The 56743-nt window shown below is 71.0% G+C and carries 51 protein-coding genes and 3 pseudogenes (2 of these 54 only partly in view); 21 read left to right on the top strand and 33 right to left on the bottom strand.

The window, feature by feature from the left end; translation table 11 throughout:
- Positions 1-1106 carry the 3' portion of a protoporphyrinogen oxidase gene (gene hemG / locus SMIR_RS07425; RefSeq protein WP_168496639.1) on the top strand. Its footprint begins 355 nt before the window's first position, so only the last 1106 of its 1461 coding nucleotides appear in the window; its start codon lies off the left edge, out of view; it ends in the stop codon at positions 1104-1106.
- 4 nt (positions 1107-1110) lie between these two features.
- A complete protein-coding gene (hemQ, locus tag SMIR_RS07420) occupies positions 1111-1842 on the top strand; it encodes a hydrogen peroxide-dependent heme synthase (RefSeq protein WP_054233999.1) in 732 nt (243 codons plus the stop codon).
- Here hemQ and SMIR_RS07415 read toward each other — a convergent pair whose 3' ends face one another.
- The 17 genes from SMIR_RS07415 to zapE form a co-directional block, all read right to left on the bottom strand.
- Complete coding sequence (locus SMIR_RS07415; RefSeq protein WP_212726787.1) at positions 1843-3501, bottom strand: alpha/beta hydrolase; 1659 nt, start codon at positions 3499-3501, stop codon at positions 1843-1845.
- A 120-nt stretch (positions 3502-3621) separates the two neighbouring features.
- Positions 3622-4410, bottom strand: coding sequence for a TIGR04222 domain-containing membrane protein (locus SMIR_RS07410; RefSeq protein ID WP_212726786.1), 789 nt, complete (start codon positions 4408-4410; stop codon positions 3622-3624).
- A 131-nt stretch (positions 4411-4541) separates the two neighbouring features.
- Positions 4542-5297 carry a DUF4142 domain-containing protein gene (locus SMIR_RS07405; RefSeq protein WP_168496643.1) on the bottom strand — a complete coding sequence of 252 codons (756 nt, stop codon included), beginning with the start codon at positions 5295-5297 and terminating at the stop codon, positions 4542-4544.
- Positions 5298-5580: 283 nt separating this feature from the next.
- A complete protein-coding gene (locus SMIR_RS07400; RefSeq protein ID WP_212726785.1) occupies positions 5581-6942 on the bottom strand; it encodes an MbnB/TglH/ChrH family RiPP precursor modification enzyme in 1362 nt (453 codons plus the stop codon).
- Between the two features lie 184 nt (positions 6943-7126).
- Positions 7127-7915: a DUF4142 domain-containing protein gene (locus SMIR_RS07395; protein WP_211118833.1), complete on the bottom strand. Its 789-nt coding sequence runs from the start codon at positions 7913-7915 to the stop codon at positions 7127-7129.
- Between the two features lie 119 nt (positions 7916-8034).
- Positions 8035-8685 carry a TIGR03086 family metal-binding protein gene (locus SMIR_RS07390; RefSeq protein WP_168496647.1) on the bottom strand — a complete coding sequence of 217 codons (651 nt, stop codon included), beginning with the start codon at positions 8683-8685 and terminating at the stop codon, positions 8035-8037.
- A gap of 116 nt (positions 8686-8801) precedes the next feature.
- Entirely contained in the window at positions 8802-9446 is a 645-nt protein-coding gene (locus tag SMIR_RS07385; RefSeq protein ID WP_212726784.1) for a TetR/AcrR family transcriptional regulator, read from the bottom strand.
- A gap of 46 nt (positions 9447-9492) precedes the next feature.
- Positions 9493-10248, bottom strand: a complete 756-nt coding sequence (locus tag SMIR_RS07380) for a peptidyl-tRNA hydrolase (protein ID WP_168496649.1) — start codon at positions 10246-10248, stop codon at positions 9493-9495.
- 50 nt (positions 10249-10298) lie between these two features.
- Positions 10299-10487 (bottom strand): hypothetical protein, encoded by a 189-nt coding sequence (locus SMIR_RS07375; RefSeq protein ID WP_168496650.1) that lies wholly within the window; start codon positions 10485-10487, stop codon positions 10299-10301.
- Between the two features lie 31 nt (positions 10488-10518).
- On the bottom strand, positions 10519-11397 hold the full coding sequence (locus tag SMIR_RS07370; RefSeq protein WP_168496651.1) for a polysaccharide deacetylase family protein: 879 nt from the start codon (positions 11395-11397) through the stop codon (positions 10519-10521).
- 290 nt (positions 11398-11687) lie between these two features.
- On the bottom strand, positions 11688-12131 hold the full coding sequence (locus tag SMIR_RS07365) for a hypothetical protein (protein WP_168496653.1): 444 nt from the start codon (positions 12129-12131) through the stop codon (positions 11688-11690).
- 128 nt (positions 12132-12259) lie between these two features.
- Positions 12260-13489, bottom strand: a complete 1230-nt coding sequence (gene thrS / locus SMIR_RS07360) for a threonine--tRNA ligase (protein ID WP_212726783.1) — start codon at positions 13487-13489, stop codon at positions 12260-12262.
- A 194-nt stretch (positions 13490-13683) separates the two neighbouring features.
- Positions 13684-14637 carry a slipin family protein gene (locus tag SMIR_RS07355; protein ID WP_248003172.1) on the bottom strand — a complete coding sequence of 318 codons (954 nt, stop codon included), beginning with the start codon at positions 14635-14637 and terminating at the stop codon, positions 13684-13686.
- 100 nt (positions 14638-14737) lie between these two features.
- Entirely contained in the window at positions 14738-16192 is a 1455-nt protein-coding gene (locus tag SMIR_RS07350) for a SulP family inorganic anion transporter (protein ID WP_212726782.1), read from the bottom strand.
- A 26-nt stretch (positions 16193-16218) separates the two neighbouring features.
- On the bottom strand, positions 16219-16797 hold the full coding sequence (locus SMIR_RS07345) for a carbonic anhydrase (RefSeq protein WP_168496660.1): 579 nt from the start codon (positions 16795-16797) through the stop codon (positions 16219-16221).
- A 70-nt stretch (positions 16798-16867) separates the two neighbouring features.
- Positions 16868-17206 (bottom strand): hypothetical protein, encoded by a 339-nt coding sequence (locus SMIR_RS07340; RefSeq protein WP_168496662.1) that lies wholly within the window; start codon positions 17204-17206, stop codon positions 16868-16870.
- A gap of 122 nt (positions 17207-17328) precedes the next feature.
- Positions 17329-18432 (bottom strand): cell division protein ZapE, encoded by a 1104-nt coding sequence (zapE, locus tag SMIR_RS07335; protein WP_168496663.1) that lies wholly within the window; start codon positions 18430-18432, stop codon positions 17329-17331.
- A gap of 37 nt (positions 18433-18469) precedes the next feature.
- Here zapE and SMIR_RS07330 point away from each other — a divergent pair, with 37 nt between their 5' ends.
- From SMIR_RS07330 to SMIR_RS07305, 6 genes are all read left to right on the top strand, one after another.
- Positions 18470-19297 carry a pyrimidine reductase family protein gene (locus SMIR_RS07330; RefSeq protein ID WP_168496665.1) on the top strand — a complete coding sequence of 276 codons (828 nt, stop codon included), beginning with the start codon at positions 18470-18472 and terminating at the stop codon, positions 19295-19297.
- Between the two features lie 157 nt (positions 19298-19454).
- Positions 19455-19928 carry an indole-3-glycerol phosphate synthase gene (locus SMIR_RS07325; protein ID WP_101401533.1) on the top strand — a complete coding sequence of 158 codons (474 nt, stop codon included), beginning with the start codon at positions 19455-19457 and terminating at the stop codon, positions 19926-19928.
- Positions 19929-20144: 216 nt separating this feature from the next.
- Positions 20145-21530 (top strand): UDP-N-acetylmuramate--L-alanine ligase, encoded by a 1386-nt coding sequence (gene murC / locus SMIR_RS07320; RefSeq protein WP_168496667.1) that lies wholly within the window; start codon positions 20145-20147, stop codon positions 21528-21530.
- A 28-nt stretch (positions 21531-21558) separates the two neighbouring features.
- Entirely contained in the window at positions 21559-21966 is a 408-nt protein-coding gene (msrB, locus tag SMIR_RS07315) for a peptide-methionine (R)-S-oxide reductase MsrB (protein WP_054236753.1), read from the top strand.
- A gap of 532 nt (positions 21967-22498) precedes the next feature.
- Positions 22499-23035 carry a hypothetical protein gene (locus SMIR_RS07310; RefSeq protein WP_248003173.1) on the top strand — a complete coding sequence of 179 codons (537 nt, stop codon included), beginning with the start codon at positions 22499-22501 and terminating at the stop codon, positions 23033-23035.
- The gene (locus tag SMIR_RS07305) at positions 23032-25659 is read left to right on the top strand and encodes a SpoIIE family protein phosphatase (RefSeq protein ID WP_168496669.1); all 2628 of its coding nucleotides are present in this window, start codon (positions 23032-23034) and stop codon (positions 25657-25659) included. The genes SMIR_RS07310 and SMIR_RS07305 overlap by 4 nt, the downstream gene beginning before the upstream one ends.
- A 476-nt stretch (positions 25660-26135) precedes the next feature.
- On the opposite strand, the gene SMIR_RS07300 is transcribed toward SMIR_RS07305, so the two are convergent.
- Positions 26136-28016 carry a SpoIIE family protein phosphatase gene (locus SMIR_RS07300; protein WP_168496671.1) on the bottom strand — a complete coding sequence of 627 codons (1881 nt, stop codon included), beginning with the start codon at positions 28014-28016 and terminating at the stop codon, positions 26136-26138.
- Positions 28017-28103: 87 nt separating this feature from the next.
- Here SMIR_RS07300 and SMIR_RS07295 point away from each other — a divergent pair, with 87 nt between their 5' ends.
- The 5 genes and pseudogenes from SMIR_RS07295 to SMIR_RS07275 form a co-directional block, all read left to right on the top strand.
- On the top strand, positions 28104-32357 hold the full coding sequence (locus tag SMIR_RS07295; protein WP_212726781.1) for a HAMP domain-containing protein: 4254 nt from the start codon (positions 28104-28106) through the stop codon (positions 32355-32357).
- The gene (locus SMIR_RS07290) at positions 32354-33070 is read left to right on the top strand and encodes a response regulator (RefSeq protein ID WP_168496675.1); all 717 of its coding nucleotides are present in this window, start codon (positions 32354-32356) and stop codon (positions 33068-33070) included. Before SMIR_RS07295 ends, SMIR_RS07290 begins: the two co-directional genes overlap by 4 nt.
- A gap of 7 nt (positions 33071-33077) precedes the next feature.
- On the top strand, positions 33078-33401 hold the full coding sequence (locus SMIR_RS07285) for a hypothetical protein (RefSeq protein WP_212726780.1): 324 nt from the start codon (positions 33078-33080) through the stop codon (positions 33399-33401).
- Positions 33382-33834: a hypothetical protein gene (locus tag SMIR_RS07280; protein WP_249938395.1), complete on the top strand. Its 453-nt coding sequence runs from the start codon at positions 33382-33384 to the stop codon at positions 33832-33834. The genes SMIR_RS07285 and SMIR_RS07280 overlap by 20 nt, the downstream gene beginning before the upstream one ends.
- Positions 33835-33902: 68 nt before the next feature.
- Positions 33903-34112: pseudogene (locus tag SMIR_RS07275) on the top strand (peptide-methionine (R)-S-oxide reductase); the annotation flags it as partial.
- Positions 34113-34396: 284 nt separating this feature from the next.
- Here SMIR_RS07275 and SMIR_RS07270 read toward each other — a convergent pair.
- Complete coding sequence (locus tag SMIR_RS07270) at positions 34397-35410, bottom strand: lysylphosphatidylglycerol synthase transmembrane domain-containing protein (RefSeq protein WP_168496678.1); 1014 nt, start codon at positions 35408-35410, stop codon at positions 34397-34399.
- A gap of 325 nt (positions 35411-35735) precedes the next feature.
- Between SMIR_RS07270 and SMIR_RS07265 the strand changes: the two genes are divergently transcribed.
- Entirely contained in the window at positions 35736-36302 is a 567-nt protein-coding gene (locus SMIR_RS07265; RefSeq protein ID WP_168496680.1) for a cysteine hydrolase family protein, read from the top strand.
- A gap of 37 nt (positions 36303-36339) precedes the next feature.
- Here SMIR_RS07265 and SMIR_RS07260 read toward each other — a convergent pair whose 3' ends face one another.
- Together SMIR_RS07260 and SMIR_RS07255 are read right to left on the bottom strand one after the other, a co-directional pair.
- Positions 36340-37620: an amidase gene (locus SMIR_RS07260; protein WP_168496682.1), complete on the bottom strand. Its 1281-nt coding sequence runs from the start codon at positions 37618-37620 to the stop codon at positions 36340-36342.
- A gap of 14 nt (positions 37621-37634) precedes the next feature.
- Positions 37635-38228, bottom strand: coding sequence for a TetR/AcrR family transcriptional regulator (locus SMIR_RS07255; protein WP_248003177.1), 594 nt, complete (start codon positions 38226-38228; stop codon positions 37635-37637).
- 148 nt (positions 38229-38376) lie between these two features.
- Here SMIR_RS07255 and SMIR_RS07250 point away from each other — a divergent pair, with 148 nt between their 5' ends.
- Entirely contained in the window at positions 38377-39129 is a 753-nt protein-coding gene (locus SMIR_RS07250) for an NADPH-dependent F420 reductase (RefSeq protein WP_249938394.1), read from the top strand.
- A gap of 73 nt (positions 39130-39202) precedes the next feature.
- Here the strand turns inward: SMIR_RS07250 and SMIR_RS07245 are convergent, their stop codons facing one another.
- The 7 genes and pseudogenes from SMIR_RS07245 to SMIR_RS07215 form a co-directional block, all read right to left on the bottom strand.
- Complete coding sequence (locus SMIR_RS07245; protein ID WP_212726778.1) at positions 39203-41347, bottom strand: ArnT family glycosyltransferase; 2145 nt, start codon at positions 41345-41347, stop codon at positions 39203-39205.
- A 137-nt stretch (positions 41348-41484) separates the two neighbouring features.
- Positions 41485-42221 (bottom strand): annotated as a pseudogene (locus tag SMIR_RS07240) (glycosyltransferase); the annotation flags it as partial.
- Between the two features lie 140 nt (positions 42222-42361).
- Positions 42362-42964, bottom strand: coding sequence for a GTP-binding protein (locus SMIR_RS07235; protein ID WP_168512161.1), 603 nt, complete (start codon positions 42962-42964; stop codon positions 42362-42364).
- Positions 42951-43307, bottom strand: a complete 357-nt coding sequence (locus SMIR_RS07230; RefSeq protein ID WP_168496694.1) for a DUF742 domain-containing protein — start codon at positions 43305-43307, stop codon at positions 42951-42953. Before SMIR_RS07230 ends, SMIR_RS07235 begins: the two co-directional genes overlap by 14 nt.
- Before the next feature lies 1 nt (position 43308).
- Positions 43309-43740, bottom strand: coding sequence for a roadblock/LC7 domain-containing protein (locus SMIR_RS07225; protein ID WP_054236774.1), 432 nt, complete (start codon positions 43738-43740; stop codon positions 43309-43311).
- An 11-nt stretch (positions 43741-43751) separates the two neighbouring features.
- A complete protein-coding gene (locus SMIR_RS07220) occupies positions 43752-46199 on the bottom strand; it encodes a sensor histidine kinase (protein ID WP_212726777.1) in 2448 nt (815 codons plus the stop codon).
- 115 nt (positions 46200-46314) lie between these two features.
- Positions 46315-47334, bottom strand: coding sequence for a substrate-binding domain-containing protein (locus SMIR_RS07215; RefSeq protein ID WP_168496698.1), 1020 nt, complete (start codon positions 47332-47334; stop codon positions 46315-46317).
- A 312-nt stretch (positions 47335-47646) separates the two neighbouring features.
- Between SMIR_RS07215 and SMIR_RS07210 the strand changes: the two genes are divergently transcribed.
- On the top strand, positions 47647-48111 hold the full coding sequence (locus SMIR_RS07210; RefSeq protein WP_422664409.1) for a cupin domain-containing protein: 465 nt from the start codon (positions 47647-47649) through the stop codon (positions 48109-48111).
- A 15-nt stretch (positions 48112-48126) separates the two neighbouring features.
- Here SMIR_RS07210 and SMIR_RS07205 read toward each other — a convergent pair whose 3' ends face one another.
- The 5 genes and pseudogenes from SMIR_RS07205 to SMIR_RS07185 all read right to left on the bottom strand — a co-directional run bounded on the left by SMIR_RS07205 (position 48127) and on the right by SMIR_RS07185 (position 53503).
- Complete coding sequence (locus tag SMIR_RS07205; RefSeq protein WP_212726776.1) at positions 48127-50517, bottom strand: SpoIIE family protein phosphatase; 2391 nt, start codon at positions 50515-50517, stop codon at positions 48127-48129.
- A gap of 76 nt (positions 50518-50593) precedes the next feature.
- The gene (locus SMIR_RS07200; RefSeq protein ID WP_168496703.1) at positions 50594-51334 is read right to left on the bottom strand and encodes a response regulator; all 741 of its coding nucleotides are present in this window, start codon (positions 51332-51334) and stop codon (positions 50594-50596) included.
- 1 nt (position 51335) lies between these two features.
- Positions 51336-52046, bottom strand: a pseudogene (locus SMIR_RS07195) (sensor histidine kinase); the annotation flags it as partial.
- Positions 51995-52456: a hypothetical protein gene (locus tag SMIR_RS07190; protein ID WP_211118837.1), complete on the bottom strand. Its 462-nt coding sequence runs from the start codon at positions 52454-52456 to the stop codon at positions 51995-51997. The pseudogene SMIR_RS07195 and the gene SMIR_RS07190, both read right to left, overlap by 52 nt.
- Before the next feature lie 105 nt (positions 52457-52561).
- Positions 52562-53503, bottom strand: coding sequence for an AraC family transcriptional regulator (locus SMIR_RS07185; RefSeq protein WP_168501350.1), 942 nt, complete (start codon positions 53501-53503; stop codon positions 52562-52564).
- A gap of 188 nt (positions 53504-53691) precedes the next feature.
- Between SMIR_RS07185 and SMIR_RS43380 the strand changes: the two genes are divergently transcribed.
- The 5 genes in view from SMIR_RS43380 to SMIR_RS07160 are tightly spaced (at most 50 nt apart) and all read left to right on the top strand, a layout consistent with a single transcriptional unit that may run on beyond the window.
- Complete coding sequence (locus SMIR_RS43380) at positions 53692-55260, top strand: ATP-binding protein (protein WP_248003178.1); 1569 nt, start codon at positions 53692-53694, stop codon at positions 55258-55260.
- Positions 55257-55670 carry a roadblock/LC7 domain-containing protein gene (locus SMIR_RS07175; RefSeq protein WP_168496707.1) on the top strand — a complete coding sequence of 138 codons (414 nt, stop codon included), beginning with the start codon at positions 55257-55259 and terminating at the stop codon, positions 55668-55670. Before SMIR_RS43380 ends, SMIR_RS07175 begins: the two co-directional genes overlap by 4 nt.
- A complete protein-coding gene (locus SMIR_RS07170) occupies positions 55667-56026 on the top strand; it encodes a DUF742 domain-containing protein (protein WP_101401548.1) in 360 nt (119 codons plus the stop codon). Before SMIR_RS07175 ends, SMIR_RS07170 begins: the two co-directional genes overlap by 4 nt.
- Positions 56004-56609: a GTP-binding protein gene (locus SMIR_RS07165; protein WP_168496709.1), complete on the top strand. Its 606-nt coding sequence runs from the start codon at positions 56004-56006 to the stop codon at positions 56607-56609. The genes SMIR_RS07170 and SMIR_RS07165 overlap by 23 nt, the downstream gene beginning before the upstream one ends.
- A gap of 50 nt (positions 56610-56659) precedes the next feature.
- Positions 56660-56743: the 5' portion of a cytochrome P450 gene (locus tag SMIR_RS07160; protein WP_249938614.1), read on the top strand. 1263 nt of this gene lie beyond the right edge of the window; only the first 84 of its 1347 coding nucleotides appear in the window; its start codon is at positions 56660-56662; the stop codon falls past the right edge of the window.

Below are 56743 nucleotides of genomic sequence, written 5' to 3'. Positions count from 1 at the left end.
CCCTCTCCGGAGTCCTCTCCGACGAGGGCCTGGCCCGCATCGAGCGCGACGCCGAGCTGCCCCGCACGGAAGTCGGCGACGACGTGGCCGTGGGGGAGTACGTGGCGGCACGCCTCGGCCGCGAGGTCGTCGACCGCCTGGTCGAGCCCCTCCTGGGCGGCGTCTACGCGGGCGACGCGTACCGCATCTCCATGCGGCTGGCCGTCCCCCAGCTGTTCACCGCCGTCCGCACCCATGTCTCCCTGACCGAGGCCGTCCGTGAGATCCAGGCGAAGGCGGCTGCCGCCCAGCAGACCGGGCCGGTGTTCATGGGCATCGAGGGCGGAGTGGGCCAACTGCCGCTCGCGGTCGCACGGTCGGTGCGCGCGCGGGGCGGCGAGATCGTCACCGGTGCCACGGTGACGGAGCTGCGCCGCGCCGAGGACGGCGGCTGGCGGGTGGTGGCCGGGAGCCGTGTCCTGCATGCGGACGGGGTCGTCGTCGCGGTGCCCGCCGGCGCGGCCGCCGCCCTGCTGAGGGCCGAGGCGCCCGCGGCGGCCACCGAGCTGGCCGGTGTCGAGTACGCCTCCATGGCGCTGGTGACGCTCGCCTACCGGCGCGCGGACATCACCCTCCCCGAAGGGAGCGGTTTCCTGGTGCCGCCGGTGGACGGCCACACCATCAAGGCATCCACCTTCGCCTCCCAGAAGTGGGGCTGGATCGCCGAGGAGAACCCCGACCTGCTCGTCCTGCGCACCTCCGTCGGGCGGTACGGCGAGACGGAGGTGCTGGGCCGCGACGACGCCGACCTCGTGGACGTCTCCCGGCACGACCTGCGCGAGGCCACCGGCCTGGCCGCCGAGCCCGTGGCGACCCGGGTGACCCGGTGGGACGACGGCCTGCCGCAGTACCCGGTCGGGCATCACACACGCGTGGCCCGCGTCCGCGAGCACGTGGCCAAGCTCCCGGGGCTCGCCGTCTGCGGCGCGGCGTACGACGGGGTCGGCATCCCCGCGTGCGTCGCGAGCGCGTACGCCGCCGTGGACCAGCTCGGTGGCGACCGCGCCGGACTGGAGGCGCTGAGGGCGAACCCGGTGCAGAGTCTGCACGGCGGAGCGGGAGAATAGCCTCATGAGTGACGACGCCCCCACCACCGAGTCCGGCAGGGTCCCGAACAAGGGCAAGCTGGCCAAGGACCTCAACGAGGTCATCCGCTACACCCTGTGGTCCGTGTTCAAGCTGAAGGACGTGCTGCCCGAGGACCGCGCCGGCTTCGCCGACGAGGTCCAGGAGCTCTTCGACCAGCTCGCCGCGAAGGACGTCACCGTCCGCGGCACGTACGACGTGTCGGGGCTGCGCGCCGACGCCGACCTGATGATCTGGTGGCACGCCGAGACCAGCGACCAGCTCCAGGAGGCGTACAACCTCTTCCGCCGCACCAGGCTGGGCCGCGCCCTGGAGCCGGTCTGGTCGAACATGGCGCTGCACCGCCCCGCCGAGTTCAACCGCTCGCACATCCCGGCGTTCCTCGCCGACGAGACGCCGCGCAACTATGTGAGCGTCTACCCCTTCGTGCGCTCCTACGACTGGTACCTGCTGCCCGACGAGGACCGCCGCCGCATGCTCGCCGACCACGGCAAGATGGCCCGCGGTTACCCGGACGTGCGCGCCAACACGGTCGCCTCGTTCTCCCTCGGCGATTACGAGTGGATGCTCGCGTTCGAGGCCGACGAGCTGTACCGCATCGTCGACCTCATGCGCCACCTGCGCGCCTCCGAGGCCCGCATGCACGTCCGCGAGGAGGTCCCGTTCTACACCGGCCGCCGTAAGTCCGTGGCCGAGCTGGTCGCCGGTCTCGCCTGATCAGGGGGCCTGACGGGTCGTCTTCGGGTCCTCCGGGGCCTCCGTGTCGTGCCGGGTGGTCTTGTCACCATCCGGCGCCGCCGGCTTCGGCTCCGCGTGCGGCGCGCACGCCGTGCGCCGCTTCGGGAGCCGGCCCTCCAGCAGATACGCGTCCAGGTAGCCGTTGACGCACTGGTTGGGCCCGCCCGCGATCCCGTGCGTCCCGGCGCCGCTCTCGGTCACCAGGACCGAGCCGGACAGCCGCCGCTGGAGCTCCACCGCCCCCGCGTAGGGCGTCGCCGCGTCCCGCTCGGCGGCCAGGATCAGGACCGGCGCCAGCGTCCCGGGCAGCGTCCGCACATCGAGGGGCTTCTGCCGCGGCACCGGCCAGTACGCGCACGGCAGATTCATCCACACGTTGTCCCAGGTCTCGAACGGCGCCACACGCGCGAGCCGCGTGTTGTCACGGTCCCAGGTGCGCCAGTCCGTCGGCCAGGCCGCGTCGTTGCACTCCACGGCCGTGTACACCGCGTTGCCGTTCTCCGCCTCGGCCGACGCCTCCGGATGCGGCCCGGCCTGCTGGATCAGAGGCTTCGGGTCGCCCTTCAGATAGGCGGACAGCGCCAGGGCGCGCTGCGGCCAGTAGTCGTCGAAGTACCCCGCCTCCAGGAACGCGCCCTGCAACTGACGCGGCCCCACCTTGCCACCCGCGGGCGCCGCGGCGAGCCGTGCCCGCGCCTTCTCGTAGTTGTGCAGCACGGCTTCGGGCGTGGTGCCGAGCGCGTACTCCTTGTCGTGCCTGGCGATCCACGCGCGGAAGTCCGCCCAACGGGCTTCGAACGCGACCGACTGGTCGAGGTTGTTCCGGTACCAGATCTGCCGGGGGTCCGGGTTCACCGCCGAGTCGAACACCATCCGGCGTACGTGCGAGGGGAAGAGCGTCGCGTACAGGGCGCCGAAGTACGTGCCGTACGACGCCCCCATGAACGTCAGCTTCCGCTCGCCCAGCGCGGCGCGCAGCACATCGAGGTCCCGGGCGTTGTTGAGCGAGGTGTAGTGCCGGATGCCCTGCCCGGAGCGCTTGAGGCAGCCGCGGGCGTACGCCTGTGCCTCCGCGATGCGCTCCTTCTTGTACGTCTCCGAGGGGTACGTCGGCGACTGCGCGGGCCCCTTCAGAAAGTGCTTCGGGTCCTCGCAGGACAACGGGGCCGAGCGGTCCACGCCGCGCGGGGCGTAGCCGACGAGGTCGTACGCGGCCGCGATGCGCTTCCACTCGGGGAGGAAGCCGATCAGCGGGAAGTACATGCCGGACGCGCCCGGGCCGCCCGGGTTGTAGACGAGGGAGCCCCGACGCGGCACCTTGTGCTTGGAGTTGCGCAGGTCCTTGCCGGTGGCGACGGCGCGGCTGACGGTCAGTTTGATCTTCTTGCCGTCGGGTTGCGCGTAGTCCAGCGGTACGGTGACCGTGCCGCAGCGCATCGCGACCGGGAGGTCGTCTCCCTTGGGGCACGCGCCCCAGTGGATGCCGGCCGTCGCGGCGCGGGCGGCGGCGACGGTGGTGCCGCGCGCCTCGAGGGAGGCCGCGGGGTCCGGCCAGGCCGCCGCACCGCCCGTGGGGGCGGCGATGAGGCCGCTCAGAAGCAAGGACCCGGTGGTTCCGTACAGGACGGCAGCTCTCATCGCGTATCCCCTTCGGCGCACGGCAGCGACAAAAGGGATGTTTGGTTCGTCAGTTGATGAAGTAAAGCACCTGGTGCCGGTGTCGGCCCCAATGACCCCTATGCGCCCCCTCGGGCGCCGTCAGCGCTGCCCCTCGGGGCTTCGGTCGCGGTGCGCGAAGGCCGCGCGCAGCTCCGGCTCGCCGACCGCGCGCACGCCGCGTACGGCGACCGAGGTGAGGTACGTACGGTCGTCGCCGGTGGCGTCGGGGTGCCGGGCGAGGGTGCCGAGCAGCCGCTGTCCCGCCGGGGAGGCCCAGCGCGTGTACGGGTGGACCTCGATGCGGGCGATGGCGAGGCAGCTCACGGTGAGGATGAGCGGCAGCGAGAACCACACGGCGATCGGCACGTCGTTCTCGCTCGCCCGGGCCTGAGAGGGCATCAGCACGGCGACGGCGCCCAGCGCGAGGACGGCCGCGGCGGCGGCCTGGACCTGGCGGATGGCGCTCGCGACGGTGGTGCGGGCGCCGTCGGGCACGGCGAGGCCCGCGGCGACGAGACGGTCGGCGAGGCGGCGTACGGAGTCCGCGGTGGCCGTGCTCGCCCGTACGGGCGCTATCCGGGACTGCCCCTGCGGGCCTATCGCCCCTATCACCGAGCGCTCCATCTCGTCGCGCCCGCGCGGGTCCACGACGGTCGCCCAGCCCGTGTGCGCGAGCAGCAGCCGCCGCTGACGGGCCATCGACACCAGGGTCAGATCGGCGACCCGGGCGGGGCCGCCGGACAGGAACGCCGCCTCGTACAGCGTGAGGTGGTGTCCGCGCGCCGCGTCGGCGTCGACCGCCGCCGCGCGCACGGCGGCCAGGCACAGCCGAGTGCAGGAGATACCGGCTGCGGCCCAGGCCAGGAGCAGGAGAAGGACCCAGAACATGGCGTGTTTCTACGCGAAGAGTCCAGGCCCGCGCCACGGTATGCCCACGATATGGACGGAGCGTTGTGGCTCTGTGACGTTCCGGTGCTCGAGAAGGGGCCGCGTCTTCGGCAGGGTCCGCCGGACAGGTCCTAGCCCTTGGGGCGGGACGCGGCCGGGGGCAGCGGATAGGTTCCGGACGGGGTGACGGGGACGGGGCTGTCCGGGGACCGGGTGGGGCCCGGCGGGGCCGGGGAAGCCGTCAGTGGGGGCGGGCTCGCGGTCGCGGCGTCCTGGGCGAGGGCGTCGAAGTCCACGTACCCGGTGGCTTCGAGGACCTTGATGTGGTCGAGCACCGTGGTGTTCGCGTCGTCGGCGAGGTCCCGTACGAGCGAGTTGCGGGTGTTCGCGCGGACCTGGGCGACGACGGAGAAGACCTTGCCGTGTGCCCGGCGCAGAATGTTCGCGAACTTCCGGTCGTAGTCCGTGCCGTGCGCGGCGTCGAGCGTGGCCAGCCAGCCGCGCTGCTGGGCATTGGGCTGGTTCGGGAGTTCGAGTCCGAGCCGTGCGGCGACGTTCCGGACGCGCGCGTCCAGGAACGTGTGGCCCTCGACGAGGTGCGCGCCCGCCGTCTTCACGGCCTGGGTGGTGCCGCGCTCCTCGGCCTGCTGGCCGGCGGGCAGCTCCCACAGTCCGGCGAGCCGGACCTTGGTGACGAACTCCCGGTCCAGTGCGGACAGCGGACCGAACTGCGTCGACACGGACTGGGCGTTCAGGGTGTCCAGGCCGGTGCCGGCGCGGTCCGCGTACGACCAGATCGGAAAGATCAGCGCGACGAGGGTCGCGGTGAGGGCCGCGATGATGAGTCCTGTCCCACTGACCAATCCGGTGCGGTTGATGGATCGCATGGTGCCTCCTGTTGCGGCACCGCACGCTGGTGCGCTACGGGTGCGGGGTTGGCATATTACTTCGGGCGCTACGCCAACTGCCGTACGAGGAGAAAGGGTTGCCGGGTGGGAGGAAGGCGCCTAATGGGGTAGTTCGACCGGACTCCATACCGTCAGGAAACCGAGGAAACCAGACACGGAATCCGGCCGGGCGGGGCTTGGTGTTAACCCCGGCACACTCTGCCGGGGCGAGCCACTACGGCGTGCGTAGTAGGGCGCGTCAGCGCCGGTGGCGCGGGCGGGGTCAGCGGCGCATCAGTACCCGTCGGGTCGCACGGGCCAGCCGGGCCGTGGGCCGCTGCGACGGCGGGGTCGGGCCGGACCGCTCCAGCCACCACGCACGCAGCCGCCGCCGCGTCTGAGCGTCCTCGGGGTCTCCCGCGAGCAGCGTGTATGCGGCGAAGTCCAACGCGTCGCGCCGGTACCCACCGCTCATCGGATGCCCCTGCGCGTACGCGAGGAACGCCGGCCGGTACGCGTCCCCGAGGATCTCCGGCAGCTCCGCCGCCACCTTCGCGACGACGTCCGCCCGCTTGGCCGCGAGCGCCCGCGCCTGCACACCCAGCCGCCCCCGGTCGAACCCCTCGGGCACGGGGGTACCCGCGACGAGCGCGGACAGCAGGGCGGCCTGCCCGAGCGCAAGCCGCTGCCGAGCACCCACGGCCACGCCGGCCGCGTCGCTCCCGGCTGCCCCGGGGGCGCCGCTCGCAGTGGCGGCGGCCTCACCGGAGTGCGGGCTCGCCGGGGTTTGGGACGGCGTCACGACCCGTGCCCGCGCCTTCGTCAGGGTGACTCTGATCGCCCCGAGCTCCCTCTCCAGTTCGTCCGGGGCCGGGAAGTTCTCGTCGCGTTCCAGGAGGACCCCCAGTGGGGTCACACGGGAGGCGAGGTCGGCCAGGATGTCGAGGACCTGCCGGGGGACGGGGTGCGCGTGGCTGTCGTGCCAGACGCCGTCCCGTTCGAAGCCGCCGGCGACGTGGACGTAGGCGATGGCCTCGACGGGGAGCTCGTCGAGGGCCTTCGAAGGATCCTCGGCCCGGTTGACGTGGTTCGTGTGGAGGTTGGCCACGTCGATGAGGAGGCGTACGCCGGTGCGGTCCACCAGGTCGTACAGGAACTGCCCCTCGGTCATCTCCTCCCCGGGCCAGGAGATCAGCGCGGCGATGTTCTCGACCGCGAGCGGGACGGGAAGGGCCTCCTGCGCGATACGGACGTTCTCGCACAGCACGTCGAGGGCGTCCCGGGTGCGGGGGACCGGCAGCAGGTGCCCGGCCTCCAGCGACGGCGACGCGGTGAGCGCGCCCCCGGCCCGTACGAACGCGATGTGCTCCGTGACGAGCGGCGAGCCCAGCGCCTCGGCCCGCTCCGCGAGGGCGATGAGACGGGACTCCTCGGGCCGGTGCGCGCCGCCGAGGCCGAGCGAGACCCCGTGCGGCACCACCGTGACGCCCCGCTCGCGCAGCCGCAGCAGCGACTCGGGAAGATGCCCGGGGCACAGGTTCTCCGCCACGGCCTCGACCCAGTCGATGCCGGGCATGCGCTCCACGGCCTCGGCGATCTCCGGCCGCCACCCGATTCCCGTCCCCAGCCGCCTCTGCTGTGTCATGTCGCCTCCTGCGTCACCGCTCGAACCCCGGCTGCGATCCTGGCCGCTGTCTCCTTACGACGGACCCGTGTTCCGGCGTGACGGAGTCATGGCCCCGGTAAGCGGGGCCGAACCCATGTCGCCGGACGTTCAGAGCAACATTTGAGGTTCCGCCGACGCCCCGAGGCGCCGACGGACGCACCGGCTACCGCAGCACGTTGTCCGGATCCGAGGGCTCCGGCCGGGCGGTGTTGACCTGGCCCGGCGGCGCGGGCGAAGGACTCGACGTGGCGACGACGCCGTTGCCCGGCTGCACCGGCGGCGCGGACGGCGCCGTGACGCCGGCGACCGGCGCCGGAGGACCGGTGGGGCTCGCGGTCGACAGGGCGGCCGTGTCGTTGGCGATGGCGTCGAAGTCGACGGCCCCGGTCTTCTCCAGGATGGTGATGTGGTCGAGCACGGTCTGGTTGGCGTCCGAGGCCAGCTGCCGGACCAGCGAGTTGCGGGTGGAGTTACGGACCGCGCCGATCGCCGGGAAGATCTTGCCGTGCGCGGCCCGCAGCAGGTTCACGAACTTCCGTTCGTACTCCGCGCCCGTCGCCGCGGTCATCTCCTGCAGCCAGCCCTGCTGCTGCGCGTTCGGCTGGTTCGGCAGCTCGACATTGAGCTGGGCCGCGATGACCCGCACCCGCTTGTCGAGGTCGGTGTGGCCGACGATCAGGTGGTCGCCCGCCTCCTTGATCGCCTTGTTGGGGGCCCGCTCGATCGCCTGCTGCCCCGCCGGCAGTTCCCAGAGTCCGGCCAGCCGCACGCGCACGATCAGGTCGCGGTCGGAGGCGGACAGGGGCCCCCACTGTGTGTTCACGGTCCCCGCCGCCAGATTCGCCTGCCCCGTGCCGGCGCGATCGGCGTACGACCACACAGGGAACGCGAGCGCGCCGACAGTGGCGGCGAGCGCCGCGATGACGAAGGCAGAACCATTGATACGCCGCAAAATGAGCCTCCCGGGGGAAACCAACTGGTCGTTGGAAACCTGTACTTGGCCAGCGACGTGAGATACGTGCGGGGCACCGGGAATGTTCAAGCACGGCTAAAGCGAACCCTCGGTTCAGGTCAAATCCGTTGTGGATCCGTGCCGTCGCCCGACAGCGGCCACTGCTCCGGTGTACGTCCGAGCAGCCGCAGCGCCTCGTCCAGTGGGTCCGCGCCCATGGGCACGTCGACCGGCGGCGCGAACGCGCATCCCGGACCGCGACCGGCCGGATCCGTCGGTACGAGGCGGGCGACGGTCAGGGCCGCCCCGAGCACGTGGTCCGGCAGTTCGAGCCCGACGCCGAGCGTGGCGGCGACGTCCCACGCGTGCACCACGTAGTCGACGAAGTGGAAGCCGAGGGCCATCCCGCCGGGGAACCCGCCCCCGTCCCTGATCTCCGGAAGTACGAACTCCCCCTCCGTCACGCCCGGTTCGGCGAACGCGGCCAGCACCGCCGTCGCCGCTCCCCGGTAGGTCCGCTCCGGGTCGCTCATGTCCTCCGGCTCCCGCCAGTACGCCGTCTCGTGCCCCGCTCCCCGGGCGGCGGCCGCGAACCCGTGGTGCTGCGCGGCCATGTGCGCCACCAGCCGCCGCAGCGTCCACCCCGCACACGGTGTGTCCCGCTCCCAGTCCGTGCCCCGCGCCAGCCCGACGAGCCGCAGCGACTCGTACACGGCGATCCGGTCGAGCTCGACGATGTCCACTCCGGTGTCCATTCCGGTCGATGTCATGCGTCCGAGCATAAAACTGAGCGAACGATCGTGCTACTTGTTTTCGGCCGTGAAGGTTCCCGCGTCAAAGGCTCGGCAGGCCGGGAGAGCTCGGCAGATCGGGAGAGCTCGTCAGGTCAGGAGAGTTCGGCCACGAGGGACGGGTCGGTCGCCGCCGCGCGCAGCCGGGAAAGGATGGCGACGCGGGCTTTGCGATAGACGTCCGTCTCGTCGCGCAGCACCGACACCGCGTTCGCCGTCTCCATCAACGCGATGAGCTCGAAGGCGAGTTGCGCGGCATCCGTGTCGGAGTGCAACTCACCCAGGTCGCGCGCCTCGGTGATGGTGTGCTCCACATGGGCCGCCCAGTCCCGCTGGGCCTCCGCGACGGCGTCGTGCACGGGCCCTGACCGGGCGTCGAACTCGGCGATGACCTCGTAGAAGAAACAGCCGCCGGGAAAGACCCGGCCCTGGGAGTAGTCCAGCCAGAGTTCGCACAGCCGCCAGGTCCGGGCGACACCGGCGGGGGTCTCGGACGCGGGCCGGATCACCTGCTCGACGTAGATGCGCGCCGCCTCCCGCACGGTGGCCAGCTGGAGTTCCTGCTTGGATCCGAAGAGCGCGAAGACCCCGCTCTTGCTGAGCCGGAGGTCGGTGGCGAGACGGCCCACGGACAGTGCTTCCAGTCCTTCGACCGAGGCGATGTCGACCGTGCGGCGGAGCACCAACTGCCGCGTGCGGTTGCCACGTTCGACCCTGCCGTCCAGCCGGGTCCCGGCCATCGCGCCTCCTCGGGTCCGTAGGTCACTCAGGGTCGGTCGGGATCGGTCAGGAGCGCAGCGCCGGATGGTCGGCAACCACTGTGCACGACCCCGGCGCGATCTCAGTGAAGCCCGCGTCGCGCACCAACGGCAGCCCGGAGGTGGTGAGTTCACCCCAGCGGGCCGGGTCGGCGGTGCGGACGGCGAGGGGGAAACCGGCGTCGCGCCAGGCCGCCCGCTCCTCGTCCGACAGCTCCCACCAGGCCAGCTGCGCGCCGTGCCCGGCCTGCGCCATCGTCTTGCCGGCCGACATGTCGAGATCGGGGTTGAGCCACAGCACGGGCGCCGTCGGGTCCGCGTCCACCGGAGGTTCCGGGTCGTCGAGGTCGGTGCCGGAGACCTGGAGCTTGACCAGGTCCTTCGGCCAGCCGTCCAGGGGGACCGGCGGGAAGACGCGCACCTCGGCGGACTTCCCGGTCACCGTGATGCCGGGCAGAGCCTCGGCCCGCCGCCACTCGGCGCCGCGCGCCCTTCGTACGACCTTGCGGATCCGGGCGTCCTGCCAGTCCCGCACTACCTGCGCCCACTCGCCGTCCCCGAGGGCCCGCTCATCGCTCAGGATCGTCAGCACGGCGCGGGCCGCGGCTTCCAGCGCGTCCGTGCGTGCCGGGGGAGCGGCCTTCTCGATGTGCACGACCAGCGGCAGCACGAACTGCGGGGCCTCATCGCGCGCGGTGCGCTCGGATCGGAAGGGGCTGTCCTCGGCCGAGCCGGGTACGTCGGGTCGGCCGGGTGCGTCGGCTACGGTCGGGTCGCTGCTCACGCCCTCCAGTGTGCCAGGCGGAAGATCGGTTCTTCGGCGAGCGGTCGGCGTCACCCGGAGCAGGCGGTCCGCTGTGCCTCCTGCCACTCGCAGACGGGGCACAGCGTGATCCCCTTGTACGACTCCGGGTACTCGGTCGGCTTCCGGCACAGCACGCACTCGGCGAACGGCGGCCCGGCGTCGGTCGGGTCCGGTGCCGGGGCGGGGGCCGCCGGGGTGGCGTAGTAGTCGTCGCTCATGGTCCCAGCGTAGGCCGGGACCGGAGCGCGCCTACGTGGTGCCGTTCCGCTCGCCTTGCGTCGCCGAGCCGATCATCTCGGAGACCTTCACAAAGCGGAAACCCTTCTTCCGAAGCTCGGGGACGATCGTCCGCAGGGCCTGTTCGGTCACCGGAGCCGCGCTGCGCGTGCAGTGCATGACGACGACGGATCCGGGCTTCACACCCTCCAGCACCTGACGGGCCACGGCGTCGGCGTCGGTGGCGAAGGCGTCCCCGCTGACGACGTCCCACTGCACGGCGGTCACGCCCACGGCGCTCAGCGTGCGCAGGGCCTGCTGGTCGTAGCACCCGCCGGGGAACCGGAAGTAGGGCATCGCGTGCGGCACGCCCGCCCTCTTGAAGGCGGCGTAGGCCTCCTCCACCTCGGCCCGCATCCGCTCCTGGGGCACGGTGGGCAGGCCGTAGCAGTTGTCGGTGAAGGCGTAGTGGCTGTACGAGTGGTTGGCGACCTCGAAGAGCGGGTCCTGCCCGATGTCCTTGGCCTCCTTCGGGTACTCGTCGGCCCAGCGTCCGGTCATGAACAGGGTCGCCGGCACCTTGAACGCGCGCAGCCTGGCGATCAGTTCGGGGTTGTCGAAGTGCTCCCCGGCCGCGGCGCGCGGCCCCTCGTTCGCGGTCATGTCCGCGTCGAAGGTCAGCGCGACGGTCTTGTCCTGCGTCCGCGGACCGTTGGTGAAGACGGGGGTGATACCGCTGGAGCCGGGGGCGAGTGTGGGGGGTCGCGAGGGCTGGGCGTTTGCGCTGCCCGAGGCCGACGCGGGATGCCCTGGGCGGGCGGCGTGCGGGGTTCCTGGGGTCCCGCAGGCGGCGAGCGCGACCCCGAGTGCGCCGAGGGCGCAGGTCGCGGCGAATCGTCGTACTGGAATCATCACCCGATGAAGATATGTGGGTAAACCAGACTATTCGCCCATTGTCCACACGTGCCCGGCGACGGGGGCACGGAAGTCACCCGGCTGGACCCGGCGGAACACACGCCGGTCTCGTACGCCGGTTCCCTTTTCCCGTGTCCGCGTGCAGCGGCCGGCGCAGCGGGGCCGGGTCCCTGCCCTTGCGCCGTTCGCCGTCCTTCGTGCTCTTGCCGTCCTTCTTGGCCACCGCGTACCCCTTCCGGCCGTGTCCCTCGATGGTGCGGCGGGAGCCCGGTGGCCGCGAGTCGTGCTCAGGCCTCCTGGAGGGTGACCAGGACGGCCGGTTCCGGACGGCTGTCGGGGTCGATGTTCACGATGAGGCGCAGCCCGTACCGGGTCGTCACGGTCGGCGCGAGCCGCCCGCTCGTGGTCTGCCGGTCCGAGAAGCCGTCCTCCAGGACCCCGCAGGTCGCACCGAGTGCCTCCGGCCCGCCCCAGGTGTCGAAGCCGGTCGGTTTCGGCAGACGGTTGGCGGTCAGCCACCTTTGGACGTCGACGGACCTGGCGCGGAACTCCATCCTCAGGACCGTCCTGCCGGTCGTGCCCGTCGGGGTCCCGGCCCGTGGGCGGAGACGGTCGGTGTCGTAGCGCAGGTCCGTCGCGTGCTCGGGCAGTGCCGGCGCGACCGCGTCGGACTGCTCCGTCAGCGGCACGGTGCTGTCGGAGCAGGCCCGCTTGTCCGTCTGCGGGAACACCGGGCGGAGTTCCGCCTAAAGCGCCCCGCCCCCGGCCAGCGCGAAGTCCGCTCCCAGCACGGCCACCGACCGCCACCGCAGTCTCAACCACCGTCGGCGTACCTGCAGTTTGTCCACGGCGCGGAAATCTAGTCGATCAGCTCGGTGCTGTGGGCGCGGACGAGACGGGTGATGCGGTCCAGCGCCTCGGTGGCCGGCTGCGGGTCGAGGCGGCGGCCGTCGCGCAGGCGCAGGGCGATCTCGTCGGCCGCGGTCTCCCGGGGGCCGATCACCGCCTGGTACGGGACCAGACGGGCGGCGCGGATCCGGGCGCCCAGGGTGCCCTGGTCAGGGGTGATGAGCCGGGCTCGTAGGCCCCGGTCCAGGCAGCGGCGTACGAGATCAGCCGCCTGTTCGACCTCGGCCCGCGCGTCGGAGACGGGCAGCGCCACCAGCTGGGTCGGGGCGAGCCAGGGCGGGAAGGCGCCCCCGTGCGCCTCGATGAGGTGGGCGACAGCCCGCTCCAGGCTGCCGATGACACTGCGGTGGACCATGACCGGCCGGTGTTTCGCCCCGTCGGCGCCGATGTAGTGCAGGTCGAAGCGTTCGGGCTGGTGGAAGTCGATCTGGACGGTGGAGAGGGTGGACTCCCGGCCCGCCGGATCGGCGATCTGGACGTCGATCTTGGGGCCGTAGAACGCGGCCTCGCCCTCGACGGCCTCGTACGCCACCCCGGAGTGGTCGAGCACCTCGCGCAGCAGCGCCGCCGAGCGCCGCCACAGCTCGGGGTCGGCGACGTACTTGCCGCCGGGGCCCGGCAGGGAGAGCCGGTGGCGAGCCGCGCGGATGCCCATCGCCTCGTACGCCCGGTGGATCAACTCCAGTGCAGCCGACGCCTCTTCGGCGACCTGCTCCAGGGTGCAGAAGAGGTGCGCGTCGTTGAGCTGGATGGCGCGTACGCGGGTGAGGCCACCGAGGACACCGGACGGCTCGGAGCGGTACATGCCGCCCAACTCGGCCATGCGGAGCGGGAGGTCGCGGTAACTGTGGGAGCGGGAGCGGTAGATGAGCGCGTGGTGGGGACACAGGCTCGGGCGCAGCACCACCTGCTCGCCGCCGAGTTCCATCGGCGGGAACATGTCCTCGCTGTAGTGCGACCAGTGCCCGGAGATCTCGTACAACTCTCGTTTGCCCAGCACCGGTGAGTACACGTGCTGGTAGCCCGCGCGTCGCTCGGCGTCGCGGACGTACTCCTCCAGGGCGTGGCGCACGGCCGCGCCGTCGGGCAGCCAGTAGGGCAGGCCCGCGCCCATCAGGGGATCGGAGTCGAAAAGGTCCAGTTCACGGCCGAGGCGGCGGTGGTCGGGGAGGGCGGTCATGGTGGTCTCCTCGCTTCTCAAGGGGCGAGTGACCACACGGCGAAGCCCCGGGGCACTCGCCCCGGGGCTTCGGACTCGTCAGCAGTCAGCGCGCCGGGACACTCTCCGGCGTCGTCGTCTTCACAGCGGCACGCTTCATGGGAGGGACCGTAGCAGGGAGTCGGCGGGCGGTCGCGGCAATTCGGGCGGGGTGATCAGCCGGGGCCGGGGAGAGGGCTCGCGCCGGGGTTGTCGAGCGGGAACTCGTCGTCCTCGGCCTCGTCGCGGTCCTCGGCCTCGTCTCGCCTGAACTTGTCACCCTTGGGTTCATCGAGCACGAACTCGTCGTCCTTGTGCTCGTCGGGCCGCGGGCGCGTCGGTATCTGCTCCACCGTCGGCGCCCCCGGCTGGGCCTGCGCCCGTTCCAGGAAGCGCAGCAGTTCCACCGGGAAGGGGAGGACGAGGGTGGAGTTCTTCTCGGCGGCGACCGCCACCACGGTCTGCAGCAGCCGCAGTTGGAGCGCGGCGGGCTGTTCGGACATCACCCCGGCGGCCTCCGCCAGCTTCTTCGACGCCTGGAGCTCGGCGTCCGCGTTGATGATGCGGGCTCGCCGTTCGCGGTCGGCCTCGGCCTGTCGGGCCATCGAGCGTTTCATCGTCTCCGGCAGCGACACGTCCTTGATCTCGACCCGGTCGATCTGCACACCCCAGCCCATCGCCGGACTGTCGATCATCAACTCCAGGCCCTGGTTGAGCTTCTCCCGGTTGGAGAGCAGATCGTCCAGGTCGCTCTTGCCGATGATCGAGCGCAGCGAGGTCTGCGCCATCTGCGAGACCGCGAAGCGGTAGTCCTCGACCTGGATGACCGCGTCGGCCGCGTCGACCACCTTGAAGTAGATGACCGCGTCGACCCGCACCGTGACGTTGTCCCGCGTGATGCCGTCCTGCGCGGGGACGGGCATCGTCACGATCTGCATGTTGACCTTACGCAGCCGGTCCACACCGGGGATGATCATGGTGAACCCGGGCGGCCTGATGCCACCCCGGAGCCGACCGAGCCGGAGCACCACGCCCCGCTCGTACTGCTTGACGACCCGGGCCGCCGCAACGACGTACACCACCCCCGCGGTACCGACCACCGCGGCCGTGGCCAAGAGCTCATCGAGCATGACGACCCCCTTTCGAGCCGCCGCATACCACCACTAATCCCACGATATGCCTCACGCGGGCTCGCGGTCGAGGATCCCCCCGACCGCGAGCCCGCGTGGGTCAGCCGGTGGTCACCTTCACCGGTTCCGTCCCCGCCTCACTGTGCCGCGCCGACCAGTTCTCCAGCGCGGTGCGACAGGCGTGATCGAGGTGGTGCAGGCCGGAGAGGTCCAGCTCGACCGGGCGGTCCTGGGGCAGTGCCTCGAGGCTGTCGAGGATCTTCGGCAGCCTCAGGAAGGTCGCGTTGCCCGACAGATACGCCTGGACGGGGCCCGCACCCTTGTCTATGACCTCCAGGCGGACGTGCGAGGCCTCCCAGGCCGTCTTGACGATCGCCAGGGCAAGCCCGATGAGCACCCCCTCGAACATGCTGACGGCGACGATCGACACCGCCGTGACGACGAGGATCAGCGCCTCGCCCCGGTGCTCGCGCCACAGAGAGACGATCTCGCGCAGCGGGATCAGCTTCCAGCCCGCGTGCACCAGGATGCCGGCGAGGGCGGGCAGCGGGATGACGCCGAGCGCGGCGGGCAGCAGCGCCGCGAACAGCAGCAGCCAGACGCCGTGCAGCACGCGGGACGCCTTCGTCCGTGCGCCCGCCTGGACGTTCGCCGCGCTGCGTACGATCACCGCGGTCATCGGCAGCGCGCCGAGCAGTCCGCAGACCGTGTTGCCCGCGCCCTGCGCCATCAGTTCCCGGTCGTACTCGGTCCGGGGGCCGTCGTGCAGCCGGTCCACGGCCGCCGCGCTGAACAACGACTCGGCGGAGGCGATCAGCGTGAAGGCGAGCACCGTGCCGAGCACGCCCACGCTCGCGAGCTCCCCGAAGGCGTCGAGGCTCGGCAGCTGGATCGAGCCGACCAGCCCCCGCACCTCGATCTTGGCCACCGGCAGCCCGAACCCCGAGGCCACCAGCGTGGCCAGCACGACCGCGCCGAGCGCCCCCGGCACCGTACGCACCCGCCGCGGCAGCCGCCGCCACAGGACGAGCACGGCGATCGTGCCCGCCCCGAGTCCGACCGAGGCCAGCGCCTCGGTGCTGCGGGCCGCGTCGGCGACGGCCTCCGGGAGCCCGGCGAGCTTGTCGAGTCCGGAGGCGGGGGCCTTGAGCCCGGCCATCGAGTGGAGCTGGCCCGCGATCAGCACGAGGCCGATCCCGGCGAGCATGCCCTCGACGACGGCCACCGAGATGGCCCGGAAGTAGCGCCCCAGTTTCAGGGCACCCATGAGGAGTTGGAGCACACCCGTGGCGAGTACGACGACTCCGAGGACGGCGAGCCCGTATTCCCTTACGGCCTCGAAGACCAGCACGGTCAGTCCGGCCGCCGGCCCCGACACCTGAAGGCTGCTGCCGCGCATCAGGCCGGTGACGAGACCGCCCACGATCCCGGTGACCAGGCCGAGTTCCGCCGGGACACCGGAGGCGACGGCGACGCCCACACACAGCGGCAGGGCGACCAGGAACACGACGATCGAGGCGGCGAAGTCCTGTCGCAGGTGGGGGAGTTTGCTCATGAGGCTCGAAGTGTTCACGGCGCGGCTCACAGCGCCTCGAAGGTGTCGGTGTGCGCACGGTGTTCGCGCACGGCTCCGGTGTGGACCTCGTAGTACCAGCCGTGCAGACGCAGCCGGCCCGTCGTCAGGGCCTTTTCCACACAGGGAAATCCGCGGAGCCTGAGCAGTTGCGCGAGGACGTGGTTCTGCACCGCCTCGGCGACGGTGGGGTCGTCGCCCGGTGCGTCGGACGGGCGCCGCGCCTGCGCGAGCCAGTCGCGCACGGCGGGTACGGCCGTCAGGTCGTCGCCGCGCACCAGCGCGCCGACGGCGCCGCAGTGCGAATGGCCGCAGACCACGATCTCGGACACGCCGAGCACGTCCACCGCGTACTCGACGGTGGCCGCCTCGGAGGTCGGCCGGCCGGGGACGTACGGCGGGACGATGTTGCCCGCGGTGCGCAGCTCGAAGAGCTCGCCCGGGCGGGCGCCGGTGATCAGGGCCGGAACGACCCGGGAGTCGGAGCAGGTGATGAACAGGACCTGCGGGGACTGGCCGTCGGCGAACGAGGCGAATTCCTCGGGCCGTCGGCCGAAGGAGCGGGCATGGTCGATGAGGGGCTGCATGTCAGTTCCTCCTGGCGCGCCCTGAGGGCGCGTCGGCTTACAAGACGGAGCGTGGGGGGACGCGCTCCGCTCAGCAGCGGAAGACCTGAAGTATGGCGGGGGAGTGGGCGGTCGACGATCTCGACGTGCGCGGGTGGCCCGGGCCGAGCGCGAGCGGCGGGTACGAGGCCGCGGGGTCGCTCGCGAGCAGGGCGCGCGGGGGTGTGTCGGGGACGAGATCCTCGTCGCGGGTCCGCTGACGGGCGCCCAGAGGGGGTGCCACCTTTTGCGGATGCTCCGCTTCGGCGCAGGAGACGACTTCGCCCCTGTGCGCGGACGCGAACGCCTCGGTGGGGGCGAAGAGTTGCAGGCTGATCAGGACGGCGGCGAGTACCACGTAGAGGGGTCGGGCCGTCGTACCTCGTAACATGCGCCCCCTCCCGGCGTCTCGTCCTCCATGTCAATACATAGGTTAACGCGGCAAGTTGTTTGCAGGGTTAACTCGACGTTTCACAGTGAAGAGGGCCGAAAACGCTGTGGAGGGGCCGAAAACTACGCCTCGACGAGCCCCTTGGCGTCGCGGGCCAGCGCGGTGAGCCGGGAGATCGCGCGGAAGTACTTCTTCCGGTAGCCGCCGTTCAGCATCTCCTCGCTGAAGAGCTGGTCGAAGGGCATCCCGGAGGCGAGGACGGGCACCTCGCGGTCGTACAGCCGGTCGGCGAGCACCACGAGCCGCAGCGCTGTCGACTGGTCCGGCACCGGCTGGACGTCGGTGAGGCAGACAGCCTTCAGGTCATCGGTCAGGGCGCCGTAGCGGCTGGGGTGCACGCGCGCGAGGTGGTCGAGCAGATGCGGGAAGTCGTCGAGGGAGGCCCCGTCCGTGGCGTACGCGGCCTTCGTGACCTCCTCGTCGGTGAACGGCGCCGGGGCCTCGGGCAGCCCGCGGTGGCGGTAGTCCTCGCCGTCGATGCGCAGCGGCCGGAAGTGCGCCGACAGCCCCTGGATCTCGCGCAGGAAGTCGGCGGCCGCGAACCGGCCCTCGCCGAGCTTGCCCGGCAGGGTGTTCGAGGTGGCCGCGAGCGCGACCCCCGCGTCGACCAGCTTGCCGAGCAGGGTGGAGACGAGGACGGTGTCGCCCGGGTCGTCGAGTTCGAACTCGTCGATGCACAGGAGACGGTGCCCGGAGAGCGTCTGCACGGTCTTCTGGAAGCCGAGCGCGCCGACCAGGTTCGTCAGCTCCACGAAGGTGCCGAAGGCCTTGAGCGAGGGCTCGGCCGGGGTGGCGTGCCACAGGGAGGCGAGCAGGTGGGTCTTGCCGACGCCGTAACCGCCGTCCAGGTAGACGCCCCGGGGGCCGGCCGGGGTCTTCGGCGCCTTGGCCTTGCCGAAGCCGAAGAAGCCCCGCTTGCCGCTGCCGAGCGCGTGCGCCCCGCCGAGACCGGCCGCGAAGCCGGCGAGGACCTGTACGGCCTCGGTCTGGCTCGGCTGGTTCGGGTCCGGAATGTACGTTTCGAAGCGCACGGAGTCGAAGCGCGGCGGCGGCACCATCTCGGCGACCAGCCGGTCCGCGGGGACGTGCGGCTCGCGGGCGCACAGGGACGTGGGGGCTGCTTCGGGTATCGGTTCGATCCCGGAAGCGGCGGTGGAGGACGACACGGTTCCCCACTCTAAGCGCCGTGCCACACTGCACGACATGCGACGCCTGTTCCCTGTGACCTACGAAACAGCAGCCCAGGCCACCGCCGGGGCCCCCGATGCCCCTGGTGCGGCTGTGACGGATGCGACGGACCGTGAGTGGGAACTGCTGGAGCTGGCGGAGGCGTACGCCTACCCCGAGCTCCGCTCCGCCGGTGTCCGGGAGCCCTGGCTGCGGGCCAACATGGTCTCCACGCTCGACGGCGCCGCCCAGCACGACGGGAAGTCCCAGGGCATCTCCAGCGCCGCCGACATGCGGATCTTCGGGGTGCTGCGGGCTCTCGCGGACGTCGTGGTCGTCGGTGCGGAAACGGTACGCCAGGAGGGTTACCGTCCGGCACGCGCGCGTGCGGAGTTCGCGGCGCTCCGGGAGGCGGCCGGACAGGGCCCGGCGCCCGTGATCGCCGTCGTCACCGCGAGCCTCGACCTGGACTTCTCGCTGCCACTGTTCACCTCGCCCCTGGTACCCACGCTGGTCCTGACGGGTGCCGCGGCGGCTCCCGACCGGGTGGCGGCGGCCGAGAAGGCGGGCGCCGAGGTGGTGATCGCCGGGGACGGGATGGGCGTGGACCCGGTACGGGCCGTACGTGCCCTCGCCGAGCGCGGTATGGCCCGGCTGCTGACGGAGGGCGGCCCGCGGCTGCTGGGCCAGATGGTCGCGGCGGGTGTCCTCGACGAACTGTGTCTGACTCTTTCCCCGACGCTCACCGCGGGAGACGCGCAGCGGATCGCCGGGGGGCCCGCGATGGCGGTTCCCAAGCGGCTCGAACTGGCGTCCCTCCTGGAGGAGGCCGGATTCCTCTTCGCCCGATACCGTCGCCCCTGACCGGCGGCCCTGGCGTCGGTCAGGGCAAGGTAGCGGAGTAGATCGTTCCGATTATCTTCCGCTGGGCACACTAAAACTCGCAGTCCCCGTGCGATCACGGGGCAGGATGGTTTCCGCAGGGGGCCAGGGAGGCCCACGGAGGAGAAGGGCGCCTGTCGTGTTCACAAGCGTATTGATGATCGAGAAGGCCCTGACGTCCGCCGACGTGGAGTTCGTCACCACCTTGCACGGTGACGAGGTGGTCGCGTTCCATGTGCTGCTCCAGCCGCGGGGCGACCAGGCGGACCGGCTGCTGCGGGCCATCGACGACGTCGCGCTCGGGGAGCTGGACGAGGCGGCTCACGAGCGTGAGACGCCGGAGGGCGCGGACGCGGCCGGTCAGGGGCAGCAGGCCCTCGACGTGTCGCTGGTGGCGCTGCGCTCGGCCGGCAGCGAGGCCGAGGGGCGGCTCATCGAGGACCACCCGCTGGACGCGCTCAAGGCGCTGGTCGACGAGATCGACGCGGACGAGGTCATCGTGCTGACCGACCCGCACTACGTGGAGGAGTTCTTCCACCGCGACTGGGCCTCGCGGGCCCGCCACAAGGTCGGCGTGCCGGTGCTGAAACTGTTCTCGCACAGCAAGGTGTAGGTCCCCGCCGGGCTCGGCCGTGAGGCGCCGTGGGGGGGTGCGGTGGGTTTCGGGATGCGGGCACGTGGTGGCTGGTCGCGCCCACGCGGCGCGGAGCCGCACATGTCGCGGTCCCGCGCCCCTTACGGGGCGCCTGTCGCCGCACGCAATAGGCTGGGGGCGCGTGCTTTCGCTTGGGCGCGCTCATCGTCGTACCGGATCTTGGGAGAAATACACATGGCACCCGGCCTTCCTACCGCCATGGACCGACCGCACTTCATCGGCATCGGCGGCGCCGGGATGTCGGGCATCGCCAAGATCCTGGCGCAGCGTGGGGCGAAGGTGGCGGGCAGTGACGCGAAGGAGTCCGCCACCGCCGAGGCCCTGCGGGCGCTGGGCGCGACCGTGCACATCGGCCACGCGGCGGACCACCTGGCGTCCGACGCCACCTGTGTGGTGGTGTCCTCGGCGATCCGCGCGGACAACCCGGAGCTGGCCCGGGCGGCCGAGCTCGGCATCCCGGTGGTGCACCGCTCGGACGCGCTCGCCCGGCTGATGGACGGCCTGCGCCCGATCGCGGTCGCGGGCACGCACGGCAAGACCACGACCACGTCGATGCTCGCCGTGTCCCTCTCCGCGCTGGGCCTGAACCCCTCGTACGCGATCGGCGGCGACCTGGACGCCCCCGGCTCGAACGCCCTGCACGGCGACGGCGAGATCTTCGTCGCCGAGGCCGACGAATCGGACCGCAGCTTCCACAAGTACGCCCCCGAGGTCGCGATCGTCCTCAACGTCGAGCTCGACCACCACGCCAACTACGCCTCCATCGACGAGATCTACGAGTCCTTCGAGACCTTCGCCGGCAAGATCGTGCCGGGCGGCACGCTGGTGATCTCCGCGGACCACGAGGGCGCGCGTGAACTGACCCGGCGCCTGCCGGCGGACGTACGGGTGGTGACGTACGGCGACGCGCCGGACGCGGACGTACGGGTCCTGTCCGTGGTCCCCCAGGGACTGAAGAGCGAGGTGACGGTGCTCCTCGACGGCACGGAGCTGACCTTCGCCGTCTCCGTCCCCGGCCGCCACTACGCGCACAACGCGGTGGCCGCGCTCGCGGCGGGCGCGGCGCTGGGCATTCCGGCCGCGGAGCTGGCCCCCGCGATCGCCTCCTACACGGGCGTGAAGCGGCGTCTGCAGCTGAAGGGCGAGGAGGCGGGCGTCCAGGTCGTCGACTCCTACGCGCACCACCCGACCGAGATGACGGCCGACCTGGAGGCCATGCGCGCGGGTGCCGAGGGCCGCATCCTGGTGGTCTTCCAGCCCCACCTGTTCTCCCGCACCCAGGAGCTGGCCAAGGAGATGGGCGAGTCCCTGGCCCTGGCCGACGCCTCGATCGTGCTGGACATCTACCCGGCCCGCGAGGACCCGATCCCGGGCGTCACCAGCGAGCTGATCATCGAGGCGGCGCGGGCGGCGGGCGCGGACGTGACACCGGTCCACGACAAGGCGCAGGTGCCCTCGGTCGTCGCGGGAATGGCGAAGCCCGGTGATCTCGTTCTCACCATGGGCGCGGGAGACGTGACGGACCTCGGTCCCGAGATCCTGATCCGCCTGTCGAAATAGCCGTGACGTTTGTGAGGGGTTGAGCTTCATGTCGTACGACATCGAAAAGCCGGACGAGCAGTGGCGCGCGGAGCTGACCCCGGCCGAGTACACCGTCCTGCGGAAGGCGGGCACCGAGCCCGCCTTCACGGGCGAGTACACCGACACCAAGGCCAAGGGTGTCTACTCCTGCCGCGCGTGCGGTGCCGAACTCTTCACCTCGAACGAGAAGTTCGAGTCCCACTGCGGCTGGCCGAGCTTCTACGATGCACGCAACTCGGATGCGGTGGAACTTGTGTCCGACCGTTCACACGGGATGGTGCGGACCGAGGTGCGGTGTGCTCGGTGCGGGTCGCATCTGGGGCATGTCTTCGAGGGGGAGGGGTACGCGACCCCGACGGATCAGCGGTACTGCATCAACTCGATCTCCTTGCGACTGGCGCCGGACGAGGAGTAACGGGGAAGCCATTTCTGTTCGGGAGATGTTGAGGGCTTGGATTGGGTTCGAGCCCGTGACGGGAGCCGCGAGTGAAGGCTGCTCGCACTGTACCCGGCGTACAGCCCGACTCGTCTGCCATTGGGGCCCTGACCAGGGGAAACGTCCCGGCCAGGGTCCCAATGCGTGCTAGGAGTGTTCCCGCCCGTACCTGCGGTTTCCCGGGAGTTCCCGCGTTGGAGTGGGCGGCCGCCAGGAAACGCGTCGGCAACGCGTCGGCGATCAGTACGCGGCGACCGGCCGGAGCGCCGCCGCGCGTCGCGGTTCTCGTGTCTTGTCGACAACGGCCACTTGCTCTTTCAGGCGCCCGGGGCCCGTAGGTGTCCAGACCTTTCGGTCGAGGCACGTACGCGGAGTGGCGGTCGCGCGCCGAGAAAGGCGCCGTACTCCGCGCTCGTCAGCCGCCTCCGGACGGTGCACTGTGGAAGATGTGGGTTTGCGGCAGCGCTTTGTTGGTCTGAGGCAGCCGTGGCAATCGGGCCATGCGCTGCTCGTGATCCCGGTTGTGCTCATCGTGGTGATCACGGTGGTGGACATCCTGGTCCCGGCCGACGTACATCTCGGTCCGCTGCTGGTCATCGCGTCGGCGATCACCGCCTCGTTCGCCGGGCCCCTGCTGACCGGGGTGATCGGAGCCCTGGCCGTGGCGGCCCAGGCGTTCATCGGGTGGCACTTCGGCGTGCTGTTCTCCCGGAACGTGATGGTGCATGTCCTTGCCCTCGCGGTGCTCTCCTCACTGATCGTGTTCTTCTGCGTGGTCCGCACGCAGCACAGGCGCCAGCCGGCCCAGGTGCGGTCGGTCGCCGAGGCCGCTCAGCACGTGCCGCTGTGGCCGCTGCCGGACCGGACCGGCCCACTTCAGGTGGCCTGCCTGTACCTGGTGGACAAGGACGAGGCCCAGATCGGCGGCGACCTGTACCCCGCACCCCCGCTGGGGATCGGCTTGGGCCCTGCCGACCACACCCTCGACCTGTCTTCCTTCGAAGCCGGGGACACCGCGAGCGAGCTGCGGAGTTGGAATCGGATGTGAAGCTCTTCGGTGGTCCCGCAGAGTCCGCCGCGCCGCTTGCGCCTGGCTCGGCCGCCGGTAAGAAGGGGCTGAAAACCGACGCCCTGGGGCTGTTCTCCTCTGTAGTCATCGGACTGGCTTCCGCCGCCCCGGCGTACAGCCTGGCGGCCACACTCGGCCTCATTGTGGCGGGGGTCGGGCTGCAGGCCCCGATCATCACGATGCTGGCCTTCATCCCCATGCTGCTGATCGCCTACGCCTACAAGGAGCTCAACACGAGCGACGCCGACTGCGGGACGGCCTTCACCTGGGCTACCCGCGCCTTCGGTCCGCGCACGGGCTGGATGGGCGGCTGGGGCATCATCGTCGCCGACGTCATCGTCATGGCGAACCTCGCAGAGATCGCCGGCATCTACGGCTTCCGGCTCCTGGGCTTCGACTCACTCGCGGACAGCAGGATGTGGACCACCGTCGCGGGCGTCATCTGGATCATCGTGACGACCGCGGTCTGCTACGTCGGCATCGAGGTCTCGGCCACCGTTCAGCGCTGGCTGCTGTGCACCGAGGTGGCGATGCTGGTCCTGTTTGCCGTCACGGCCCTGGTCAGGGTCTACGTCAGCCCGCCTCCGACCGCGATCCACGTCTCCGCTTCCTGGTTCAACCCCCTCCACGTAGACTCGGCCAGAGCACTGACCGCAGGCGTCCTCGCCGCCGTCTTCATCTACTGGGGCTGGGACACCGCTGTGACCGTCAACGAGGAGACCGCCGACAGTACGCGCACCCCCGGACGTGCGGCGGTCATCTCCACCGTGCTACTGCTGATCGTCTACGGCCTGGTCTCCACCTCGGCGCAAGCGTTCGCCGGAGTCGGCACCGAGGGCATCGGGCTGGGCAACACGAACAACTCCGGGGATGTGCTCTCGGGCCTGGGCAACGCCGTCTTCGGCAGCCAGGGCCCGGGCTGGGTCTTCAGCAAGCTGCTGATCTTCATGGTGCTGACCTCCGCGGTCGCCTCCACCCAGACCACGATCCTGCCCCTGGCCCGGACCGTCTTCTCCATGGCCGCGCACAAGGCCATCCCCTCCCGCCTCGCCCGGGTCCACCGCAGATTCCTCACCCCGACCTGGTCGACGGTCGGCGTGGGCCTGGTCTCCATCGGCTTCCTCATCCTGCTGACGACGATCAGCCGCAACGTCCTGGCCGACTCCATCGAATCGGTCGGCCTCGCGATCGCGTTCTACTACGGCCTCACCGGTTTCGCCTGCGTCTGGTACTACCGCAAGGTGCTCACCCGCAGTTCCCGGGACTTCCTGTTCAAGGGCCTGCTGCCGGGTCTGGGCGGGCTGTTGATGTTCTACTTCTTCTACTACGCGGCCTTCGTCGTCTATGCCGACCCCGACTACGGCGCCACCTCCATCGACCTGCCCTTCATCGGACGGACGGGCGGAGTGACCGTCGTGGGGCTCGGAGCCCTGCTGCTCGGCGTCGTGCTGATGGGGGTCAGTACGCGTGGTTACGCCGCTTCCCTCAGGCTCCAACGAAGCCTGCTGCCCCGTAGCCTGCCGCCGCAGACGGCTGTCGAGCCGACGAGCCGCTATGTGCCCGCCGACAGCCGGTCCGGGGTCGGCGGTGACTGGTTCGATCTCATTCCGTTGTCGGGTTCCCGTGTCGGCCTGGTCGTCGGCGAGGTGCTCGGCCACGGATTGCACGCTGCCGTCACCATGGGACGTCTCCGTACGAGCGTCCGCGTCCTCGCCCGGCTGGACTTTCCTCCGGACGAGCTCCTCGCGCACCTGGACGACGTGGTCGGGCAGAACGCCAAGGAACAAGCGAGTGTGCACGGCGGGGACAGCACCGGCTCCGAGGGCGCCGAGGCCCTCGGGGTGACCTGCCTGTACGTGGTGTACAACCCGGTGTCCGGGCTGTGCAGCATGGCGCGTGCGGGCCACTTGCCACCCGCCGTCGTGAGCCCGGACAACGGCGCCGTCACCTATCCGGAACTCCCGCCGGGCCCACCCCTGGGGCTGGGTGGCCCGCCCTTCCAGAGCGCAGAACTCCAGCTACCCGCGGGCAGCCTCATCGCCCTCTTCACCGACGGCCTTGTCCAAGCCCCCGACAACGGCACCGACGTGGGGCTCGGCCTGCTCGCCGGCATTCTCGCCCAGCACCGGCTTCCCCTGGAGGAGCTCTGCGACCGTGCGGTGGCGACGTTGCTGCCCGGGCCCGTGGGCGATGACGCCGCCCTGCTCCTCGTACGCACGCAGATGCTCGATGAGCACCGGACGGCGGTGTGGGAGCTGGACGCCGACCCGGCAACGGTCCGCGACGCCCGTACGGCGACCACGGGCCAACTGGTCGAGTGGGGACTCGAAGACCTGTCGTTCACCACCGAACTGATCGTCAGCGAGCTGGTCACCAATGCCATCCGTCACGCAGCCGGACGGATCCATGTCCGGCTCATCCGCGACCAGAGCCTCATCTGCGAGGTCTCCGACACCGGGCACACCTCACCCCACCTCCGCCACGCCGCCAACGATGACGAGGGCGGCCGCGGCCTTTTCATCGTCGCCCAGATCACCGAGCAGTGGGGAACACGCTACACGCCCTCCGGCAAGACCATCTGGGCAGAGCAGGCCCTGTCGTGAACGTTTGTTCAGCTGTTCAGCAAACGGGGACCCAGCCAGTCGGAGCGGTCCTTCACGCCCGGCAGGGCGAAGAAGTAGCCGCCGCCGGGGGAGCGTGCATCAACGGGCCCAGCAGGCCGAGGAGTTTCTTGGTGTCGTTGATGTTGGCCTCGGTGGTGGCCAGCTAGGTTCCGCTGCCGTAGTCGGCGGCGCCGGTGAGTTCCTGGTGCAGGGTGTTTTCGAGGATCTCGTGGGTGCGCAGCGGGAGGTCGTTCGGGTCGAAGTCCTGGTGGCAGAAGTCCTCTTCGGCGCGGCGACGTCGTCAACCAGCTGCTGGGCATGCGAGGCAAGCGAGGCGGCGTCCGTCCGTTGATCTTCGCGTCGAAGTCGCCGAACGTGAAACGGTGTGCACTCCTCGGGGAACCCCCATCTGTCCGAGCGGGACAGGGTCGGCGTCCGGCCTTGGCCGCGTGTCCGGCAGCGGTCCGGTGTCGGCCTCATCCCCGGCGCCGCACCCGAGCGGCCCCCGGCATCGGTGCGGGCATCGGGAGCGCCTCGAGCACCAGCACCGCGAGGTCGTCGTCGACCGGCCCAGTGTCGAAGTCGTGCGCCACCTGTCGTACGCGTTCCGCGACGGCCTTGGCGCCCAGCCCCACGCAGCCCCGCAGCAGCTCGGACAGGCCGTCGTCATCGTCCAACTGCCGGTTCCCGTTGCGGCGTTCGGTCACGCCGTCGGTCACGCAGAGCAGCGTCTCGCCCGGCACGAGGTCGAAGGAGCTGGCGTGGAACCGGATGTCCTCGCCGACTCCGAGCAGCATCTGCGGGTCCGCTACGGGCGCCACCGAGCCGTCGACGGACAGCCGCAGCGGCAGGGGGTGCCCGGCGCTGGCGAGCGTACAGTGCGCGCCGCCCGCGACCGGGTCGGGCTCCAGCTCCCCGTAGAGCAGGCTCAGGAAGCGGGGCCGGGCCTGCTCGCCGCTGAGCGCCACGGCCTCAGCGCTCTCCTCCGCCATCGCGGCGTTCAGCCTGCCGAGCACCGATGCGACGCCGTGGCCCTCGCGTGCCAGCAGCCGCACCAGGTGCCGGGCCAGTCCGGTGACGGACATCGCCTCCGGGTCGTGGCCGCACACGTCGCCGAGCAGGAAGCCCCAGCGGCCGTCTCCCATCGGGAACAGGTCGTAGAAGTCGCCGCCGACGCTCTGGCCCTGGCCGTGCGGCTCGTAGACGATCGCCGTGTCGACGCCCGGGATGCTGGCGAGGGAGGCGGGCAGCTGCCTGCGCTGGAGCGCCCGGCTGATGTTGGTCTGCCGGGTGTACCGGCGGGCCGTGACCACCGCCTGGGCGACACGCCGCGCCACGTCCTCCGCGAGCCGCACGACACCGTCGGTCATCTGCAGCAGTCCCGCCCGGCCGAGCAGCAGCACGCCGTGGCAGCGGTTACCCGTGACCAGGGGGAAGGCGATCGCGGAGCCGCCCGCGCCGCCCGTGTCCGGGCCCTTTGGCCAGGGCCAGGGGATACCGGTCGTGCCGAGCCTGGCGGGCGGCGGGTCCTTCTCCAGCACGAGGCGTAGCGCCTCGATGCGCCGTTCGTCCGCGTGCCAGACGCAGGAGAGCCGCATCCCGCCGTTCTCAGTGGACAGCCACACGCCGCACCAGTCGGCGAGCCTGGGCACCAGCAGCTGCCCGGCCAGAGCGGCGACCATGTCCTGGTCGAGCTGGCCGGCGAGGAGCTCGCTGACCTCGGCGAGGAATGACGGCCCTCCGCGGTCGACCCACTCGGCGGTGCCGTCGCGGCGGTCGTGCGGCGGGGCGGTCGCGAGGATCTCTTCGACGTACGGCCCGCGGTGGGATGCCCCGTCGAAGGGGCCGCCGGCCGTCTCGGGCTCCTCGGCCGTGGTCTCCAGCCGGAACCACACGGTCTTCTGGGCGCGCCGGTACGTCACGCCCCACGATTCGGCCCGTGCGCCGACGACCTGGAGTCCACGGCCGTACCGCTCGCGCCATGCGTCCTTCCCGCCGCGCACCTCGCGGGAGGGGTGGCGGTCCGCCACCTCGATGACGACCCCGACAGGCTCGTCCACGTCGAGGGGGGACGAGGCGGGCGGGCCGTGCCCCGCCTCCAGGCGGCAGACGACCTCGATCGTGGTACCGGCGTGCACGACGGCGTTGGTGACGAGCTCGCTGACCAGCAGCACGGCGTCATCGACGAGCCGGCCGGTGATCTTCGGTGAGGCGGGAATCGCCGGGTCGGTCCATTCCGCGAGCACGGCGCGCACGAACGTGCGTGCCGCGGAGGCCGCAGAGCCGTCGGCGGGCAGGGTCGTCCGCGAGACGAACTCACGCGGATGAGAGGGCAACGACCCCACGGGCGACTCCATGACGTTTCCAGTGACGATAAACTCCGGCTATATGGCGTATTTTACGACAAAGCGCCCATGCGTTCCGATTACTGAGAGTGGGCTGCCATGACACTTGACTCGGCCCCGCCTCCCGCTTCCCCCGCCCCACACTCCCCGGAATCCGCCGACCGGCCGGGCTCCGCCCCGGACGGGCAGTGGGTGCGCACCGCCGAGCTGTGGCCGTTGCTCGGGGCGATGAATTCGTTGTGTGACGGCGATTTCACCATACGTGTGGAGGGTGTGCATGAAGGCGTCCTGGCCGAGATGGCGGGGGTGCTCAACCAGATCGGCGCGCGGAACGCGCATCTGGCTGCGGAGCTCCAGCGGGTGCGACGCGAGGTCGTGCGGCAGGGCAGACTGGACGAGCGGATCGCAGCGAGCCCCGGGCAGGGGGCATGGGCGACCAGCGTGGACGCGACGAACCAGCTCTTGGAGGCGTTGGTGGCTCCGGTCGCGAACGCGACGCGGGTGCTGGACGCGGTCGCGGCCGGTGATCTGACGCAGCGGGTGGATCTGCGCGACGGCAACCGCCAACTCCGCGGTGACCTGCGGCGCCTGGGGCGCGTGGTGAACCGGATGGTCGACCAGCTGTCCCTGTTCACGGGCGAGGTGACCCGGGTCGCACGTGAGGTCGGGACCGAGGGGCGGCTCGGCGGACGGGCCAAGGTGCAGGGCCTGTCGGGCGACTGGCGTTACGTCACTGAGGCCGTCAATACCATGGCCGCGCGGTTGACGGCACAGGTGCGCGACATCGCGGTAGTGACGACGGCGGTGGCGCGCGGCGACCTGACCCAGCAGGTGACGGTCGAGGCGACCGGCGAGCTGCTGGAGCTGAAGCTCACCGTGAACACGATGGTGGACCAGCTTCGGGCGTTTGCGGATGAGGTCACGCGCGTCGCCCGCGAGGTCGGCACGGAAGGGCAACTGGGCGGACGTGCTCAGGTGCCTGGCGTCTCCGGGGTGTGGAAGGACCTCACCGACAACGTCAACTTCATGGCCTCGAACCTCACCTCGCAGGTCCGCAACATCGCCCAGGTGACCACCGCCGTCGCCAACGGCGATCTCAGCCAGAAGATCACCGTGGACGCAATGGGCGAGATCCTGCAGCTCAAGAGCACCGTGAACACCATGGTCGACCAGCTGTTGGCGTTTGCGGACGAGGTCACGCGCGTGGCCCGCGAGGTTGGCACCGAGGGACGGCTTGGCGGACGCGCGCAGGTCCGCGGCGTCTCCGGGGTGTGGAAGGACCTCACCGACAACGTCAACTTCATGGCCGACAACCTGACCTCCCAGGTCCGCAACATTGCCCAGGTCGCCACCGCCGTCGCACAGGGCGACCTCGGCAAGACGATCACGGTGGAGGCGAAGGGCGAGATCCTGGAGTTGAAATCGACGATCAACACGATGGTCGACCAGCTCTCGGCGTTCGCGGACGAGGTCACCCGCGTCGCCCGCGAAGTCGGCACCGAGGGGAACCTGGGCGGCCAGGCTCAGGTCCGCGGCGTCTCCGGGGTGTGGAAGGACCTCACCGACAACGTCAACTTCATGGCGCTGAACCTCACCTCGCAGGTCCGCAACATCGCCCAGGTGACCACGGCCGTTGCGAACGGCGACCTGTCGAAGAAGATCGATGTCGATGCCCGCGGCGAGATCCTGGAACTGAAGGACACCGTCAACACGATGGTCCAGCAACTGCGGGCGTTCGCGGACGAGGTCACGCGCGTGGCCCGCGAGGTCGGCACCGAGGGGCGGCTTGGCGGACGCGCGCAGGTCCGCGGCGTCTCCGGGGTGTGGAAGGACCTCACCGACAACGTCAACTTCATGGCCTCGAACCTGACGTCGCAGGTGCGCAACATCGCCCAGGTCGCCACCTCCGTCGCGCAGGGCGATCTGTCGAAGAAGATCGACGTCGACGCGCGCGGCGAGATCCTGGAGCTGAAGACCACCATCAACACGATGGTCGACACGCTCTCCTCGTTCTCCTCCGAGGTCACCCGTGTCGCCCGCGAGGTCGGCAGCGAGGGGCAACTGGGCGGCCAGGCCCGCGTCGAGGGCGTCTACGGAACGTGGAAGCGGCTGACCACCAGCGTCAACGAACTCGCCTCGAACCTCACCACCCAGGTCCGCGCGATCGCCGAGGTCGCCAGCGCCGTCACCCAGGGAGACATGTCCCGCGCCATCTCGGTCGAGGCACAGGGCGAGGTCGCCGAGCTGAAGAACAACGTCAACCTCATGGTGGCCAACCTCCGCGAGACCACCCGCGCCAAGGACTGGCTGGAGTCCAACCTCGCCCGCATCGCCGGCCTCATGCAGGGCCACCGCGATCTCGTCGAGGTCGCCGACCTGATCCTGCGCGAGCTGACGCCCCTGGTGAACGCGCAGTTCGGGGCGTTCTTCCTGACCGAGGCGGCCGCCAGGCCGGGCGAGGGGCTTCAGTTCATCGCCGGCTACGGCACCGACGCGGCCAGCGGGAGCGGCCCGCTGCTCGACTCCGGGACGCCGGGCCGCGGGCTGATCACCCAGGCCGCCCTGGAGAAGAAGCGCATCCTCATCGCCGACGTCCCCGCGGACTACATCACCATCAACTCCGGGCTCGGCGCCTCACTCCCGGCAAACGTCGTCATCCTGCCGATCGTCTTCGAGGACCAGGTACTCGGAGTGATCGAGCTGGCCTCGTTCAGTAGATTCAGCGACGTACACCTCGCCTTCATCGACCAGTTCGTCACCACCATCGGCGTCTCCATCAACACCATCATCGCCAACTCCCGTACCGAGTCCCTGCTCTCGGAGTCCCAACGCCTCACCACCGAGCTGCGCAAGCGCTCGGATGAGCTCCAGCGGTCCAATGCCGCGCTGGAGGAGAAGGCCGCCCTGCTCGCCACCTCCTCTCAGTACAAGTCCGAGTTCCTGGCCAACATGTCGCACGAGCTGCGCACCCCGCTCAACTCGCTCCTGATCCTGGCGCAGCTGCTCGCCGACAACCCGGACGGCAGACTGTCCGACCAGGAGGTGCAGTTCGCGGCCACCATCCACCGTGCAGGCTCCGACCTGCTCCAGCTGATCAACGACATCCTCGACCTGTCGAAGATCGAGGCGGGCCGGATGGATGTGCGCCCGAAGGTCTTGCCGCTGGTCAAGCTGCTGGAATACGTGCAGGCCACGTTCCGCCCGCTGACCCTCGACAAAGGCCTGACCTTCGAGGTCACGGTCGGCGAGAACGTGCCGAGTGAGCTGCTCTCGGACGAGCAGCGCCTGCAGCAGATCCTGCGCAACCTGCTGTCCAACGCCGTGAAGTTCACCTCGTCCGGCGGCGTGGAACTGCGCGTCGAGCGCGTGCCGGGAACGAAGTTCGAGGACCGGGCCCTGCGGAACGCCGAGACCGTCATCGCGTTCTCGGTCAAGGACACCGGCATCGGCATCCCGCCCGAGAAGCTATCGGTGATCTTCGACGCGTTCCAACAGACCGACGGGACTACCAGCCGCAAGTACGGGGGCACCGGGCTCGGGCTGTCCATCAGCCGCGAGATCGCTGGGCTGCTCGGCGGCCGGATCGTCGCCGAGAGCGAACTGGGCGTCGGATCCCGCTTCACCCTCTACGTTCCGTCGCGCCACCCCGGCGTCCCCCCCGAGCCCGACCCGGCGGCGCCGCGGAACACGGGCTCCACCACCCCTGCTGCGCTCCTCGAAGAGGCCGGACCGTCGCCGTCCGCTGCCGACTACGCGCCGAGCGGCGTCTTCGGCAGCGCGGACAGTCTGATCGGCAGGGGAACTCCGGAGGCCGCCGACGGCCGAGACGACACCTGGCCGGAGACGACACGGCTCAAGGAGTGGTTGAGCGGGCGCCCCGGCCGCGTGCTGGCAGGGCGCCGCATCCTCATCGTCGACGACGACATCCGGAACGTCTTCGCGCTCACACATGTGCTGGGCCGCGTCGGCATCACCGTGAAGTACGCCGAGAACGGCCGCGAAGGCATCGAGGTCCTCGACCGGTCTCCCGACATGTCGCTGGTCCTGATGGACATCATGATGCCGGAAATGGACGGATATGAGGCGATACGGGCCATCCGGCACACGCCCCGCCTCGCCGAACTGCCGATCATCGCGCTCACCGCCAAGGCCATGCCGGGCGACCGCGAGAAGGCGATCGACAGCGGCGCCTCCGACTACGTCCCCAAGCCCGTCGACGTGGACCGCTTGCTGACGGTCATCTGCGACCTGCTCGACCCGCAGGACGCCCTCCCGGCACCGGAGCCAACAACCGCGGAGGAACCACACACCGTCGAGAGAGACGAAAAAATCCCGCCGAGGCAGAAGCCATGAGCCTGACCCCGCCCGAGAAGGCCAACATCCTGATCGTCGACGACATGGAGGAGAACCTCGTAGCGCTGGAGGCCGTACTCGGCTCACTCGACCAGCAGCTGGTACGCGCCCACTCAGGAGAGGAGGCCCTCAAGGCGATGCTGCGCCAGGATTTCGCGGTCGTGCTGCTCGATGTCTTGATGCCCGGCATGGACGGCTTCGAGACCGCCGCCAGCATCAAGCGCCTGGACCAGACCAAGGACGTTCCCATCATCTTGCTGACCGGGACCGACGCCGACACGGACTACATCTACCGGGGATACGCGATCGGCGCCGCCGACTTCCTGACCAAACCCTTCGACCCGTGGCTGCTGCGCACCAAGGTCAACGTCTTCCTGGACCTGCACCGCAAGAACCGTCAGCTTGCCGCACAAGCGGAGCAGCTGCGGCGGCTGCTGGTCGGCGAGAGGACGCCAGCGGAATCGACGGGACCAGCGGAATCCCCAGAACCCGTGGAATCCACGGGAGATGCCCTGGACAAGCCGCGAGGAGGGATCACTGGCACCGGTGCGGCGGCGGACAGCGGCGAGCGGCTGGCGGAGATCACCGAGCGGCTCGCCCAGATCGAGCTGCAACTGCGCGACGCCGAAGGAACCGAGTCAGCCGAGCTCGCCAACCGCATCGCCGACCTGGAACGTGCCGTCAGCACCCTGCGGGTGAGCCGGGACACCTAACCTGCGTATGCGCGTACCTGCCGGGGCCTCGCCGCCGATCACGGTCCCGCCCCGGCCGTCGGCCGCCGCAGGCACGATGGCAGAGAGCGATGCCCTGGAGGAGCAGTTCGCCGGAGTGGACGCGCTGATTGCTCAGGCCGAGGCGGAGGCCCTGCAGTTGCCGGAAAAGCCGGCTGCAACGGCTGAGGAGCTGACGGAGCAGGAGCGCCGCGAGGTCGAGTCGGCCATCGGGCTCATCTATGGCGAGGACCGGCGGGGTGTCCGCCCGGGCATGCCGCGTGAGCACACGGGTTCCCGTCTACGGCACCGGCATGCTCATCGCCCTCGCTGACCGCAAAGCCAAGGCAGTGAGCCTGCACGAGGGGCTGCGGGCGGCCCCGCACCGGGCGGTGGTGCTCGGTCCGGTGCTGGCCCAGGTCTGGCGACCACGCCCTGCTCTGGTACACGTGCTCGCCGGCGTACTCAAAGGCTGCGCGGTTTCGCAGGCCCGCTCCTCGCAGCCGCCGATGCGGGAGACGAGGCCCGGCAGACCGGAGTGCATCGCCTGCGCGACGGGCCCTGACCTGGACGACTGGCGGCGCATCGGCACAGCGCTGGGGCAGGCGGCGCTGCTCTCGAAGGAACTGCCGGACGCAGTGGACGCCTGGGTGGCACTGGCTGCGGTCCGGCACAGCAGTGCAGTGATCTTCACCAGAGACCCGGACGACATCAATGCCTACCTCGCGGTGCTGAACCCGACGGACGTGCACGTCGTGACAGTCTGAGCCCGTGGGGCGCGAGGTGCTGTTGTTACGGGACGGATCGTGTGGGGCTGTTGGGGTGCATGAGGCGCGGCTGGCCGTCCTTCTACGACCCGAAGGACTCCGACGCGGTCGAGCTGATCGCGGACCGCTCCCACGGGATGGTCCGCACGGAGGTGCGGTGCGCTCGCTGTGGGTCGCACCTCGGCCATGTCTTCGAGGGCGAGGGCTATCCGACGCCGACCGACCAGCGGTACTGCATCAACAGCATCTCGCTGCGGTTGGCTCCGGACGAGGGCTGAGCCGGAGGCATCGCGGGGCCGTCGGGTCCGCGTCTGTGGACTTACGGGCCAGGTCGAGGCGGCGGTGCGCAGAGTGCTGGGGTCCGAAGTGGACGTACGCAACGGTGGGGTCGGGCTCACGCCGGGCTGGGACTCGCTGGGCAGATCCGGATCGTGCCCGCGGTGGAGGAGGAGCTCGGCGTCCGCCCTCGGAGAGTCTCACGAGCACGGGCCGTTTCGAGCAGCTGTGCCGTGTGGTGGATACGGAACGGGCCTTGCCCGGAGGGCGGGACGAGGGCTGAGGTTCACAGCACCTCGCGATGGACGAGGGCCGACAGGACGAAGGCGCCGGGGAGCAGGGGGATCCAGACGGTCAGGACGCGGTAGCCGATGACGGTCGCCGTGGCCAGGGACACGGGGGCGCCGAACGCGGCCATGGTGAAGACCATGGCCGCGTCGACCGGGCCGATGCCGCCCGGGGCGGGCACCGCGCCGACGGCGGTACTGGCGAGCAGCAGCGCGAGGACCACCTGAGCCCAGGACAGCGGCAGCCCGAGCGAGAACCCGACCGAGGCGATCACGCTCCCCTGGAGCACCGGGGCGGCGGCCGACCCGCCCCACAGGGCGAGGACGCGGCTGGGCCGGGTGTGCAGGGTCCGCGCCTCGGTCAGGGCGGTGCGTACGAAGCCGAGCGCCGGGCGGCGCAGCGGGCGTACGACCGTCAGGAGCAGGGCGGCGGTGGCGAGACCGAGCACCGCGGCCCCGGCGGCCATGAGCAACGTCCAGGTGTCCGGGGCGAGGTCGCCGAGCCGTAGTGCGTCCGGGAGGGCCACGAGGAAGACGACGAGCACCACTGTCTTCGACAGCGGCTTGACCAGTGAGTACAGGGCGAGCGAGGCGGTGGCTCGGGCCAGGGGTATGCCGCGGCGCTGGAGGAAGCGCAGGGTGACGGCGTGGGCGCCGATGCTCGCCGGAAGGATGTGGTTCGCGGCGCCGGCGGCGAACTGCGAGGCGAGCAACGGCCCGGGCGGCAGCCGTTCCGGCAGGGCGCCCTGCCGGACGCACGCGGCGGCCACCCAGCCCAGGCAGGTGAAGAAGACCCCGGCCAGCAGCCACCGGGGATCGGCGGCGGCCAGCCGCGCGGCGCCCTCGCTCATCGCGCTCCAGTCGACCGCCGCCCACGCTCCGATCGCCAGGAGCGGCAGCAGGGTCAGCGTGAGACGGGCGAGACGGGTCAGGCGTGCGGCGGCGGGGGACCGGAGCGGGGCGGGGCGCGCTACGGGGAGATTGTCGAGCGGGAGCGGGGACACGGCGCACATCGTCCTTCCACGTCACGCCCGCGGTACCGGCGGACGGACACAAGGAGAGGCAGAACGGAGGGGGACGGGGGGGACGTTCCCGCCCGGTGTGACGGCGCGGTGTCCGGGAGGGGAAGGGGCACCAGCGGCTGGGCGACACGGCCGGAGCTCCCGCGCGGTGGGAACTTCTTCGGGCGAGCGCTCAAAGGAGGCGAGGGGCTCCTTGCCCCGCGGGCTGGGCAGTTGGCGCTTTGGTCGTCGAAAGGCAGAAAGAAAAGGTAGAAAGAGGGGTGCGCTCGGCCCGCCGAGTGAGATGGATGGGACGGACGAGACACCGGAGGCCCTGATGACGACTCTGCCCGATCGGCCGAACACCGCGCTGCTCGTCATCGACGTCCAGAACGGGGTGGTGGCGGGCGCGCACCGGCGCCACGAGGTCGTCGCGAACATCGACACCCTGGTCGGCAAGGCTCGCGCGCAGGACGTGCCGGTGGTGTGGGTGCAGCACTCGGACGAGCAGCTGGAGCGGGACAGCGAGCGCTGGCAGTACGTGCCGGAACTGGTCCGTCGCGACGCCGAGCCCCTCGTCCACAAGAACTACGGCGACTCGTTCGAGGACACCGACCTCGAGGCACTGCTCGCCGAGCGCGGGGTGGGCCGGCTCGTCGTCACGGGCGCCCAGACCGACGCGTGCATCCGCGCCACCCTGCACGGGGCCTTCGTACGTGGGTACGACGTGACGTTGGTCGGTGACGCGCACACGACGGAGGACCTCAGCGCGTACGGCGCGCCGCCGCCGGAGCAGGTGATCGCGCACACCAACCTCTACTGGAAGTGGGAGAGCGCACCCGGGCGGCGCGGGGGCACCGTCGGCACGGCGGACGTGTCCTTCGCGGCGGTCGTCGAGGACTGAGCCGTTCCGATCGGCGGCCATCGGCGGTCGCCGCGCGCTAGCCCTTCGCCCGTGCGGCCCGTTCGACGGCGTGGCCGAGGGAGAACAGGCCTTCCAGGCGGTCCGGGTGGCCCACGAGTTGGAGCCCCAGAGGCATGCCCTGGGCGTCCCGGTGGCCCGGTACGGTCAGTGCCGGGAGGCCGAGGAGCTGCCAGGGGCGGCTCAGGACGGGAGGCCCGGTGGCCGTCAGACCCTTCGGGGCGGCACCCGGGGCGGCCGGGCCGAGCACGGCGTCCAGGTCGCCGAGTAGTGCCAGCACCGTGGAGCGCTCCCGCCGCGCGACGGACCGGGCGTGCTCGTAGTCCCCGGTGGTGATGGAGCGGCCGTGCGCCAGGAGTTCGTTGAGTGGTGCGCTCAACCGGTCCGGGTGGGTGCTCTCCTCGGCCAGCATCCGCGCGGCCTCGTACGCCATCACCGTGACGTGTGCCTCGACGAGGCGGGGGGTGAGGGCGGGCCAGTCGACGTCCACGAGCACGGCGCCGTTCGCGACGGCGTCCTCGACGCTCCGGACCAGAGCCGCCCGCATGTCCTGTGAGATCTCGGCCAGTTCGCCGCCCGACCACACAGCCAGCCTCGGGCGCGTCGGCGCTTCGGGAGGGCGGGAGAGCCGGTCCGAGCCGGTCAACGCCCCGTACACGAGCCGGAGATCGGCCACCGTCGGAGTCAACAGCCCGACCGCGTCGAGGCTGTGCGACAGGCCCACGAACCCCGTCGTGTCGAGGGAACCCCCGGCCGGCACCACGAAGCCCGCGACCCCGCAGTACGACGCCGGCCGGGTGAGCGAGCCCGCGGTCTGGCTGCCGAGAGCCAGCGGGACCACGCCGGTGGCGACGGCGGCCGCGGAGCCGCTGGAGGAACCACCGGGCGTGTGGGCAAGGTTGTGCGGGTTCCTCGTGGGGCCGGGGGCGAAGTACGCGAACTCGGTGGTGACCGTCTTGCCGAGGGGAATGGCGCCGAGCCGCCGCAGGCGCGCGACCAGCGGGGCGTCGGCTTCCGCGATCCGGCCCCGGCGCAGCGGCGATCCGCACTCGGTGGGCAGACCGGCGACGTCGATGATGTCCTTGACCCCGACAGGGACGCCGCGCAGCGGGCCGCCCGACGGCACGGGCACGGCATCCAGCTCCCGGGCAGCGCCCAGCGCTCCGTCCCGGTCCACCCGTACCCATGCCCGTACGTCGGACTCCGTACGGTCGAGGCGCTCCAGCGCGCCCGCGATCACCTCGGCCGCGCTCAGCTCGCCCCCGGCCACGGCCGCCGTCAGGGCCGACAGAGTCCTCATCCCGCGCACCTCACTTACCGCGGTGCGAGTGCGGCGAAGGCCTCGTCGATCAGATCGTCGAGGTCGAGGGTGCCGTCGGAGGCGGTCCAGTGGTTGACGGCGATGTTGAGACAGTCGACCGCGGCGGCGGCCCGCACCAGCGGGCCAAGGGTCGAGGACCTCGAGGGGGCCGCGCGCCCGGCGAGGGCCTCGGCGATGACCGGGCGCCAGCCGTTCTGCTTCTCCATGCTGCGCGCGCACAGCGCGGGGGTCTTCATGATCAGACGGGACAGGGCGAGCGCGCCGGCCGGGTCCTGCCGGTGGTGCTCGACGACCGTGCCCAGGGCGTGTCGGAGCGCCGTCCAGTCGTCCTCGCCGGCCGGGCGGTTGCGCAGCGCGTCGGCGATCCGCCCGCCCTGGGCGTCCACCGCGTCGAGGACGGCGTCCTCCTTGGTGCCGAAGTAGCGCAGGAAGGTGCTGCGGGACACCCCGGCCGCAGCGGCCAGGTCGTTGACGGTGACGTTCTCGAAGCCCTCGCGACGGAACAGCTCGAAGGCCACCTGGGCCAACTCGGCCCGGATGGCGGCCCGTGCGATGTCCCTCGTGCTCGTACGCGTTGCTCCGTTCACCCCGGGATCGTACCGCTCACTCGCTCCCCGCTCGCAATAGTGAACCGTGGACGCTAGTGTGACACTGAGTTTCATGATTGATATATGGATTCACTATTGGCGCCATTGGCCATCTGCTTCACACCACATCACCGGGAGACCCCACACCGTGACGAAGACCCTTGGACTCATCGGCAGCGGCATGATCGGCGGCGGGCTGGCCCGCCTCGCCGTGGCGGCCGGACTGGACGTCGTACTCAGCAACTCGCGCGGACCGGAGACACTCGCCGGCCTCGTCGCCGAACTCGGCGGGCACGCCCGCGCGGCCACCCCCGAGGAGGCCACCCGAGCCGGTGACCTGGTGGTGGCGACCGTGCCGCTGAAGGCCTACGACCGGCTGCCCGCGGCGGCTCTCGCGGGCAGGACCGTGATCGACACCATGAACTACTACCCGGACCGCGACGGCCGCATCGCCGAGCTGGACGCGGGCGGGCCGACCTCCAGCGCCCTGGTCCAGCGCCACCTGGCCGACTCCCAGGTGGTCAAGGCGTTCAACAGCATCGACTTCCGGCGCCTGTTCCTCTCCGCCCGGCCCGCCGGCTCCCCGGACCGCAGCGCCCTGCCCCTCGCCGGTGACGACGCGGCCGCGAAGGCGCGGGTGGCGGAGTTGCTGGACGTCCTCGGGTATGACGCGGTGGACATCGGCACGCTCGCCGACAGCTGGCGCAGCGAGCCGGGCACCCCGGTCTACGTGCAGCCCTACCTCGCGGCACGGCCCGAGGGGCTGAGCCAGGAGGAGGCGCAGCGCTGGTTCTTCGAGACCCCGGGCGTTCCCGTGCCCGCCGACCGGGTCAAGGAGCTGACCGACGCGGCCGTACGGCGCCCGGCGGGCGAAGCCCGGGCCACCCTCGCCCGGGACTGAGTCACGGAAAGGAGGGGCGGGCCACCGGTGGGGGATGTCCGGTGGACCGCCCCTTCCGGGGTGGATGGCTGGATCAGCCGAGGTCGGAGGCGTCCAGGCGGTACAGGCCGCTGGTGCTTGTGGACGTGGCGGACGAGGAACCGGAGCTGTACGCCGAGGACTTGACGGCCGTGCCGTGCGCCTTGACCCAGGTGGCGATCTCGGAGTTGGTGCCCTGTCCGCCGTCGCTGCTGACGATGATGTAGTGCAGCTTGCCGGACTTCACCAGGCTCTTGAGCTTGGCGAGGGTCATGGCGTTGTCGCTGCCGGACCAGCCGCCCATGGAGATGACGGGCTGCCCGGACTCCAGGATGACCGAGGACGCGGTCTGGTCGGTGGCCACGGCCAGCAGCCAGGTGGCCCCGTCCTGGTGCTTCTTCAGGTACGTGATCATCTCGGACGACACCTGGGTGCCGCCTCCGCCCATCCGACCTCCGCCTGTCTGCTCACTGCCTGTCTGGCCACCGTCCGTCTCGCTGCTGCCCGTCTCGCTGCTGTCTGTCCCGCTGCCGCTCGGCCGGGTGCCGGAGCCCGAGGGCGCGGAGCCGCCGACCGACGGGGGCTCACCCATGGACCGGCCGCCGGTACCACTCGTACGACTCGAACCGCTCGCGCCACCCGGACCCCCGCCCATGCCGCCACCGGTGCTGGGACCGGCCGTCGGGTTGGTGCCGTTCGTGGCGGAGGTGGCCGCCGAGACCGAGTACGCGGCGGGGCCGGCCAGCAGGGCGACGACCGCGGCCAGCGCGGCGAAGCCGATGAGCCTGCCCCGTCGCATGAAGCGCCCGGCGAGCAGGCCGAGCACCGCGACCGTGCCCGCGACGCCGACCACGATCTCCGCGACGGTGTACAGCGTGCCGGAGCCCGAGGCCCGCTGGAGCAGGACGACAGCCCAGGCGGCGCTCACCGCTACCGCGGTCGGCAGAACCCAGCCCCACATCACCGCCGAGCCCTCACGGAACGCCCGGTACAGGGTCACGCCGCCCGCACCGGCCAGGGCCGCGATACCGGGAGCCATGGCGGTGACGTAGTACGGATGGAACGTGCCCTCCGCGAGGGCGAAGGTCAGGTAGTGCAGGACGAACCAGCCGCCCCAGAGCATGAGCGCCGCACGCTTGGCGTCGGTGCGCGGGGCCCGGCCGCGCAGGATCAGTCCCGCGATCAGGGCGATGGCCGCGAAGGGGATGAGCCAGGAGATCTGGCCGCCCATGATCTCGTTGAACAGCCGGTAGACGCCCGCGCTGCCGCCGAAACTCGCACCGTTGCCCGCCGAGCCGACCGACGAGCCGGCGCCGAAGATACGGCCGAAGCCGTTGTAGCCGATGACCAGGTCCCAGACCGTGTTGTCGGTCGAACCGCCGATGTAGGGGCGGGAGGAGGCGGGGATCAGGTCGACGACCACCATCCACCAGGCGCTGGAGACGACCAGGGCCACCGTGGCGACGGCGAGGTGGCGGATCCGGCGGCCCAAGGAGCCTTGCGCGGCCCACAGATGGACCAGGAAGAAGGCCGGCAGGACGACGTACGCCTGCATCATCTTGGTGTTGAACGCGAGGCCGATCGCGACCGCCGACCAGACAAGCGGCGTCAGCCGGCCGGTGCGCACGGCCTTCATCAGCGCGGCGGCGCCGAGCAGCATCAGGAAGACCAGGATCGGGTCCGGGTTGGTGTCCCGGTTGATGGCGACGGTGATCGGGGTCAGCGCCAGTACCAGCGCGGCGACGGTCGCCGCCACCGGGCCGAAATCGCGCTTGACCATGCGGTGGAGCAGGGCCACGGAGCCGGTGCCCACCGCGACCATCGGCAGCGCCGGCTGCCAGGTGCCGAAGCCGAAGGCGCGGGCGGACAGCCCCATCACCCACAGGGCGAACGGCGGTTTGTCGACCGTGATGAAGCTGCCGGAGTCCAGCGCGCCGAAGAAGAACGCCTTCCAGCTCCTGGTGCCGCTGTAGACGGCCGCGTTGTAGAAGCTGTTGCCGCTGAGGGAGGTGATGTTCCAGGCGTACAGGGCCGTCGCCGCGAGCAGGATCGCCCACAGGGCGGGGCGCGTCCAGCGGGGGTCCTCGGCGGGGCCGGTGAAGAGCCTTCGGCCACGGGCGACGAAGCCGCCGTCGGCGGGCGGGGCCGCCCGGTGCCCGCTGCTCGGTGAGGACGTGGGCGGTGGGGCGAGAGTCGTCATGACGCGGGCTCCAAGCGGGGAGAGGGAGTGCGACGCGGGCGGAAGACCCGGAGTCGCATCAGGGCGCCACCTGTGGCAGCGGCGGCGGCCGTCACGTGCGCCGTACCGGCCCGGGGCGGTAGCGCGACGCGGGTGCGGCCGGTCAGGATCCGGCGTTGCATCCGGCCCATGCCCTTGAGGTCGTCAACGGCGGTGGCGACGATGTCGACCCGGCTGTCGAGGTCGTCGACCCAGTCCACCGGCACCTCGTGGATACGCAGCCGGTTGCGCTCGGCCAGCACCAGCAACTCGGTGTCGAAGAACCAGGTGTTGTCCTCGATGTGCGGGGCGAGCGCTCTGAAGACCTCGGTGCGCACCGCCTTGAAGCCGCACTGCGCGTCCGAGAAGCGGGCCGCGAGCCCCAGCTTCAGCAGGAGGTTGTAGGAGCGGGAGACGAACTCGCGCTTCGGTCCGCGCACCACCGCCGCCTGGGGGTGCAGCCGGCTGCCGAGGCCAGGTCACTGTGACCGGACAGCAGGGGCGCGACCAGCGGGAGGAAGCCGTCGAGTCCGGTCGACAGGTCTACGTCCATGTACGCGACCACATCCGCCTCGGACCGGCTCCACACGTACTTCAGCGCGCGGCCCCGGCCCTTGGCCTCCAGGTGGACGGCGTTGACGTGCGGAAGACGGGCCGTCAGCTCGGTCGCCGCCTGCCAGGTGGCGTCCGTGCTCGCGTTGTCCGCGACGGTGATCCGGAACGGGAACGGGAAAGAGGCTTCGAGGTAGGCGTGGAGGCGGCCGATGCCCTCGCCGAGGGCATGGGCCTCGTTGTGGACCGGCACCACGATCTCGACCGACCGCTGCCGGACGCCTCCCGCGTTCGTTTCGTTCATGGCCCCGACGATCCGGGCCGGATCTGGGCCGTCGCTGAGCCCGCGCTGAGGGAAGGATGAGAATCAGGGAACTCACAGCTTCCGCACAGCCGGGCCCTGGCGGGTCACAGCAAGACCGGCGAACAGCGCCTTTCCGTACGTCAGTTGCGGCTGGACGAAGCGATCAACTCGTCGATCAGAGTGATCAGTACGTCCCGGCACGACCCGCGCTCCCGGGCGTCGCAGAGCAGCACGGGGGTCCGTTCCGGCAGGGCCAGGGCGTCGCGGATCTCCTCTGGGGTGTACGGGTGCTGTCCGTGGAAGCCGTTGACGCCGACGACGAAGGGGATGCCGCGCCGCTCGAAGAAGTCGATGGCGGCGAAGCTGGACTCCGGCCTGCGGACGTCGATGAGGACCACGGCGCCCAGGGCGCCGATGGCGAGGTCGTTCCACATGAACCAGAACCGCTGCTGGCCCGGGGTGCCGAAGAGGTACAGGACCAGTTCGGGGCTGAGGGTGATCCGCCCGAAGTCCAGGGCCACGGTGGTGGCCCGCTTCTCCTCGATGCCGTCGAGGTCGTCGACGTTCAGACCGGCGGAGGTGAGGGGTTCCTCGGTGCGCAGCGGGACGATCTCGCTGACCGCCCCGACCATGGTCGTCTTGCCGACGCCGAACCCTCCGGCGATCAGGATCTTGACCGCGTCGGGAGCGGAGGGTGCGTCGGGTGCCGAAGTCCCGTGCGCGGCGGGGTCAGAGCCGGCCAAGGCCGTCCCTCACTTTCTGCAGCAGGTCCAGGTCCGGGGTACGGGAGACGAGACGCGGAGCCTGGACGGTGATCCGGCCCGCCTCCAGCAGATCGCAGAGCAGGATCACGACCACGCTCACCGGCAGGTCGAGTTCGGCGGCGAGTTCCGCCACCACGATCGTCTTCGCGCACAGCCGCAGGATCCGGGCGTGCTCGGGCTGCGGCCGGGTGGCGCCCTCGGGCGGCGGATCCACCGCGGTCACCGACGTGATGAGGGTGAAGTCGGCGCGGCTGGGCCGGGTGCGTCCTCCGGTCAGCGTGAACGGCCGTACCAGCCGGCCGGCCGCGTCGCCTTCGCTCACCTCACTCGCCGTTGTCGGCCGCGGCGGCGACGCCCGCACGAGGTGCTGCCCTGAGGTGCTCGCCGATCTTCTTCACCAGCATGTTCATCTGGTACGCCACCACGCCGACGTCCGCGCCCTGGTTGGTGAGCACGGCGAGATGGGCACCGGGGCCCGCGGCGGTGAGGATCAGATAGCTGTCGCGCATCTCGATCAGCGCCTGGCGCACCGGGCCGCCGCGGAAGTCCATGCTGACGCCCTTGCTGAGGCTCATCAGGCCGGACGCGGTCGCCGCCAGCCGTTCGGCGTCGTCGCGGACGAACGCCGTGGACTTGCTGACGACCAGTCCGTCCTCGGAGAGCACGACGGCGTGGTTCACATCGGCGACCCGTTCCACCAGTCCGGTGAGCAGCTGGTCGAGCTGGCTGTGTGTGGCGGTGCTGGGGCGTGTCATTTCTCTGTCCTTCACGAGCGGTCGGCGGGCGGAGTCCACGAGCGGTCTGCGGGCTGGGTGGGGGCCGGGTCCTCCCCGTGGTCGTACGACGGTTCCTGGTCCCCGTGGTCGTACGACGGTTCCTGGCCCCCGTGGTCGTACGGCATCTCCTCGTCGTCGCGGGCCCGGAGCGTTCCGCGCTGGAAGCCCGCGAGTGAGGAGGCGGCGCGTTCCGCGGTGAAGTAGGCGAGGTCGGCGGCGTCCTTGTCGTCGGCCTCGGAGGGCGCCGCCTCCTCCCGCAGCTCCGTGGCCAGGCTGGTCTGCGGCACCCGGCGCGGCAGCGGGGTGAGTCCGTCGCGGCGGGCGGTGCCCGGAGCGGGGGCGGAGCGGGGCGCGGCGGAGTCGGCCGTGTGGGCCCGGGCGGCGGGGTGTGCCTCCTCCGTACGTTCATGGGGCCGGCGCTCCGGGACCGTGGCGTCGTCGGAGCCCTTCGCCGCCACGACCGCCGCCGGTATCGCGGTGTCTGCGTCCGTGGCGGGGGAGTCGGGGGTCTCACGGACCACGATGTCGTGCGGGATCAGCACGATCGCGGTGGTCCCGCCGTACGGCGAGGAGCGCAGGGTGACGGCGATGCCGTGCCGGGTGGCGAGCCGCGCGATCACGAACATGCCGAGCCGCAGGTCGTCGGCGAGTGCCACCACGTCGAACTGCGGGGCCACCGCCAACTGGGCGTTGAACGCGGCGTAGTCCTCCTCGGACAGGCCCAGCCCCCGGTCCTCGATCTCGACGGCCAGGCCCTTGGCCACCATCGCGGCCCGCACCCCCACCGGGCTGGGCGCGGGGGAGTAGGAGGTCGCGTTGTCGATGAGTTCGGCCAGCAGATGGATGACGTCGGCCACCGCGGGCGGGCTCAGGTACACCTCGTCGTCGGTGTGCACCTCCACCCGCTGGTACTGGGCGACCTCACCGACGGCGCTGCGCAGGATGTCGATCAGCGCGACCGGTTCGGTCCAGCTGCGCCGGGGCTGCTCGCCGCTGATGATGACGAGGTTCTCCTCGTAGCGGCGGAGTTGGCTGGCGGTGGAGTCGAGTTCGTACAGGCCCTTGAGGATCCCCGGGTCCTGGTGCTCGCGTTCCAGTGCGTCGAGCTTGCTGAGCTGAAGGTTGACCAGGTTCTGGCTCTGCCGGGCGATGCCCAGGATCACCTTCTGGAAGCCGCGTCTGGTGTCGGCGAGTTCCACCGCGGTGTGCACGGCCGTGCGCTGCGCGGTGTTGAACGCCTTGGCCACCTGGCCGAGTTCGTCCTCGCCGTAGTCCAGGGGCGGGGTGGCGGACTCCACGTCGACCTTCTCGCCCCGGTTCAGCCGGGCGACCACGTCGGGCAGCCGTTCCTCGGCGAGGCTGAGCGTGGCCATTCTGAGACCGCGCAGCCGCCGGGAGAGGGAGCGGGTGATGCGCCAGGACATCACGACGCACACCAGCAGGGCGACGAGTCCGCCGGCGCTCAGCGCGGCCGCCTTGATCAGCAGGCTGTGCGCCTTGTCGGCGCTGTGGTCGAGCAGTTGCGTGGTCTGCTGCTGGATCAGGTTCGTGTACTGGTCGGAGATCCTGCCGAGCGCGGTCTTCCAGCGGGCGTGCGCGTCAGGCAGTTCGACCGTCTTCGCCACCTGGCCGTGCGCCGTCCGGGCCGCGATGATCTGGTCCTCGACGGTCTCCAGGGTCTTCCAGTCCTGGCTCTGGAGGACCCGTTCGACCTGGTCCTTCACGGTGCCGTGCAGCGAGTTGAGGACCTGGCCTTGGAAGACCCAGCGGCGCACGTCGACCCGCTGGGCGAACTGCTGCCACGACTGCTGGTCGAGCTTTCCCGAGGGCCAGGCCAGCGCGAGCTGGGCGTCCTCCTGGGCGACCAGCTCCGCCGCGTTCCCCAGCGTTATCAGCGGCCCTGCTTGTGAGGTGAGGTCGCCGTCGTCGACCTGGGAGAGTTCCTGGAAGGCGTGGATCTGGTCGCCGATGATCGAGGTGTACTGGTCCAGGGCCTGCTGGGCGGTGATGTCGGTGGGGTGGTCCACCTGTCCCCGGTAGTACTCCAGGCTTCCCACCGAGGCGATGACCGAGTACATCCGGTCGCCGATCCGGGCGGGCGCGTTCTTGAAGTCCTCGGACCGGCGGACCAGTTTCGCGACCGCGACGTCCGTGCGCCTGCGCTGCCGGTCCAGGGCGGCCCGGGAACCGTGCGGCGAGGCCATCCAGGCGGCCGACAGGCTGCGCTCCTGTTGCAGCGCGAGCGTCGCCTCGGTGCCCATGGCACCCGTCGACCGGCTCAGCCCCGTCTGTTCGCGCAGTCGCAGCCCCTCCGAGAAGATCTGCGTCGTCGTCACACCCCACATGGCGGCGAGGGTGACGCTGGGGACCAGCGCCAGCAGGATCAGGGAGAGACGTATGGAGCCGAGACGGCGCCCGGCACCGGTCCGTGGAGACATCGTCGTCCTAGAGCGATCAGCGATGAGAGGGTGCGCAGGATGCTATCCGTACAAGTGACCGTACGCACCGTGAGGGACGGAAATCCTTGGTGACGCCTGTGAGGGTGGCAGCGGTTCAGCGGGTTCCGTTCCCCGCGAACTTCGCGACCGAGGAGACGTTCTCCTTGGTGACGAACGCGGGTCCGGTGAGCACGGGAGCGCTTCCGCCGCCGCTGAAGTTGCCGTTGGAGTGGTAGAGCCAGAGCGAGTCCACGGCCAGATAGCCCTGGAGATAGGGCTGTTGATCGACCGCGAACTGCACGTCCCCGCTCTGCACGGACTTCACCAGACTGCTGTTGAGGTCGAAGGTGGCGACCTGGGCCTTGCTGCCCGCCGCCTTCACCGACTTCACCGCGGCGAGCGCGAACTGCGCGCCCAGCATGACGACTTCGTCGACGCTCGGGTCCTGGCGCAGTCTGGCCGTGACGGCGGTGCCCACCGCGTCCATGTCGGTGCCGTTCACGTAGAGCATGTCGGTCTCACCGCCGAAGGTCTTCTTCACCCCGGCGCAGCGGGCCTCCAGGGCGATGTTGCCCTGTTCGTGGATGACACAGAGGGCGTGCTTGGCCTTGAGCTCGTCCAGTTTGTCGCCGGTGGCCCGGCCCGCGACGCTCTCGTCCTGGCCGAAGTACTCCAGCAGGCCCTCGGACTTCCAGGCGTCGATCCCGGAGTTGAGACCGACCACGGGTATCCCCGCCGCCTTGGCCGCACTGACCGCGCTCTGCATCGCCTCCGGCTTGGCCAGCGTCAGCGCGATGCCGTCCACCCGGTCGCGGATCGCGTCCCGCACCAGGCTCGCCTGGGCGGCGGCCTCGGAGTTGCTCGCGTACGTCAGGTCGATGTTGTCCTTGGTCGCCGCCGCCTGTGCGCCCTTGCGCACCAGCTCCCAGAACGCGTCTCCGCGGGCGCCGTGGGTGATCAGGGCGACCTTGATCCGGCCGGTGCCCGCCTTCCCTGCCGAGGCGTCGTTCGATCCCCCGGAGCCGGAGCAGCCGGCGGCGAGCAGACAGGCCGCGGCGATGACGGCGATGAGGGCGGGGCGGGCGGCGCGGGGCGGGGTTCCGGGGGAGTGGTGAGGTGTGGGGGACATGTTCATGGGTGCGGCACCTCGCTGTGCGGCCCAGCGGCGGGGCGGGGAGGGTGAGATCGGTGCGATGTCGGGATGTTGTGTACCGACTGTCGTACTTTCGTTGGGCCGGAGCCAATCGTGTGTCACGCTCGGCCGTCAAGTGAGCGGGCATATGCCGGAGATGGCCGGCGCGGGGGTGTCGTCGCCGCATCGTCACTAGTTGGAAGCGTGATGCGCGAGTTGGGTGGTATCGCACCTTCCGCATGGGGCGTGGATGTTCAATGATGGTGCGCGGGCCTGCCGTTGGCGGGCTGTTGCGTTCATACGGGGGAGGACGAGATGACGCGTGAGGTTTCCGCTGTCCGTGCCGTGTTGCGTACGGGAGCGACGGGCGCCGCGGTCGTCGGCCTGTCCGCGATGTCGCTGGTCGCCGGGACCGCGTACGCGACTCCCGCCGGCCCCGGTGTCACCGCGACGGTGCTCTATCGGACCACCGTGGGGAACACGGACTACACGCTTCGGGAGATCACCATCCCGCCCGGCCAGAGCACCGGCTGGCACTACCACGACGGTCCCCTGTACGGCCTCGTGAAGAAGGGCACCCTGAGCCACTTCGACGCCACCTGCGCGCAGGACGGCACCTACCCGGCCGGCCGCACGATCACCGAGCCCCCGGGTCCCGGCCATGTGCACATCGGCCGCAACGAGGGCTCGGTCCCCGTCGTCCTGGACGTGCTGTACGTCCTGCCCCACGGATCGCCGTTCTCGGAGGACGCGCCCAACCCCGGCTGCGACTTCCAGTAGCGCCCCAGGGCGCGATCACTCGAACGGCAGTGCCTGTTCGGCCCAGATCGTCTTTCCGGTGCCGGTGGTGCGGGTGCCCCAGCGGTCGGTGAGCTGGGCGACGAGGAGCAGCCCGCGGCCGCCCTCGTCGAAGGTGCGGGCCCGGCGCAGATGGGGAGAGGTGCTGCTGGCGTCGGAGACCTCGCAGATGAGGGTGCGGTCGCGGATGAGCCGGAGCTGGATGGGGGCGCCGCCGTAGCGGATGGCGTTGGTGACCAGTTCGCTGACGACGAGTTCGGTGACGAACGCGACCTCGTCGAGCCCCCAGCGGGTCAGCTGCTCGGTCGCGTACTGCCGGGCGGTGGCGACCTCCGCCGGATCGGCGGGCAGGTCCCACACCGCCACCTCGTCGCTGTCCAGGGTGCGGGTGCGGGCCAGCAGCAGGGCCACGTCGTCCTTGGGATGATGCGGCAGCAGCACCTGGAGCACGTTGTCGCAGGCGTCGTCCAGATTCGCGGCGGGGACCGTCAGCGCGCTGCACAGCACAGCCGTACCCGCGTCCGCGTCGAGGTGGCGGGCCTCGAAGAGACCGTCGGTGTAGAGGGCGAGGACGGAGCCTTCCGGCAGGTGCAGCTCGGTGGCCTCGAAGGGGAGCCCGCCCACCCCGAGCATCGGTCCCGCGCTCACCTCGACGATCTTCACGGTGCCGTCCGGGAACAGCACGGCGGGCGGCGGGTGCCCGGCCGTGGCGACCGCGCAGTGCCCGGAGACCGGGTCGTACACCGCGTACAGACAGGTGGCGCCGATCTCCGCGCCCGTCGGGCTCTCGTCGGCCGCCAGATGCCCGACCAGGTCGTCGAGGTGGGTGAGCAGCTCGTCCGGGGGCAGGTCGACGTCGGCCAGCGTCCATACCGCCGTACGGAGCCGGCCCATCGTGACGGAGGCGTGGATGCCGTGCCCGACGACATCGCCGACGACGAGCGCCACCCGGGTCCCGGACAGCGGGATCACATCGAACCAGTCGCCGCCGACGCCCGCCCGCGACAGCGCCGGAAGGTAGCGGGAGGCGAACTCGACCGCCGCCTGTCCCGCCATCGCCTGGGGCAGCAGACTGCGCTGAAGGGCCAGGGCCGTCGTGCGCTCCTTGGCGTACCGGCGGGCGTTGTCCACGCAGACGGCCGTGCGGCTGGCCAGCTCCTGCGCCAGCGACACGTCGTCCTGGTCGAAGGGGTCCGGACTCTCGGCGGTGAGCAGCCTCACGAAGACCGCCACCCCCAGCGTCGTACCGCGCGCCACCAGCGGTACCGCCATCAGTGAGAAGTCCCGGCGGTCCGCCTGGTACGGCTTGGCGGCCTGGGCGCCGTGCCGGCTGAGCCACCCGTCGACGTCCGGGTCGCCGGTCCTGGTGAGCACCGCGTGTCCGGTGACCAGGGCGCGGACCGGTGGGGAGGAGGACGGGTAGACGTCCGCCGCGCCCAGGTCGATCGCCGCTTCCTGCACCCCGGCGGTACGGGAGTGGTGCGCGACCCGGCGCAGCTCCACATAGGCGTCCACCGGGCCGCCGGTGGGCTCCTCACCCTCGACCACCGAGTCCAGCAGGTCCACGCTCACGAAGTCGGCCAGCTCGGGCACCACCAGCTGGGCCAGCTCACGGGCGGTGTGGATCACGTCCAGCGTCGTACCGATGGCGGCGGCGGACTTGCTCAGCAGGGCGAGCCGCTGCCGGGCCCGGTACTGCTCGGTGCTGTCGTAACCGGCCAGCGAGACGCCGAGCAACTGTCCGGAGGGGGCCCGCAGCGGCCACATCTCGATGTTCCAGGCGTGCATACGCAGTCCGGAGGGGGCCCGGGTCCAGCTCTCGTAGTGGACGGGGCGGCCGGTCTCGACCACCTGGCGCAGATGGTTGAAGAAGCCGCGGCTGTGCTCCGCGTTCTCGACGGTGTCCGGGAAGTAGCGGTGCAGGACCTCGGCCTCCTGGACGCCCATGATCCGGCAGGCGGTGTCGTTCATCCGCAGATAGCGCTGTTCGGTGTCGAAGACCGACATGGACACCGACGCCTGCTTGAAGGCGAGCTCTCCCAGGTCACGACCTCGCCCGTCCGGCGCCGCGGTGATCACGTATCCGGCCGGCTTCCCCTCCTCGCCCTGGAGCGGGTACGCCCGCAGGGCCAGCTCGCTCCGCCGACCGTCCTCGCGCCGTACGGCCACCACACCGTGGCCGCCGTTCGCCCGCAGCGCCCGCCAGGCCTTGTCCGGGTCCCCGTCCAGCAGGTCCGACACCGGTCGGCCGGTGACCTCCGCCGCGGCGTACCCGGTCAGCAGCTGCGCGCCCTCGCTCCAGCCGGTCACGACTCCGTGCGCGTCGACCACCACCATGGCGTCACCGGCCGTGGTGACCCGCCCCACGTCGCCCGGGATTTTCACCATATGTACAAGGATGGAGTGATCCGGCAGCCACATCAACCCGGGAGTGGGCCGGAATCCGGTCGGGGAAGGGCCGCCCTCAGGGCGTCTCCCGGCCCGGGCGTACGAGCAGTCCGCGTTCCAGGGCCACGACCACCGCGTGGGTACGGTCGCTGACGTCCAGCTTGGCGAAGACGCGCAGGAGGTGGGTCTTCACCGTCGCCTCGCCGATCACCAGGCGTTTGCCGATGTCGGCGTTGGAGAGACCGTCGGCCACCGCGTTCAGGACGTCCAGTTCTCGGCCGGTCAGCGCCACGGGGGCCGGGCGGCGCATACGGGCGACGAGGCGTTCGGCCACCTTCGGGGCGAGAACCGTCTCACCGCGGGCCGCGGACCTGATGGCGTCGACCAGTTGCTCGCGCGTGGTGTCCTTGAGGAGGTAGCCGACGGCTCCGGCCTCGACGGCGCGCTCGATCTCCACATCCGTGTCGTAGGTGGTGAGGATCAGCACCCGGGTCGACGTCCTGCCGGCGACGATCTCCGCGGTGGCGGCGACGCCGTCGAGGACGGGCATACGCAGGTCGATGAGGGCCAGGTCGGGCGCGAGTGTCCGGACGAGTTCGACGGCCTCCCTGCCGTTGCCCGCCTCTCCGACGATGGTGATACCGGGCTCGGACGACAGGAGGGCGACGACTCCCGCCCGCATCACGGTGTGGTCGTCCACCACGATCACACGAATCCTGTCCGTTGCCCGCGGCGCACCCGGCTGGTCGGCCGGTGCCTGGCCGGTTCCCGTCACAGCCGTCACGGCGGCCGGAGCCTGGTCGGTCGGTCGGGCCATGTCAGTCCTGACTGCTCGTGGGGATCGTGGCGAGGACGCGGGTTCCGTCTCCGAGAGAGCTGGTGACAGTGAAGTCGCCGTCGAGTTCGGCCAGCCGCTTGCGCATGCCGACGAGGCCGTAGCCCTGGGCCTCGTCCGGCACGAAACCGCGGCCGTCGTCGGTGATCTCCAGTTCGATGCCGTGCGGATGCCGGGCCAGGACGACGCCCACCGTGGTGGCGGCCGCGTGCTTGCGCACATTGGCGAGAGACTCCTGGGTACAGCGCAACAGTGCGATGCGGGTCGTCTGGTCGCAGTCGACGTCGGCCAGTTCCGCGGTGACGGTGAGCCCGGTGTCCTGGACGAAGCGGTCCAGGGTCCGGCGCAGGGTGGTGGCCACCGAGCCCGGGGCGACTCCGCTCTGCGGGGCGGAGCCGACCAGCACGCGCGCCTCGGCGAAGTTCTCGCGCGCTGTTCGGACGATCGACAGCAGCTGCTGGTCGCACTTGTCGGCGTCGGCGCCGTTCGCGGAGCGGGCGGCCTCCGCGAGGACAATGATGGAGGCGAACCCCTGGGCGAGGGTGTCGTGGATCTCGCGGGCGATGCGCTCGCGTTCGGCCGCCGCTCCCTGCCGCTGGTAGGCCTGCGCCAACTGCTCCTGCGCGCTGTGCAGTTCGGAGGTCAGTTGCTCGGTGCGGGCGTTGCTCCGACTGATGAAGCGGTGCACCCAGAGGCGTGCTTCTTCCCGTCCAGCTCGGGGCCGTTCATGGTGATGTCGACGCGGACGGCGGTGCCGCTCGCCGCGTGCACGGGGTCGGCCACCGAGCGGACCTCGGCAAGCCCGCGCATCCGGTCGGCCACGTCCTTCGCGGCGGCGTCGGCGGCGGTCGGGTCCAGGCGGCCGGACCCGGGCTTCGCGGTGATCAGAACGCGTTCGACGGGGCGCTGCTGCAGCCCGCCCTCGGCGGCCAGCGCTTCCGCCCGCCCCGCCTCACCGATACGGAAGTCCTCCGTGGTGGCCGGGTTGCCGCCGACCGTGATGCCCACGCCTAAGCAGAGGACCACGAACAGCAGCCAGGAGACAATCGCGCGCCAGGGATGTCCGGCGCTCCAACGAGCCATGCGAACGGGGAGATTCTTCATGCCATTCATGCTGGTCGCCGGGGGGTTCGTGCCGACAGCCTCGACAGGTTGAACTTCGGGTCCACCGAGTGGTGGACCCCTGCAGAAGGGATCTGGACTACGGCGCTACGGCCGCCGTCCCCCGGACCGCATCTCCCGCGGACTCACCCCGTACCGCTGCCGAAACGCCGTACTCAGCCCGCTCGCCGAGGAGAACCCCGAGGCGAAGGCCAGATCGGTGATGGTCAGGTGCTCGCAGTCGGCACACTGGAGGCGCTCACGAACCAGCCGCAGCCGCTCCTCGCGGATGAGGTCGCGCGGAGTGGTGCCGGCACGCTGCAGGGCCAGCTGGATCTGACGCAGGGACCAGCCGAGCGCGTGCGCCATGGACGTACCGGTGAGACCCGGGTCGGCGGCGTGTTCACGGACGTAGCGGCGGACCATCGTCTCCACGTCGCCGAGTTGGCCCGTCCCGTCGGGGCGGTCGTCGCCGAGGGTGAGCATGCACAGCAGCTCGACGACGCGGTCGGAGACGGCGTTGAAGTGCGGGTCGGTGAGGTGGTCCCGCTCCGCGTGCAGGTCGCCGATCATGGAGCTCACCACCCGGCCGAGCCCCCTGCTCAGATCGAGCCCGGTGGCCAGTGGCGACTTACGGTTCAGCGGGCCGTCCATCTCGCGCGCGGGGATGGTGAGGACGAACGCGTGCGTCGAGGCGTCCTGGAGGCACTCGAAGGGCGCCCCGAAGCTGACGAGGGTGCCGGTGCCCGGTGTGAGCCGGGCCTCCCGGCCGTCCTGCCGCAGCACGATCTCCCCGCTGAGCGGCAGCAGTAATCGGTAGTCCTCGTCGGGGTCCTGGCGGACCTGGCGGGCGGTCCTGCTGTACGCGACCTCGTCCGACCAGAACTTGACGAGCTGATAGCGCTCGGTGCGCTGGCGGACCGTCGCGCCACGGAAGTCGTCGGTGCGGGGGTACCGGTAGCCCATGGTGGACTGGCAGGACCCGACGTGCTCGCTCCAGAAGTCGGCCCGCTCGCGCGGATCCACCTCCGCGGTCGTCCGTGTTTCCACGATGTAGCTCTCCGCGGGCAACGACACCCTCAACTCCAGTGCAGCGAGCGGTAGTTACTCCACGTCAGCCTAGTGCATACAGTCCGTGCGTCCCACGGCAACTTCCTTGCGCGCGAGGGCAAGCGTCTGTGCCGATGGGCGGCTACGGTCGTGCGACCCGTCAACTTGCATATGCCATTGAGGACTTCATGACCGAACGGATACCGGAGGCGGCGTTCTGGTGCCTGGCCGTCGGCCTGCTCGCCGTCACCGTGCTGCTGGTGCGCCAGCGCGGGATCACCGGACGGCAGCGCGGCCGGAGCGCCGAGCTCGCGGACGCGCTGCGGGCCCGGGACGAGGAGCTGCGCCACCTGGTCGCGGTCCGCCTGCCCGCGCTCGAAAGCGCCCCGCACCAGCCCGCCTCCGCGCCGGGTCACCCCTCCTCCGCGACAGGTCAGCACCTTGCTGCGGCGGGGCAGTCCATCCCCGTGACGGGCCGGCCACATTCCTCGGCGGGGCAGTCCATCCCCGCGACGGGCCGGCCGCAGTCCGCGCCGGGTCACCCCTTCGCCACGACCGGCCGGCCCCTTCCCGCGGCCGGCGAGTTTCTCCACGCACCGGCCCTCCCCGCCGTAGGCCTCCTCGACGCGCGGCTGGCCGACACCGACTTCGCGAAGTGTCTCGACGGTCTCCTGGAGCGGTTCTCCGACGCCGTGCGGCACGCACAGACCCGCGCCGACCAGTCCGCGAAGGCCGCCCTCAAGGCGTCGATGCGATCGATCCAGGCACTCGCCAACGAGCAGCAGGTGTCCATCTCGGAGATGCAGGACCGCCACGACCACCCCGACGTGCTGCGCGACCTGCTCGAGATCGACCACACCAACGCCCAGTTCGGCCGTCGCGCGCAGGCCATCGCCGTACTGTGCGGTTCCTGGCCCGGACGCCAACGGGCCACCTCCCCGCTCATCGAGGTGGTCCGCGGCGCGACCTCCCGCATCCGCGACTACCGGCGCATCCGCATCAACGGACAGGCCGACATCGCCGTCGAGAGCCGGGCCGTCGAACCGGTCGTCCTCGCCGTCGCCGAACTCCTGGACAACGCCGCGCGCCACTCGCAGCCCAACACCACCGTCGAGGTCAGCGTCCAGGCGGTGCACAACGGCGCCGTCGTGGTCATCGACGACGCGGGCGTCGGCATGGACAGCCGCGGGTCCGAGCACGCCGCCGCGCTGCTGACCGGCCGCCGCGCGGTGGACGTCACCCGCCTCGACGATCCGCCCCAGTTCGGCTTCGCCGTCATCGGCGTCCTCGCCACCCGCTACGGGTTCGACGTCTCCGTGGACACCCGCTCCCCGTACGGTGGCGTCCGTGCCGTCGTCTTCGTACCGGCCGCGCTGCTCACCCACGCCGACCCGGTCCAGGAGCCCCCACCGCCGCGGGAGCCGGCGCGCACGCCCCGGCGTACGGCCCGGACGAGCGGGCCCGCGGAGGCGACGACGGCCGGCGGGCTGCCCAAGCGGCGCCGCCGCGCACCCGTACCCCCGCCCGCCGCCGAGCAGCCCCCGGCGGCACCGGGCGAACCGGCTGCACCGGCCGCACCGGTCGAGGAGAGTGTGGGCCGCTCCGCGGAGGAGTACGCCCGGCGCATGGGCGCCTTCGCGCGCGGCACCCGCTCCGCGCGGGCCGAGCAGGACACCGCACCCCCCACACGCACCGCGGCCGAAACAGCCGAGGAAGCCGAAGCCCCCCACGAATCCGAAGGGAACACACAGGGATGATCGCGCCCATGACCAACGAGCTGGGGTGGATGCTCGACGAGGTTCTGAAGGTGCCGCAGGCCCGGCACGCCATCCTGCTGTCCGCCGACGGCATGCTCCGGGCCCACTCGGCGGACATCGGCCGCGACGACGCCGAGCGGCTGGCCGCGGGTCTGTCCGGGGTGCAGTCGATCAGCCGCAGCACCGCCGAGTTCTGCGGCAGCGCGACCGCGCCGTGGCGGCAGACCCTGATCGAGTTCGCGCACGGCTACGTCTTTCTCGTCGCCGCCGGTGAGGGCGCCCACCTCGCGGTGTCCACCGGTGAGGACGTGGACATGGAGGCGGTCACCTACCGCATGCACAAGCTGGTCGACCGGCTCGGCAAGGAGCTGACCAGCCCGGCCCGGCAGGACACCGGCAGCCCGGCATGACGCCCGGGCGCCGGCCGGGAGGGAGGCTGGTGCGGTCGTACGTCGTCACGGACGGCCGTGCCCACCCCTCCCGCAACACCCTCGACCTCGTCACCTTGCTGATCGCCGCCGACGACCTGCCGCTGACGGGGCTGAACCCGGAGAAGCGCCGACTGATGGAGCTGTGCCGGCCCGGAGCGCTGTCGGTCGCCGAGGTGGCCGGTCATCTGGAACTCCCGGTCAGCGTCACCAAAATACTGATCGCCGACCTGATGGACAGCGGTCACCTCGTCACCCGGGCGCCGGTACCGGCCGCCCGCCTCTCCGACGCCCGCATCCTCCAGGAGGTACTGGATGGGCTCCGCGCCCGCCTCTGACGACGTCCACCTCGGCCCGGGTGTGCAGACCGCGGTCAAACTGCTGATCGTGGGCCACTTCGCGGTCGGCAAGACCACGTTCGTCGGCGCTCTTTCCGAGATCCGGCCGCTGCGTACCGAGGAGGTGATGACCGAGGCGGGCGCACACGTCGACGACCTCGCCGGTTCGAGGGAGAAGACGACCACCACCGTCGCCCTCGACTTCGGCCGCCTCACCCTCAGCGACGCCCTGGTGCTCTACCTCTTCGGCACGCCCGGGCAGCACCGCTTCACCGAACTCTGGAAGGACATGACCAGCGGAGCGCTCGGCGCGCTGGTGCTGGCCGACGCCCGGCGGCTGTCCGAGTCGTTCGACGTCATGGGCGTACTGGAGGAGCTGGGCCTGCCGTACGCCGTCGCCCTCAACGACTTCGACGACGCCTCCGCGTCGCACGATCTGGACGAGGTGCGCGAGGCCCTCGACCTGCTGCCCTCGACCCCGCTGGTGCGCTGCGACGCCCGCGACCGGGTCTCGTCGACCGAGGCGCTGATCGCCCTCGTCGAGTACCTCATGACCCGCAGCGGCGAACTGGAGCCCGTGTGACCCCCGAACCACCACCGCCCGTACCACCACCGCCCGTACCGCCACCGTCCCTGTCACCACCGACCGGGCCACCGCCTGGCTGCCCCGCGCACGAGCCCTTGTACGGGCCCGCGTTCGCGGCCGACCCCGCCGCC

It is taken from the genome of Streptomyces mirabilis (assembly GCF_018310535.1).
Lineage (GTDB): Bacteria > Actinomycetota > Actinomycetes > Streptomycetales > Streptomycetaceae > Streptomyces.
Note: the sequence above shows the minus strand (reverse complement) of the source record. Positions and strands in the feature narration are given on the sequence as shown.

Bases quoted from the DNA above. Each gene is read 5' to 3' on its own strand.
- hemQ (WP_054233999.1), top strand. From the start codon at position 1,111: ATGAGTGACGACGCCCCCACCACCGAGTCCGGCAGGGTCCCGAACAAG.
- SMIR_RS07415 (WP_212726787.1), bottom strand. From the start codon at position 3,501: ATGAGAGCTGCCGTCCTGTACGGAACCACCGGGTCCTTGCTTCTGAGC.
- SMIR_RS07410 (WP_212726786.1), bottom strand. From the start codon at position 4,410: ATGTTCTGGGTCCTTCTCCTGCTCCTGGCCTGGGCCGCAGCCGGTATC.
- SMIR_RS07405 (WP_168496643.1), bottom strand. From the start codon at position 5,297: ATGCGATCCATCAACCGCACCGGATTGGTCAGTGGGACAGGACTCATC.
- SMIR_RS07400 (WP_212726785.1), bottom strand. From the start codon at position 6,942: ATGACACAGCAGAGGCGGCTGGGGACGGGAATCGGGTGGCGGCCGGAG.
- SMIR_RS07390 (WP_168496647.1), bottom strand. From the start codon at position 8,685: ATGACATCGACCGGAATGGACACCGGAGTGGACATCGTCGAGCTCGAC.
- SMIR_RS07385 (WP_212726784.1), bottom strand. From the start codon at position 9,446: ATGGCCGGGACCCGGCTGGACGGCAGGGTCGAACGTGGCAACCGCACG.
- SMIR_RS07375 (WP_168496650.1), bottom strand. From the start codon at position 10,487: ATGAGCGACGACTACTACGCCACCCCGGCGGCCCCCGCCCCGGCACCG.
- SMIR_RS07370 (WP_168496651.1), bottom strand. From the start codon at position 11,397: ATGATTCCAGTACGACGATTCGCCGCGACCTGCGCCCTCGGCGCACTC.
- thrS (WP_212726783.1), bottom strand. From the start codon at position 13,489: ATGACCGCCCTCCCCGACCACCGCCGCCTCGGCCGTGAACTGGACCTT.
- SMIR_RS07355 (WP_248003172.1), bottom strand. From the start codon at position 14,637: ATGCTCGATGAGCTCTTGGCCACGGCCGCGGTGGTCGGTACCGCGGGG.
- SMIR_RS07350 (WP_212726782.1), bottom strand. From the start codon at position 16,192: ATGAGCAAACTCCCCCACCTGCGACAGGACTTCGCCGCCTCGATCGTC.
- SMIR_RS07345 (WP_168496660.1), bottom strand. From the start codon at position 16,797: ATGCAGCCCCTCATCGACCATGCCCGCTCCTTCGGCCGACGGCCCGAG.
- SMIR_RS07340 (WP_168496662.1), bottom strand. From the start codon at position 17,206: ATGTTACGAGGTACGACGGCCCGACCCCTCTACGTGGTACTCGCCGCC.
- SMIR_RS07330 (WP_168496665.1), top strand. From the start codon at position 18,470: ATGCGACGCCTGTTCCCTGTGACCTACGAAACAGCAGCCCAGGCCACC.
- murC (WP_168496667.1), top strand. From the start codon at position 20,145: ATGGCACCCGGCCTTCCTACCGCCATGGACCGACCGCACTTCATCGGC.
- msrB (WP_054236753.1), top strand. From the start codon at position 21,559: ATGTCGTACGACATCGAAAAGCCGGACGAGCAGTGGCGCGCGGAGCTG.
- SMIR_RS07300 (WP_168496671.1), bottom strand. From the start codon at position 28,016: ATGGAGTCGCCCGTGGGGTCGTTGCCCTCTCATCCGCGTGAGTTCGTC.
- SMIR_RS07295 (WP_212726781.1), top strand. From the start codon at position 28,104: ATGACACTTGACTCGGCCCCGCCTCCCGCTTCCCCCGCCCCACACTCC.
- SMIR_RS07290 (WP_168496675.1), top strand. From the start codon at position 32,354: ATGAGCCTGACCCCGCCCGAGAAGGCCAACATCCTGATCGTCGACGAC.
- SMIR_RS07285 (WP_212726780.1), top strand. From the start codon at position 33,078: ATGCGCGTACCTGCCGGGGCCTCGCCGCCGATCACGGTCCCGCCCCGG.
- SMIR_RS07280 (WP_249938395.1), top strand. From the start codon at position 33,382: ATGCTCATCGCCCTCGCTGACCGCAAAGCCAAGGCAGTGAGCCTGCAC.
- SMIR_RS07270 (WP_168496678.1), bottom strand. From the start codon at position 35,410: ATGTGCGCCGTGTCCCCGCTCCCGCTCGACAATCTCCCCGTAGCGCGC.
- SMIR_RS07265 (WP_168496680.1), top strand. From the start codon at position 35,736: ATGACGACTCTGCCCGATCGGCCGAACACCGCGCTGCTCGTCATCGAC.
- SMIR_RS07260 (WP_168496682.1), bottom strand. From the start codon at position 37,620: ATGAGGACTCTGTCGGCCCTGACGGCGGCCGTGGCCGGGGGCGAGCTG.
- SMIR_RS07245 (WP_212726778.1), bottom strand. From the start codon at position 41,347: ATGACGACTCTCGCCCCACCGCCCACGTCCTCACCGAGCAGCGGGCAC.
- SMIR_RS07225 (WP_054236774.1), bottom strand. From the start codon at position 43,740: ATGACACGCCCCAGCACCGCCACACACAGCCAGCTCGACCAGCTGCTC.
- SMIR_RS07220 (WP_212726777.1), bottom strand. From the start codon at position 46,199: ATGTCTCCACGGACCGGTGCCGGGCGCCGTCTCGGCTCCATACGTCTC.
- SMIR_RS07215 (WP_168496698.1), bottom strand. From the start codon at position 47,334: ATGAACATGTCCCCCACACCTCACCACTCCCCCGGAACCCCGCCCCGC.
- SMIR_RS07210 (WP_422664409.1), top strand. From the start codon at position 47,647: ATGACGCGTGAGGTTTCCGCTGTCCGTGCCGTGTTGCGTACGGGAGCG.
- SMIR_RS07205 (WP_212726776.1), bottom strand. From the start codon at position 50,517: ATGGTGAAAATCCCGGGCGACGTGGGGCGGGTCACCACGGCCGGTGAC.
- SMIR_RS07200 (WP_168496703.1), bottom strand. From the start codon at position 51,334: ATGGCCCGACCGACCGACCAGGCTCCGGCCGCCGTGACGGCTGTGACG.
- SMIR_RS07190 (WP_211118837.1), bottom strand. From the start codon at position 52,456: ATGAAGAATCTCCCCGTTCGCATGGCTCGTTGGAGCGCCGGACATCCC.
- SMIR_RS43380 (WP_248003178.1), top strand. From the start codon at position 53,692: ATGACCGAACGGATACCGGAGGCGGCGTTCTGGTGCCTGGCCGTCGGC.
- SMIR_RS07175 (WP_168496707.1), top strand. From the start codon at position 55,257: ATGATCGCGCCCATGACCAACGAGCTGGGGTGGATGCTCGACGAGGTT.
- SMIR_RS07170 (WP_101401548.1), top strand. From the start codon at position 55,667: ATGACGCCCGGGCGCCGGCCGGGAGGGAGGCTGGTGCGGTCGTACGTC.
- SMIR_RS07165 (WP_168496709.1), top strand. From the start codon at position 56,004: ATGGGCTCCGCGCCCGCCTCTGACGACGTCCACCTCGGCCCGGGTGTG.